Source organism: Actinomadura barringtoniae, assembly GCF_017573505.1.
Classification (GTDB): Bacteria; Actinomycetota; Actinomycetes; order Streptosporangiales; family Streptosporangiaceae; genus Spirillospora; species Spirillospora barringtoniae.
In genome coordinates this window covers 1-57,285 of sequence record NZ_JAGEOJ010000039.1, presented here as the reverse complement: position 1 = coordinate 57,285, position 57,285 = coordinate 1, and the positions used below count along the sequence as shown (strand labels likewise).

At 69.9% G+C, this 57,285-nt stretch carries 50 protein-coding genes; 30 read left to right on the top strand and 20 right to left on the bottom strand.

The features are described 5' to 3' along the window. Positions 1 to 119 precede the first annotated feature (119 nt). On the bottom strand, positions 120 to 2,417 hold the full coding sequence (locus J4573_RS51750; RefSeq protein ID WP_208263854.1) for a serine/threonine-protein kinase: 2,298 nt from the start codon (positions 2,415 to 2,417) through the stop codon (positions 120 to 122). 2 nt (positions 2,418 to 2,419) lie between these two features. Beyond that, entirely contained in the window at positions 2,420 to 4,600 is a 2,181-nt protein-coding gene (locus J4573_RS51745) for a serine/threonine-protein kinase (RefSeq protein WP_208263853.1), read from the bottom strand. 87 nt (positions 4,601 to 4,687) lie between these two features. Here J4573_RS51745 and J4573_RS51740 point away from each other — a divergent pair, with 87 nt between their 5' ends. Genes J4573_RS51740 through J4573_RS51725 form a run of 4 tightly spaced genes read left to right on the top strand, consistent with a single transcriptional unit; the run spans position 4,688 to position 10,119 of the window. Beyond that, positions 4,688 to 6,637 carry a CocE/NonD family hydrolase gene (locus J4573_RS51740; protein WP_243774969.1) on the top strand — a complete coding sequence of 650 codons (1,950 nt, stop codon included), beginning with the start codon at positions 4,688 to 4,690 and terminating at the stop codon, positions 6,635 to 6,637. 38 nt (positions 6,638 to 6,675) lie between these two features. Beyond that, positions 6,676 to 7,368, top strand: coding sequence for a TetR/AcrR family transcriptional regulator (locus J4573_RS51735; RefSeq protein ID WP_208263852.1), 693 nt, complete (start codon positions 6,676 to 6,678; stop codon positions 7,366 to 7,368). A 51-nt stretch (positions 7,369 to 7,419) separates the two neighbouring features. Beyond that, positions 7,420 to 7,989, top strand: a complete 570-nt coding sequence (locus J4573_RS51730; protein WP_208263851.1) for a hypothetical protein — start codon at positions 7,420 to 7,422, stop codon at positions 7,987 to 7,989. A 3-nt stretch (positions 7,990 to 7,992) separates the two neighbouring features. Then, positions 7,993 to 10,119, top strand: a complete 2,127-nt coding sequence (locus tag J4573_RS51725; RefSeq protein WP_307797550.1) for a bifunctional polysaccharide deacetylase/glycosyltransferase family 2 protein — start codon at positions 7,993 to 7,995, stop codon at positions 10,117 to 10,119. 21 nt (positions 10,120 to 10,140) lie between these two features. Here J4573_RS51725 and dapE read toward each other — a convergent pair whose 3' ends face one another. Beyond that, positions 10,141 to 11,202, bottom strand: a complete 1,062-nt coding sequence (gene dapE / locus J4573_RS51720) for a succinyl-diaminopimelate desuccinylase (protein ID WP_208263850.1) — start codon at positions 11,200 to 11,202, stop codon at positions 10,141 to 10,143. A gap of 17 nt (positions 11,203 to 11,219) precedes the next feature. Next, on the bottom strand, positions 11,220 to 12,056 hold the full coding sequence (locus J4573_RS51715) for a 2,3,4,5-tetrahydropyridine-2,6-dicarboxylate N-succinyltransferase (RefSeq protein ID WP_208263849.1): 837 nt from the start codon (positions 12,054 to 12,056) through the stop codon (positions 11,220 to 11,222). A 44-nt stretch (positions 12,057 to 12,100) separates the two neighbouring features. On the opposite strand from J4573_RS51715, the gene J4573_RS51710 reads away from it, so the two are divergent. After that, positions 12,101 to 12,994 (top strand): hypothetical protein, encoded by an 894-nt coding sequence (locus tag J4573_RS51710; protein ID WP_307797549.1) that lies wholly within the window; start codon positions 12,101 to 12,103, stop codon positions 12,992 to 12,994. 78 nt (positions 12,995 to 13,072) lie between these two features. Next, complete coding sequence (locus tag J4573_RS51705) at positions 13,073 to 13,846, top strand: rhomboid-like protein (RefSeq protein WP_208263848.1); 774 nt, start codon at positions 13,073 to 13,075, stop codon at positions 13,844 to 13,846. Here the strand turns inward: J4573_RS51705 and J4573_RS51700 are convergent. Genes J4573_RS51700 through trxA form a run of 3 tightly spaced genes read right to left on the bottom strand, consistent with a single transcriptional unit; the run spans position 13,800 to position 14,896 of the window. Next, positions 13,800 to 14,069 carry a metal-sensitive transcriptional regulator gene (locus J4573_RS51700; protein ID WP_208263847.1) on the bottom strand — a complete coding sequence of 90 codons (270 nt, stop codon included), beginning with the start codon at positions 14,067 to 14,069 and terminating at the stop codon, positions 13,800 to 13,802. The two genes, J4573_RS51705 and J4573_RS51700, sit on opposite strands and share 47 nt — an antisense overlap. Further along, on the bottom strand, positions 14,066 to 14,449 hold the full coding sequence (locus tag J4573_RS51695) for a DUF302 domain-containing protein (RefSeq protein ID WP_208263846.1): 384 nt from the start codon (positions 14,447 to 14,449) through the stop codon (positions 14,066 to 14,068). The genes J4573_RS51700 and J4573_RS51695 overlap by 4 nt, the downstream gene beginning before the upstream one ends. Before the next feature lie 12 nt (positions 14,450 to 14,461). Further along, entirely contained in the window at positions 14,462 to 14,896 is a 435-nt protein-coding gene (trxA, locus tag J4573_RS51690) for a thioredoxin (RefSeq protein ID WP_208263845.1), read from the bottom strand. 176 nt (positions 14,897 to 15,072) lie between these two features. Between trxA and J4573_RS51685 the strand changes: the two genes are divergently transcribed. Next, on the top strand, positions 15,073 to 16,692 hold the full coding sequence (locus tag J4573_RS51685; RefSeq protein WP_208263844.1) for a beta-N-acetylhexosaminidase: 1,620 nt from the start codon (positions 15,073 to 15,075) through the stop codon (positions 16,690 to 16,692). An 18-nt stretch (positions 16,693 to 16,710) separates the two neighbouring features. After that, positions 16,711 to 19,302: a glycoside hydrolase family 2 protein gene (locus J4573_RS51680; RefSeq protein WP_208263843.1), complete on the top strand. Its 2,592-nt coding sequence runs from the start codon at positions 16,711 to 16,713 to the stop codon at positions 19,300 to 19,302. A 9-nt stretch (positions 19,303 to 19,311) separates the two neighbouring features. On the opposite strand, the gene J4573_RS51675 is transcribed toward J4573_RS51680, so the two are convergent. Next, the gene (locus J4573_RS51675) at positions 19,312 to 20,130 is read right to left on the bottom strand and encodes an SCO6745 family protein (protein ID WP_208263842.1); all 819 of its coding nucleotides are present in this window, start codon (positions 20,128 to 20,130) and stop codon (positions 19,312 to 19,314) included. 182 nt (positions 20,131 to 20,312) lie between these two features. Between J4573_RS51675 and J4573_RS51670 the strand changes: the two genes are divergently transcribed. The 7 genes from J4573_RS51670 to J4573_RS51640 all read left to right on the top strand — a co-directional run bounded on the left by J4573_RS51670 (position 20,313) and on the right by J4573_RS51640 (position 28,358). Beyond that, positions 20,313 to 21,965 carry a GMC oxidoreductase gene (locus J4573_RS51670; protein ID WP_208263841.1) on the top strand — a complete coding sequence of 551 codons (1,653 nt, stop codon included), beginning with the start codon at positions 20,313 to 20,315 and terminating at the stop codon, positions 21,963 to 21,965. A gap of 228 nt (positions 21,966 to 22,193) precedes the next feature. Continuing rightward, a complete protein-coding gene (locus tag J4573_RS51665) occupies positions 22,194 to 23,363 on the top strand; it encodes a cytochrome P450 (protein WP_208263840.1) in 1,170 nt (389 codons plus the stop codon). 37 nt (positions 23,364 to 23,400) lie between these two features. Then, complete coding sequence (locus J4573_RS51660) at positions 23,401 to 24,018, top strand: sulfotransferase family protein (RefSeq protein WP_208263839.1); 618 nt, start codon at positions 23,401 to 23,403, stop codon at positions 24,016 to 24,018. 5 nt (positions 24,019 to 24,023) lie between these two features. Beyond that, on the top strand, positions 24,024 to 24,800 hold the full coding sequence (locus J4573_RS51655) for a class I SAM-dependent methyltransferase (RefSeq protein ID WP_208263838.1): 777 nt from the start codon (positions 24,024 to 24,026) through the stop codon (positions 24,798 to 24,800). Positions 24,801 to 24,896: 96 nt separating this feature from the next. Beyond that, positions 24,897 to 26,390, top strand: a complete 1,494-nt coding sequence (locus tag J4573_RS51650; protein ID WP_208263837.1) for an FAD-dependent monooxygenase — start codon at positions 24,897 to 24,899, stop codon at positions 26,388 to 26,390. A gap of 30 nt (positions 26,391 to 26,420) precedes the next feature. After that, positions 26,421 to 27,044, top strand: coding sequence for a DsbA family oxidoreductase (locus J4573_RS51645; protein ID WP_208263836.1), 624 nt, complete (start codon positions 26,421 to 26,423; stop codon positions 27,042 to 27,044). 18 nt (positions 27,045 to 27,062) lie between these two features. After that, positions 27,063 to 28,358: an alpha/beta hydrolase domain-containing protein gene (locus J4573_RS51640; RefSeq protein WP_208263835.1), complete on the top strand. Its 1,296-nt coding sequence runs from the start codon at positions 27,063 to 27,065 to the stop codon at positions 28,356 to 28,358. Here the strand turns inward: J4573_RS51640 and J4573_RS51635 are convergent, their stop codons facing one another. Both J4573_RS51635 and J4573_RS51630 read right to left on the bottom strand, forming a co-directional pair. Then, complete coding sequence (locus J4573_RS51635) at positions 28,359 to 29,027, bottom strand: DUF899 domain-containing protein (RefSeq protein WP_208263834.1); 669 nt, start codon at positions 29,025 to 29,027, stop codon at positions 28,359 to 28,361. It lies immediately after the preceding gene. 45 nt (positions 29,028 to 29,072) lie between these two features. Next, positions 29,073 to 29,753, bottom strand: coding sequence for a PucR family transcriptional regulator (locus J4573_RS51630; RefSeq protein ID WP_208263833.1), 681 nt, complete (start codon positions 29,751 to 29,753; stop codon positions 29,073 to 29,075). A gap of 168 nt (positions 29,754 to 29,921) precedes the next feature. Here J4573_RS51630 and J4573_RS51625 point away from each other — a divergent pair, with 168 nt between their 5' ends. Then, positions 29,922 to 31,304, top strand: coding sequence for a nucleobase:cation symporter-2 family protein (locus J4573_RS51625; RefSeq protein ID WP_208263832.1), 1,383 nt, complete (start codon positions 29,922 to 29,924; stop codon positions 31,302 to 31,304). Between the two features lie 49 nt (positions 31,305 to 31,353). Here J4573_RS51625 and J4573_RS51620 read toward each other — a convergent pair whose 3' ends face one another. The 3 genes from J4573_RS51620 to J4573_RS51610 are packed head-to-tail and all read right to left on the bottom strand — an operon-like array spanning position 31,354 to position 33,484. Then, entirely contained in the window at positions 31,354 to 32,403 is a 1,050-nt protein-coding gene (locus tag J4573_RS51620; protein WP_208263831.1) for a CU044_5270 family protein, read from the bottom strand. After that, complete coding sequence (locus J4573_RS51615; protein ID WP_208263830.1) at positions 32,400 to 33,020, bottom strand: RNA polymerase sigma factor; 621 nt, start codon at positions 33,018 to 33,020, stop codon at positions 32,400 to 32,402. The genes J4573_RS51620 and J4573_RS51615 overlap by 4 nt, the downstream gene beginning before the upstream one ends. After that, a complete protein-coding gene (locus J4573_RS51610) occupies positions 33,017 to 33,484 on the bottom strand; it encodes an ATP-binding protein (protein WP_208263829.1) in 468 nt (155 codons plus the stop codon). The genes J4573_RS51615 and J4573_RS51610 overlap by 4 nt, the downstream gene beginning before the upstream one ends. A 131-nt stretch (positions 33,485 to 33,615) precedes the next feature. On the opposite strand from J4573_RS51610, the gene J4573_RS51605 reads away from it, so the two are divergent. Continuing rightward, positions 33,616 to 34,470, top strand: coding sequence for a helix-turn-helix domain-containing protein (locus tag J4573_RS51605; RefSeq protein ID WP_208263828.1), 855 nt, complete (start codon positions 33,616 to 33,618; stop codon positions 34,468 to 34,470). Beyond that, on the top strand, positions 34,467 to 34,688 hold the full coding sequence (locus J4573_RS51600) for a DUF397 domain-containing protein (protein WP_208263827.1): 222 nt from the start codon (positions 34,467 to 34,469) through the stop codon (positions 34,686 to 34,688). The genes J4573_RS51605 and J4573_RS51600 overlap by 4 nt, the downstream gene beginning before the upstream one ends. Here J4573_RS51600 and J4573_RS51595 read toward each other — a convergent pair. Beyond that, positions 34,679 to 35,383: a flavodoxin family protein gene (locus J4573_RS51595; RefSeq protein WP_208263826.1), complete on the bottom strand. Its 705-nt coding sequence runs from the start codon at positions 35,381 to 35,383 to the stop codon at positions 34,679 to 34,681. The two genes, J4573_RS51600 and J4573_RS51595, sit on opposite strands and share 10 nt — an antisense overlap. Positions 35,384 to 35,547: 164 nt before the next feature. Between J4573_RS51595 and J4573_RS51590 the strand changes: the two genes are divergently transcribed. The 4 genes from J4573_RS51590 to J4573_RS51575 all read left to right on the top strand — a co-directional run bounded on the left by J4573_RS51590 (position 35,548) and on the right by J4573_RS51575 (position 38,406). Further along, positions 35,548 to 35,985, top strand: coding sequence for a hypothetical protein (locus tag J4573_RS51590; RefSeq protein WP_208263825.1), 438 nt, complete (start codon positions 35,548 to 35,550; stop codon positions 35,983 to 35,985). 66 nt (positions 35,986 to 36,051) lie between these two features. Further along, positions 36,052 to 37,221 (top strand): glycosyltransferase 87 family protein, encoded by a 1,170-nt coding sequence (locus tag J4573_RS51585; protein WP_208263824.1) that lies wholly within the window; start codon positions 36,052 to 36,054, stop codon positions 37,219 to 37,221. Positions 37,222 to 37,238: 17 nt separating this feature from the next. Further along, positions 37,239 to 37,694, top strand: coding sequence for an ATP-binding protein (locus J4573_RS51580; RefSeq protein WP_208263823.1), 456 nt, complete (start codon positions 37,239 to 37,241; stop codon positions 37,692 to 37,694). Continuing rightward, positions 37,654 to 38,406, top strand: coding sequence for a hypothetical protein (locus J4573_RS51575; RefSeq protein ID WP_208263822.1), 753 nt, complete (start codon positions 37,654 to 37,656; stop codon positions 38,404 to 38,406). The genes J4573_RS51580 and J4573_RS51575 overlap by 41 nt, the downstream gene beginning before the upstream one ends. Before the next feature lie 46 nt (positions 38,407 to 38,452). Here the strand turns inward: J4573_RS51575 and J4573_RS51570 are convergent, their stop codons facing one another. From J4573_RS51570 to J4573_RS51560, 3 genes are read right to left on the bottom strand one after another with little or no spacing between them, the layout of a single operon-like run. Continuing rightward, positions 38,453 to 41,236 (bottom strand): YncE family protein, encoded by a 2,784-nt coding sequence (locus J4573_RS51570; RefSeq protein ID WP_208263821.1) that lies wholly within the window; start codon positions 41,234 to 41,236, stop codon positions 38,453 to 38,455. 27 nt (positions 41,237 to 41,263) lie between these two features. Then, on the bottom strand, positions 41,264 to 42,628 hold the full coding sequence (locus J4573_RS51565; protein ID WP_208263820.1) for an ABC transporter permease: 1,365 nt from the start codon (positions 42,626 to 42,628) through the stop codon (positions 41,264 to 41,266). Beyond that, positions 42,625 to 43,584 carry an ABC transporter ATP-binding protein gene (locus tag J4573_RS51560; RefSeq protein WP_208263819.1) on the bottom strand — a complete coding sequence of 320 codons (960 nt, stop codon included), beginning with the start codon at positions 43,582 to 43,584 and terminating at the stop codon, positions 42,625 to 42,627. The genes J4573_RS51565 and J4573_RS51560 overlap by 4 nt, the downstream gene beginning before the upstream one ends. 356 nt (positions 43,585 to 43,940) lie before the next feature. On the opposite strand from J4573_RS51560, the gene J4573_RS51555 reads away from it, so the two are divergent. Beyond that, entirely contained in the window at positions 43,941 to 45,176 is a 1,236-nt protein-coding gene (locus J4573_RS51555; protein WP_208263818.1) for a cation:proton antiporter domain-containing protein, read from the top strand. Between the two features lie 225 nt (positions 45,177 to 45,401). After that, positions 45,402 to 46,619, top strand: a complete 1,218-nt coding sequence (locus J4573_RS51550; protein ID WP_208263817.1) for a hypothetical protein — start codon at positions 45,402 to 45,404, stop codon at positions 46,617 to 46,619. Between the two features lie 45 nt (positions 46,620 to 46,664). Here J4573_RS51550 and J4573_RS51545 read toward each other — a convergent pair whose 3' ends face one another. From J4573_RS51545 to J4573_RS51535, 3 genes are all read right to left on the bottom strand, one after another. Continuing rightward, complete coding sequence (locus tag J4573_RS51545; protein WP_208263816.1) at positions 46,665 to 47,396, bottom strand: acyltransferase domain-containing protein; 732 nt, start codon at positions 47,394 to 47,396, stop codon at positions 46,665 to 46,667. A 93-nt stretch (positions 47,397 to 47,489) separates the two neighbouring features. Continuing rightward, positions 47,490 to 48,785: an NsdA family TPR-like regulatory protein gene (locus J4573_RS51540; protein WP_208263815.1), complete on the bottom strand. Its 1,296-nt coding sequence runs from the start codon at positions 48,783 to 48,785 to the stop codon at positions 47,490 to 47,492. 81 nt (positions 48,786 to 48,866) lie between these two features. Continuing rightward, positions 48,867 to 50,009, bottom strand: coding sequence for an acyl-CoA dehydrogenase family protein (locus J4573_RS51535; RefSeq protein WP_208263814.1), 1,143 nt, complete (start codon positions 50,007 to 50,009; stop codon positions 48,867 to 48,869). 82 nt (positions 50,010 to 50,091) lie between these two features. Here J4573_RS51535 and J4573_RS51530 point away from each other — a divergent pair, with 82 nt between their 5' ends. The 6 genes from J4573_RS51530 to J4573_RS51505 form a co-directional block, all read left to right on the top strand. After that, complete coding sequence (locus J4573_RS51530) at positions 50,092 to 50,841, top strand: MerR family transcriptional regulator (RefSeq protein WP_208263813.1); 750 nt, start codon at positions 50,092 to 50,094, stop codon at positions 50,839 to 50,841. 140 nt (positions 50,842 to 50,981) lie between these two features. Further along, entirely contained in the window at positions 50,982 to 52,229 is a 1,248-nt protein-coding gene (locus tag J4573_RS51525; RefSeq protein ID WP_208263812.1) for a DUF7927 domain-containing protein, read from the top strand. Between the two features lie 154 nt (positions 52,230 to 52,383). Further along, positions 52,384 to 53,646: an ROK family transcriptional regulator gene (locus tag J4573_RS51520; RefSeq protein ID WP_208263811.1), complete on the top strand. Its 1,263-nt coding sequence runs from the start codon at positions 52,384 to 52,386 to the stop codon at positions 53,644 to 53,646. Further along, complete coding sequence (locus tag J4573_RS51515; RefSeq protein WP_208263810.1) at positions 53,624 to 54,808, top strand: alanine racemase; 1,185 nt, start codon at positions 53,624 to 53,626, stop codon at positions 54,806 to 54,808. The genes J4573_RS51520 and J4573_RS51515 overlap by 23 nt, the downstream gene beginning before the upstream one ends. Before the next feature lie 28 nt (positions 54,809 to 54,836). Beyond that, positions 54,837 to 56,318 (top strand): APC family permease, encoded by a 1,482-nt coding sequence (locus J4573_RS51510; RefSeq protein ID WP_208263809.1) that lies wholly within the window; start codon positions 54,837 to 54,839, stop codon positions 56,316 to 56,318. A gap of 262 nt (positions 56,319 to 56,580) precedes the next feature. Further along, positions 56,581 to 57,285: DUF222 domain-containing protein (locus J4573_RS51505; RefSeq protein WP_208263808.1), on the top strand; the 705-nt coding region annotated here is incomplete at its 3' end.

The window sequence follows — 57,285 nt, the reverse complement described above, 5'->3', positions numbered from 1 at the left end:
GAACCTCCGGATTACGTTCTTTCCGCGAACGTAAGCACCGGTTCGGCGGGCGGCAATAATCAAAGGCATCACCGCCTGGCTACATCTTTGCTGCGAAGTCAGAGCAACAGTAAGAAAAGCTAGGCGGGCGGCGGAACGCCCGGCAGCCGATAAGCAAAGAGTTTGCTTCCAAAGGTCGCGAAAAGCTGTCCTGGCACCCGCATCACGCCCCAGGAGGCCTGACCCGCCTGAGCCGCTCCCCCGGTCACGGCCTGCTGCCAGACCTGGCGGCCGGTTCTGGTGTCGAGCCCGTACAGCGCGTTCGCCGAACCGGCCATGATCAGGTCGCCCGCCGGACCGGCCAGGTCGAGCTTGCCCAGCTTGGGGTCCGCGGTCCACATCACCTTTCCGGTCCGGTTGTCGAGACCATGAAGCGCGGTGTCGGCGAAGGCGAGAGTCCGGCCGGACACCGCGAACGAATAGCCGGTCCGGCCCGCCGCCGTCACCTTCCACAGCGGCCTGCCGTTCGCGGGGTCGAACGCCGCGACCAGGCCCGTCTTCACGCCCTGCATGATCGTGAGGGGATAGCAGTAGAGCGTCCCCTCGACGAGGCTGAGCGAGTCGGAGTACATCGGCAAAGTGCTGACTGCCAGGCCGCTCGGTTTGCTCCAGACCGGCGTCCCGGTGGACGGATTCAGGCTCTGCAGATTCATCTGGGCGTCGAAGGCGTAGAGCGCGTTGCCATTCGGGGGCGCGTAGAGCGCCGCGTCGCCGCCCTGCTGCGACCACGACACCGTGCCCTTGTTCAGGTCGAGCGCATAGAACGAACCGCTCCGGTGGCTGTTGATGTCGCCGGTCTTCTGGAACTGTTCGAAACTGGCGACTCCACCACCGCTGTCTACCCTCAGCAGCAGCCCGCCCTGCGTGACGGTCTCGCTCAGGAAGCGGTCGGACGGCGGGGCGTGGACCCAGCGCCGCTGCCCGGTCGCGGCGTCGATCCCGAACAGCCGGGTGTCGCCGACCGTCGCCACCAGCACCGCCGGGCTCAGCTGCTCGATCTGCGGGGCCCGCTCGCCCTCCACCTCGGTCGCCCACAGCTCCTTGCCGGTACGGGCGTCCAGCGCGTGCAACTTGCCGTCGTTCCGTACGGCGAAGACGCGCTGCTGGTAGGGACGGATCACGGAGTTCTGGCCGCCGTCGATCGACCACACCTGCTTGCCCGTCGCGATGTCGAAACCGGCCGCGCCGCTCCGGCCCGCGCACACCAGAACGTTGCCGGCCATCCCGGCCGGGGCCATGCTCGCGCCGGGAAGATCGGCGGTCCAGCCCGCCGCCGGGGTCACCGCCGCCTTCCCTCCGGACCCGGACCCCGATCCGCCGCCGACCGATCGCAGCAGGACCGTCGTACCCCCGGCCACGGCCGCCGCCGCGACGACGGCGCCGCCCCCGAGCAGCACGCTGCGCCGCTTGAGCAGCGGCGACGGTGGCGCCTCGGCCTGCGTCAGTACGAGCGTCCGCAGATGCTCCTGCATCGTGAGCAGCTCGTTCTCCAGCGGACGCGGCAGCCATCCCGGCGCCGCGCCCCCGGCCACTCCCCCAGCCGCGCCCCCCGCCACACCCCCAGCCGCAGCCCCGGCGACCCCGCCCAACAGCCCAGGCAGTTGCTCCGCTGCAGGCCGCTGGGCCGGGTCCTTGTGCATGCACGCAGCGATGAGCGAGACCAGCGCCGGAGGCACCCCGTCCAGCTGAGGCGCCTCGTGTCTCGCGCGGAACATCAGCACATGGAACGGCCCCGTCCCGAACGGCGGCCGACCAGTCGCCGCGAACGCCAGCACCGCCCCCAGCGAGAACACATCACTCGCAGGCCCCAGCGCCCCACCACCCGCGACATGCTCAGGCGACATGTACCCCGCTGACCCCACCACCTGCCCCTCGGCGGTGAGCGCGGTCCCGTCGACCGCCTTGCTGATGCCGAAGTCGATGACCCGCGGCCCGTCGGCCGCGAGCAGGATGTTGGACGGCTTGAGGTCGCGGTGAACGATCCCGGAGCGATGGATCGCGACCAGCGCCTCGGCCAGCCCGGCGCCCAGCACGCGCAGCGTCGGCTCGGGCATCGGCCCGTAGTCCTGGATCGCCGTCTGCAGCGAAGGTCCGGCAACGTAGGCGGTGGCCAGCCATGGCAGCGGCCCGTCCGGGTCGGCGTCGACGACAGGTGTGGTGAACGCCCCGCTCACCGCTTTGGCCGCGTTCACCTCGGCTCGGAAGCGCTGCCGGAAGTCGGCGTTCCCGGCCAGCTCAGGCCGTACGACCTTGACCGCGACCGCGCGGCCGCTGGCCGAGGCGGCCAGGTAGACCCGGCCCATCCCGCCCGCACCGAGCAACCGGATCACCCGGTACGGCCCGACCTGCGTGAGCTCCCGGGCATCGACATCGGTCATCGTCACTTTTCCTTGAACGCGTAGAGGGATGTGCCGGACGCGGCGTAGACGGACTTCCCGATGACGAGCGCGGACTGGTAGCTCTTGTCGTCACCGGCGGGTGCCTCCCCGTGCGCCCACAGGGTCTTTCCCGAGGCCGGGTCCATGGCGAGCACGCCCGGCCGGTCGCTGCCGAGAGGCAGCGCCAGTACGGCCCCCGAGACCGACGTGATCGCCCGGACCATGCCCGAGCCGACCGATCCGCCGTCCACCCGGACCGGCGGCTCGGTGTTCCACACCTCGCGGCCGGAACGCAGGTCGAGGGCCCGGACGCGGTTCTGCGAGTCCGCGAGGTAGGCCCGCTCGCCCTGGATCACCGGCTTGTCGAGCATGGTCGACTGGGTGACCGCGTTCCATCGCCGGCGGCCGGTCGCCAGGTCCAGCGCCTCGACGCGCAGCGAGGTGACCGTGACGACGCCCGCCGAGGGGCAGACGGCCATGTGCGGGCTCTCGCCGCCGGCGTTGGTGTTCGGCGTGGCCCAGATCTCGGCGCCGCTCCGCAGGTTCAGGGCGCGGGTGGTGCGGTAGTCCTGCAGATAGGCCCGGCGCCCATCGGTGACGGCGGCCCCCCACGACTTGGTCATCGGGCGCGTCCAGAGCGGCCGCCCGGTGGCGACGTCCACGGCCAGGAACGACTGCCTGGTGCCGGACACCTCGATCAGCGCGACGCCGCCGCCCACGTCGAACAGCCTCATGAACGAGCTCGGGGCGTCCTTGGCATCGGGACCGCACGTGTGGCTGAAGAGCTGCCGTCCGTTTCCGTCCACGCCGAACAGGACGGCCCGGAGGTCATCGTCGCTGCTCGTCCCGTACAGGGTGCCGCCGAACACGCCCAGCCAGTTCCCCGCGGATCTCCCTGAGCCCTTCGGCTCGCCCTCCCACCGCTTGGCGCCGCTCACCGCGTCGAAGATGTTCGCCCATTCCTCGTCCCACCACGCGACGCCGGTACCGACCCGCGCGAGCCCCGAGTACTTGAACGAGTGCGACGGGCTGGTGCCGGTCCAGGAGATCGCCGGTCCTTCCGGCACGTTCCCGCCGACGTTGGCGACCACGAGGTCGCCCTTGCTGCCCGAACGCGCCCCACCCGACCCACCGGCCTTGCCGGAGTCGTCGTCCGCCAGCAGGATCGCGGCGGTCGTGGCGGCGGCGACCGCCACGGCACCACCGGCCGCCAGCCCCAGAAACCGCCGCCGATCGGTCGACACGGCAGCGGGTGGCACGGGCGGCACAGTCGAAGGCAGCGGCCCCGTGAGCTCCGCGGGCGTCATCGCCGGGCCACTGATGATCGAGGCCGCCTCCTGCCCGCGCGCCGCGAGCTCCTGCCGCAGCTGAACGGTCAGCAGCGCGCCCGGATGCGCGGGCGCGAACCGTTCCAGCAACGCGGTCAGCGGCGGCCGCGCCGCCGGGTCCTTGGCCAGGCAGTCCTCAACGACCCCGCGCAAGCCACCAGGCACCCCGTCCAGCTTGGGCTCCTCGTAGACCACCCGGTAGAGCAGCGTGGCGGCGTCGCCGTCCCCGAACGGATGCACCCCCGTCGCCGCGAAGACCAGCACGCACCCGAGCGAGAAGACATCGCTGGCCGCCCCGATCTCCCGCCCGGACGCGACCTGCTCCGGCGACATGTAGCCGGGCGTGCCGACCATCCCGCCCGTACGGGTCACCTGCGTGCCGTCGAGGGCGCGGCTGATGCCGAAGTCGATGACGCGCGGGCCGTCCTCGGCGACCAGCACGTTGCCGGGCTTCAGGTCGCGGTGGATCAGCCCGGCTGCGTGGATCGCGATGAGCGCCTCGGCGAGCCCGGCGCCGAGCGCCCGGAGCGCGGGCTCGGGCATCCGCCCGTACCGCCGCACGATCTCGCTCAGCGAGGGCGCGGGCACGTACGAGGTCGCGAGCCACGGCTGCGTCCCCTCCGCGTCTGCGTCGATCACCGGCGTGGTGAAGAACCCGCTGACCTTCCTGGCCGCGTCCGCCTCGCGCCGGAAACGCTCGCGGAACCCGGGATCATCGGCGTACTCGGGCCGGATGACCTTGAGCGCGACCAGCCGTGAGCCTGGTGACCTGGCGAGGAAGACCTTGCCCATACCGCCCTCGCCGAGCAGCCGAAGGGGCGCGTACGGCCCGATCGCGACCGGATCCGGTCCCAAAGTTCCCCCTCGAAAACCCCACTCTGCACCTCAAGTAGACATTACTGTCTCTTTGGATGCTTGAACGCCCCCGTGAGGAGAGCAGCCATGCGAAATCGGTCACTCATCGCCGCGTGGATGCCCGCGGCGCTCGTCGCAGCCCTCGCGGCCGCCGTCCAGGCCCCCGCCGCCAACGCCACCACCAACGCCGCCACCGCCAGCACCGCCGCCCGCACGACCGCCAGCACGAAGGCCCCCGACAAGGCCCCGAGCACCCGCGCCCAGAGCACGAGCAGCGGCTACGGCATCACGGTGCAGCGCAATCTCGAACTGAAGCTCCGTGACGGCCGGGTGCTGCGCGCCGACGTGCACATGCCCACCGACCCCGCGACCGGACGCCCGGCCTCCGGCCGGTTCCCGGTGATCGTCGGCTTCACCCCGTACGGCAAGACGCCGTCGGCGGCCGTGGGCCTCAGCGGCTTCGGCGGCTTCAACCCCGATCTCGTCAAGCACGGTTATATCGGGCTCATGGTGGACGTTCCGGGCACGGGTGGGTCGACCGGGAAGTTCGACCTGTTCAGCCCCGCCGAGGCCAAGGCCGGGGCCGAGGTGGTCCGCTGGGCCGCGAGGCTGCCGCACAGCAGCGGCAAGGTCGGGATGCTGGGCCTGTCCTACGTCGCGATCGACCAGCTGTTCGCCGCCGCCGAGGTCGGCCCGCACTCGCCACTGAAGGCGATCTTCCCGATGGCCGCGACGATCGACCCGTACCGCGACCTGTTCACCAGCGGCGGCGCGCTGAACGTGGAGTCGCCGCTCGGGCTGGTCTTCGGCTACGGCGTGACGCGCGTGTTCACGCCGTTCATCGAGATGGCGCACGACCCGGCGGCCGCGCTCCGGCTCGCGTACCAGAACCTCCTCCAGGCCGGGCCGTTCGAGCTGACCTTCGCCCGCGACATGCTGACCAACGGCGCGCGCCGCTACGACAACGACTACTGGAAGCGCCGCGCGCCCGAGCGGATCCTGCCCAAGATCGTGAAGAACGGGGTGGCGGTCTATCTGGTCGGCGGCCTCTACGACGTCTTCCAGAGCGGCGAGCCGCTCCTGTACAGCGGCCTGCAGAACGCGGCGGCCGGGCGCCCGGTCGGCGCGCCGATGCCGAAGAACGCGAAGGCCTCCGCCAAGTACCAGCTGCTGTACGGCCCGTGGACGCACACCTCCATGGGCAAGGACGTCGACATGACCAAGCTTCAGCTCCAGTGGTTCGACCACTGGCTGAAGGGCCGCGACACCGGCATCACCAAGACCGCCACACCGCTGCACGTGAAGGAGCCCGGCGGAGGGTCCTACGACAGCGCGGCCTATCCCCCGGCCAACGCCAAGCCCGTGCATCTGTCGCTGCGTTCCGGAGGCCGCCTGACCAACGAGGGCCCGGGCGCCGCCGAGCCCGCGGACAAGATCTCCTACAACCTGCTGTCGAACCCCTGCACGCGCTCCACCGACCAGTTCGCCGCGGGGCTGCTCTCCCAGTTCGTGTCGGCGTGCACCGACGCCCAGCACAAGAACGACAAGGACACGCTCACCTACGCGACCGCGCCGCTCACCCGGCCGATGCGCCTCTCGGGTCCGATCGGCGTGACCCTGAACGCCACCTCCAACCGCCCCGAGTCCCAGTGGAGCCTCACGCTGGAGGACGTCGCGCCCGACGGCACGTCCACCGACATCTCGGGCGGCGCGCAGCTCGGCTCGCTCCGCGCCGTGGACGCCAAGCGGAGCTGGAAGGGCACCCCGGGCAACTGGATCATGCCGTACCACCCGCTCACCAAGGCCTCCGGCCAGAAGGTGCCGGTCGGCACGCCGGTCCGCTACGACATCCAGATCCGGCCAGCTTTCACCACTCTCGCGGCAGGTCACCGGCTCCGGCTGCGGGTCGGCACGGCCGACTTCCCGCACCTGATCCCGCTCGCTGACCTGCCGCAACTCCTCGGCGGCCAGTACACCGTCCAGCACGACCCGCAGCGGCCGTCCGGCATCGATCTTTCGGTCATCGGGGCCCCGTGACCGCCGAACGAGGTCGAAGGCTGTTCTATGGTGAACCGATGTCGGAGTCACCGCCACGCCGGTTGCCCCGCGGCAGGTACGCGCTGTCCCGGGATGAGGTCGAGCGAATCCAGCGGTCGCGGCTGTGCGTCGCGATGGCCGAGGTGATGACGGAGAAGGGCTATGTGGCCACCTCCGTCGAGGACGTGCTGAAACGCGCCGTCATCTCGCGCCAGAGCTTCTACCAGCTGTTCGACTCCAAGCTCGACTGCTTCATGGCCGCCTTCGACGGCGCCGTCGAGATCCTGCTCGCGCGGCTGCTGGAGACGGTCGGGGCCGGTGCGGACGGGATGCCGGGTCCCGAATCGCCCGACGCCCCGATGGCCCGGTTCGAGCAGGCCCTCACCGCCTACCTGGACGCGCTCGCGGCCGAGTGGCCGTACGCGCGGCTGTTCCTGGTCGAGGTGTACGCGGCGGGCCCGAAGGCCGTGCAGCGGCGCATCGAGCTGCAGAGCGGCATGAGCGACACGCTCGCGTCCCTGATCGGCGTGACCGACGAGGCCGGCCGCTACACCTGCCAGATCATCATCGCCGCGACCAGCACGATGGTCACCAGGCCGGTCGCCGAGAACGACCCGGACGGCCTGCGCGCGATCGGCCCGCCGCTGATCGAGCACGTGCGGCGGCTCTGGGAGTGCGGCGCCTTCGGCGAGGGCTCGGGCCCCAAGAAGGGCGCGGGCCCCAAGAGCTGAGGCCCGCGGTCCGGGTGTGACGCGTGCGGCCCGACGGACGCTGGACAGTGCGTGACCATCGACACCCCTACCGAGGGCCACGACACGACCGCACCCGGCGACGGCCCCACCGTCGCCTTGCCACGGCACGCCCAGCCCGCCCACGGGCGGCACACGGCGCCCGTGTTCGTGGACGGGACCGGCCGCCGCGCCCGGCGCGTCCGCGTGCTCGGGATCATCGCCGGCCTCTCCCTCGCCGCCTACCTGTCGGTCGTCGGGGTGAACCTCGTCGCCGGAGCGGACGTTCCCTTCACTCCGTGGCCGACCGGCAAGCACGGCGGCCACGGGAGCACGAAGCCGGACTCCGGCTCCCCCGCGCGGGCGGGGTCGGCGACCGGCGGTCCTCGCGGCGCCCGCCCCGGCACGACCGCCACCCCTGGGGGTGACGCCTCACAGCCCGGCCCGACGTCCGCTCCGAGCCGGGTGCCGGGCGCGGGGCCCACGCCGCAGCCGAGCGCCGCGCCCACCAGCGCGGCGCCGACGACCGCGGCCCCGACTCCCACGGTCACGCCCACGCACCCGGGCAACGGCAACGCGACCAAGACCCCGCCCGGCTGGTCCAAGAAGAAGCCCAAGGCCTGATCGGTGAAGAACCGCGAGCCTAAGGGGCATTGGATCCTGCTCCTGCTGGGCGGTCTGACGCTGGCCGTCGCACTGCTGGTGAACGGCTTCGCGGGCGGCCAGATGGGCGAGGGCACCGGCGGCCCCGGCGCCACCACGGGCGAGCCACCGCCCGAGGCGACCCGGGCGGGCCCCGTGCTGAACCTCACCGGCGGAACGCTCCGCAGCGCCCGCCCCCGGCCGAAGACGATCGCGCTCACCTTCGACGACGGCCCCGATCCCCGCTGGACGCCGCAGATCCTGGACGTCCTGCGCCGCCACGGCGCGCACGCCACGTTCTTCGCCATCGGCGCGAACATCGCCCGGCATCCGGAGATCGCGCGCCGGATGATCCGCGAGGGCGATGAGATCGGTTCGCACACCTACACCCACATCGACATGGGCTCGGCGCCCGCCTGGCGGACCCGCCTCGAACTGGACCTGACGCAGCGGGCGCTGGCCGGGGCGACGGGGCGTTCGACCGGTCTCCTGCGGCAGCCCTACTCGGCGACCCCGTCCGGGCTCACCGGGCCGCAGTGGAAGGCCGCCCAGGCGGCGGCCAAGCGCGGGTACCTGACCGTGCTCACCGACCGCGACACCGAGGACTGGTCCCGGCCGGGCATCGACAAGATCGTTCAGCGGGCGGCCGGGGCGAACGGCGCCGGCGCGATCGTGATGCTGCACGACGCGGGCGGCGACCGCACCGAGACGGTCCGGGGCGTCGAGGCGATCCTCACCCGGCTCTCCGCCCGCGGCTACCGGTTCACCACGGTGTCCGAGGCGGTCGGCCTCCCGCCGGGTGACGCGCCCGCCTCCACCGGCCAGAAGACGATCGGGAAGGCGCTCATCTGGGGCCAGCGCGGCTCCTCGTGGCTCGTCGACGGGCTGACCCTGCTGTTCGGCATCGCGGCCGTCCTGACGGCGATCAGGCTCGCGACCCTGCTGATCTTCGCCCGGGTGCACGTGGGGCGTGTCCGCCGGGCCCGCGTACGCCGCGACCGGCGCCCCAGGCCGCCCTACCACCCGCCCGTCTCGGTGATCGTTCCGGCGTACAACGAGGAGGCCGGGATCGCCGCCACGATCCGCTCGCTCCTCGGCACCGACTACCCGGCCCCCGTCGAGGTGATCGTGGTGGACGACGGCTCCAGCGACCGGACGCCGGAGATCGCCGCGTCCTTCGCCGCCTCCGCCGTGCGGCTGATCCGCAAGCCGAACGGCGGCAAGCCGAGCGCGCTCAACCTGGGCGTCGCGCACGCGCACTCCGACATCGTCGTGCTGGTCGACGGCGACACCGTGTTCCAGCGCGACACCATCGGCAACCTCGTCGCGCCGCTGATCGACCCGGCGATCGGCGCCGTCAGCGGCAACACCAAGGTCGCCAACCGGGGCGGCATCATCGGCCGCTGGCAGCACATCGAGTACGTGATCGGGTTCAACCTGGACCGGCGCATGTTCGACGTGCTGCAGTGCATGCCGACCATCCCGGGCGCCATCGGCGCGTTCCGGCGCAACGCCCTCGCCTCGGTCGGCGGGGTGTCGGACGAGACGCTGGCCGAGGACACCGACCTCACGATGGCGATCTGCCGGGCGGGCTGGCGGGTGGTGTACGAGGAGACCGCGCTGGCCTGGACCGAGGCGCCCGCCTCGATCAGGCAGCTGTGGAAGCAGCGCTACCGCTGGTGCTACGGGACGCTCCAGGCGATGTGGAAGCACCGGCGTTCGCTGGTCCAGGGCGGCCGGTCGGGCCGCTTCGGCCGCCGCTGCCTGCCCTATCTGACGGTCTTCCAGGTGGCGCTGCCGCTCTTCGCCCCGGCCGTGGACGTCTTCACGCTGTACGGCCTGTTCTTCCTGGACCCGGGCAAGCTCCTGGTGTCCTGGCTGTTCTTCACCCTGCTGCAGGCCCTGGCCGGGGCGTACGCGCTGCGCCTGGACGGCGAGCCCGTGAGAACGCTCTGGGTGCTGCCGCTCCAGCAGGTGGTCTACCGGCAGCTGATGTACCTGGTGGTCATCCAGTCGATGGTCACGGCCGTTCTGGGGGCACGGCTGCGCTGGCACACGATCCGCCGCACCGGCACGTTCGCCACCCCCGACACGCCCGTCACCACCCCGTGAGCCAGCCCCCGGCCGCGCCCGTCACCACCCTGTGAGCCAGCCGCGCATCCGCCGCTCGCAGTCGGAGATCAGCGGGATCTCGACGTACTCGTCCCTGGTGTGGGCGAGTGTGGGCTCGCCCGGCCCGTAGTTGACCGCCGGGACGCCCAGGGCCGAGAAGCGCGCCACGTCCGTCCAGCCCAGCTTGGCCCGCACCTCGGCGCCCGTCGCCGACACGAACGAGGACGCCGCCGGGTGCGTGAGCCCGGGCCGGGCCCCAGGGGCGCCGTCGGTCACACGGACCTCGAACCCCTTGAAGACCTCCCGCACGTACGCCTCGGCCTGCTCCAGGGACTTGTCGGGCGCGTAGCGGTAGTTCACCGTGACCACGCACTCGTCGGGGATCACGTTCCCGGCCACGCCGCCGCGCACGAAGACCGCGTTCAGGCCCTCGTGGTATTCCAGGCCGTCCACGACCGGCAGCGCGGGCTCGTAGGCCCGCAGCACGTCCAGGATCTCGCCCGCCGTGTGGATGGCGTTGGAGCCCATCCAGGCCCGCGCGCTGTGGGCCCGTTCGCCGCGCGCGGTGACCTCGACGCGGAGGGTGCCCTGGCAGCCGCCCTCGATCAGCGCCGTGGTGGGCTCCAGCAGCACCGCGAAGTCGCCCGCCAGCAGCTCGGGGCGGGTGTCGGCGAGCTTCTTCAGCCCGTTCCGGCCCGCCTCGATCTCCTCGCACTCGTAGAAGACGAAGGTGACGTCGCGGTTCGGCTCCGGCACGGTGGCGGCGAGCCGGAGCTGCACCGCCACCCCGCTCTTCATGTCGGTCGTGCCGCAGCCGTAGAGCCGGTCGCCCTCGACCCGCGACGGGAGATTGCCGTTCAGCGGCACCGTGTCCAGGTGGCCCGCCAGCACGACCCGCTCGTCCCGCCCGAGCTCGGTGCGGGCGACGACGTTCTGCCCGATCCGTTCCACCCGCAGATGCGGCAGCGCGCGCAGCGCCTCCTCCACCGCGTCCGCGAGCGCCTCCTCGTCGCCGCTCACCGACTCGATGTCGACGATCGCCGCCGTGAGGTCGGCCACATCCGAGAGCAGATCGAGCTTCATTTCCGGTGTTGTCCCAATCAGGTGTTGATGCCGTGGTCGCGGAGGATGTCGTTCAGCTCCGCCTTGTCGTGCCGCTGGCCCTCTTCGAGGCGCTTCAGGATCAGCACGGCCGGGAGACCGAACGTGCCGCCCTTGAACTCCTTGGTGCGGGTGCCGCCGACGGCCACGCACCAGTCGGGGATGCGGCCGCGGCTGATCTCCTCGCCCGTCTCCACGTCGATGACCGGCATCGACTTGGACAGGTTGGTGCCGGAGCCGACCACCGCGCCGGTGCCGACCCGGGCGCCCTCGACGATCATCGAACGGCTGCCGATCATGGCCTCGTCCCCGATGATCACCGGGACGGCGTTCGGGGGTTCCAGCACGCCGCCGATGCCGACGCCGCCGGACAGGTGGACGTTCTTGCCGACCTGGGCGCACGAGCCGACGGTCGCCCAGGTGTCGACCATGGTGCCCGAGTCGACGTAGGCGCCGATGTTGGTGAACGAGGGCATGAGGACCACGCCGGGCGCCAGGTAGGAGCCCCAGCGGGCGATCGCGCCCGGGACCACGCGGACGCCGTCCAGCCGGCTCTTCAGCGGGATCCGGTCGTGGTAGGCGAAGTCACCGACCTGAGACCGCACCATGCCGAGCACCTTGAAGCTCATCAGGATCGCGCGCTTGGCGCGCTCGTCCACGACGACGTCGTCGGTCGCGGGGTCGACGATGGCGACGCGGGCCTCGCCGGCGTCGATCTGGTCCACGGCGGCGACGATGGCCGCGCGGGCCTCGGTGTCGTCGGGGGTGAGCTCGGCGCGCCGGTCCCACAGCTCGTCGATGGCGCTGGAGATCGGGCTGGTGAACGATTCGGTCATGGCCCCTGAGCTTACTGGTGGCCAACTGCCGGTACCGTCTTCGCGTGGCCGCTTCGAACCGACGACGCTGGCGGGTGACCGGGATCGCGCTCGCCGTCCTTCTCGTGCTCGGCGTCGGGGGGTACGTGCTGTTCGCGCGCGCCCGGCCCTACCTCCACGGATCCGGCTGTGAGGTGCGCACGGCGGCGGGCAAGATGCCGCTCGACCTGGAGCAGGGCGCCAACGCCGCCACGATCGCGGCCGTCGCGTACCGCAAGAAGCTGCCCGAGCGGGCCGCGGTGATCGCGTACGCGACCGCCATCCAGGAGTCACACCTGCATAACCTCGAGGGCGGCGACCGTGACTCGGTGGGCATGTTCCAGCAGCGGCCCTCGCAGGGCTGGGGCAGCCCGGAGAAGCTGAAGGACCCCGTCCAGGCCACGAGCAAGTTCTTCGACGCCCTGGTCAAGGTCAAGGACTACCTGGACCGGGATCTGCACGACGCGGCCCAGAAGGTCCAGCGCAGCGCCGACGGCAGCGCCTACGCCCAGCACGAGCCCGAGGCCAAGCTGCTGGCCCAGGCGTTCACCGGCCGCGAGCCGGGCACGGCGCGCTGCTGGTTCTCGCCGGACAAGAAGACCGCCGTACGGCGCGCCGAGGCGATCCGGGAGCTGCGCCGCTCGTTCGGCAGCCGCCTCCAGGTGGCCGGGCCGGAGACGGTGGCCAGCGACGCGGGCGCGGTGGACATGAAGGCCAGCCGCGCGACCGGCCAGCCCGACACGGTCGCCGTCAGCAGCTCGCGCACCGGCTGGTCGGTGGCCTCCTGGGCCGTGGCGCACGCCCAGTCGTACGGGCTGTCCGAGGTCCGTTTCGGCGGCAAGCACTGGACCTCAGACAACGGCCACGACGGCTGGACCAAGGACTCAGGCGCCGCCGCCGACAAGGTCGTCATCAAGTAGCCCCTGCTTCGTCTCCAGTTTTGGCATGGAGAACGCCAAGAGCGAGCCCTGACGGGCGCTATCGGGCATAGCAGGAGAGTGTTCGCGTACGCGGAGGCGCTCGCGCTCCTGATGCTGATCCTCGGGGCGTGCGCGGCCTACTGGGACTGGCCTGGCGGCGCCGCGGTGCGCCGGGCCGGGTCCTGGCTGTGGGAGTGGGCGCGGGCCAACCCGGCGGCGGCGATCCTGTGGATTCTGGTCCTCATGCACGGCCTGATGCTGGCGGGCCTGCCGCACGACGTTCAGGACCAGGTGCTCAGGACCCGCAGCACCAACCTGGACCAGATGCGCGACGACCCGGTCGCGGTGCTGGTCGGCTCGGCGCTGTGGACGGAGCTGAGCGACCTCCCGTTCGCCACCGCGATGGCCTTCTTCGTCTGGGGACCCGCCGAACGCTGGCTGGGCACGCCGCGCGCAGTGGCCGCGTTCTTCATCGGCCACGTCGGGGCGTCGCTGCTGCTCGCGGGCCGCGCCGCGCACCTGGTCGGCAGCGGCGTGCTCGGCTCGGAGTTCACCACGATCGTGGACGTCGGGGTCAGCCTGGGCAGCCTGTGCCTGGCCGGGCTACTGGTCTACCGGCTTCCGTTCGCCTGGCGGCTCCCGGTCATCGGAGCGCTGCTGCTGGTCATCAGGTCCTCGTTCTTCCTGTACGGCCGCTACAGCACGGCGGGCCACACGATCGCCCTGCTCATCGGGCTCCTGCTGTGGCCGCTCACCCGTGCCGCGTCCGTCCGCGCCCGCGCCGGAACGCCGTGGATCGAGCCGGTCAGGCCAGCGCCAGAAACAGTCGTTCCAGCTCCTCCACGGTCATAGGCTCCTGGCCGGCGCCGTCCTCGGCGGTCATGCACTGCCGCATCCCGCTCGCGACGATCTTGAATCCGGCGCGGTCGAGGGCGCGGGACACGGCGGCGAGCTGGGTGACGACGTCCGTGCAGTCGCGGCCCGCCTCGATCATCGCGATCACGCCCGCCAGCTGGCCCTGCGCCCGGCGCAGCCGGTTCAGGACCGCGGCGGACGCCTCCTCGTCGACGGTCACAGCGACTCCAGCGCGTTCCGGAGACGGCGGCCCGCCTCGTCGGCGACCGGCTGGAGGGCGGGAACGCCCGTCACCTCGGCCATCAGCTGGGGGTTGAGGGCCTCCACGATCGTCCCGTCGCCGTCCGCGCGGACGACGACGTTGCACGGCAGGAGCAGCCCGATCTGCCGGTCGGCCTCCAGGGCGCGATGCGCGAGCGGCGGGTTGCAGGCGCCGAGGATCAGGTAGTCCTCGACGTCCTCGCCCAGCTTCTCCTTCAGCGTCGCCTGAACGTCGATCTCGGTCAGCACGCCGAAGCCCTGGTCCTTGAGCGCGTCGCGGACCCGGCCGGCCGCCTCCGCGAACGGAGCGTCCAGCCGGGTCGTGATTCCGTAGTCCATCGGGTTCGCCCGTCAGGCCGCGGAGTGGTCGGCGGAGTCGCCGGTGGCCTGGTCGGCGGCGTGGTCGGCGGCGTGGTCGGCGGCGTGGTCGGCGTGGTTGGCGACGTCGCGCCGGACCTCGTCCATGTCGACCTTGCGGGCCTGCTCGATGAGGTCCTGCAGCGCGGCCTCGGGCAGCGCGCCGGGCTGGGAGTAGAGCACCACCTTGTCGCGCACCACCATCAGCGTCGGGATCGAGGTGATCTCGAACGCGGCGGCGAGCTCGGGCTCGGCCTCGGTGTCCACCTTGGTGAACACGATGTCGTCGTGGGCCTCGGAGACCCGCTCGTACACGGGCGCGAAGGAGCGGCAGGGACCGCACCAGGACGCCCAGAAGTCGATCAGTACGAATCCGTTCTGCCCGAGGGTCTCGTCGAACGTCTCCTTGGTCAGAGCGACCGTTGCCATGAATTCCTCCTCGTCGGATACCCCTACGGGTATATCTAACGGCCGGTCGTGGCCGGAAATTCCTCAGCATTTGTTAGGGAGGCTTCTTTACGATTGCCCCGGTGCCGTCTATCGTCATCGATCAGACCGCGCGGCCTTCCGGGGGCGGCCGCCCGCCGCTGCGCCCGGAGGTATTCATGCTGCTCACAAGCGTGCGCCTGACATCCGTCGCCCTCGCAGTCACCCTCACGTCCCTGGGAGCCGCACCGGTGGCCGAAGCGAAACCGGTGGCTCCTCGCCCGCTCAACTCCGTGGTTCCGGCGCCGGTGAGCGTGGCCCCGAAGGCCGGGGCCGACTACCGGATCACCGCGAAGACCGTCGTGCACACCGACCAGGCGGGCGCCCGCGTGGGCGAGTCGCTGGCCCGGCTGCTGCGCCGTTCGACCGGCTACAAGCTGCCCGTACGGGTGGACGGCCGCACCGGCGACGGCATCTCGTTCGTCCTCGGCACCGGCCGCTCCGGCGGCTCTGGCCACGCCGGCGGCTCCGGCGATGCCCGGGGCCTGGGCGACGAGGGCTACCGCCTGGAGGTGGCCAGGTCGTCGATCACCGTGCGGGCCGGGAAGGTCGGCGGGCTGGTGAACGGCCTGGCGACGCTCCACCAGCTGCTGCCGTACGCCGCCGACGCCGCCAGGCCCCAGCCGGGCCCGTGGCCGGTCGCGGGCGGGCAGGTCGTCGACCGGCCGCGCTACGCCTACCGCAGCGCGATGCTCGACGTCTCGCGGCACTTCTTCGGCGTCCAGGCCGTCCAGCGCTACATCGACCAGATCGCCCTCTACAAGATCAACCACCTGCACCTGCACCTGTCCGACGACCAGGGCTGGCGGATCGCGATCGACTCCTGGCCGCGCCTGGCGACCTATGGCGGCAGCACGGCGGTGGACGGCGACCCGGGCGGCTACTTCACCAAGGCCGACTACAAGCGGATCATCGCCTACGCCGCCGAGCGCAACATCACGATCGTGCCCGAGATCGACATGCCCGGCCACACCAACGCCGCGCTCGCCTCGTACGCGCAGCTGAACTGCGACGGCGTCGCGCCGCCGCTCTACACCGGCACCGACGTCGGCTTCAGCTCGCTGTGCACGAGCAAGGAGATCACCTACACCTTCCTCGACCAGGTGATCGGCGAGCTGGCCGCGATGACGCCCGGCCCGTACATCCACATCGGCGGGGACGAGGCGCAGTCGACCAAGCCCGCGGACTACGCCGCGTTCATCAACCGCGTGCAGCCGATCGTCGCCAGGCACGGCAAGACGGTCGTCGGCTGGCACGACGTCGTGCGCGCCACCCCGCTGCCCTCGACCGTCGCGCAGTTCTGGGGCACCGAGAACACCGACGAGGACGTCGCGGCGGCGGCCAAGAAGGGCACCACGATCATCATGTCGCCGGCCAACAAGGCCTACATCGACATGAAGTACAACCCGCAGACGCCGCTCGGCCAGGACTGGGCGGGCCTCATCGAGGTCGACACCGCCTACGGCTGGGACCCGGGCAACTACCTCCAGGGCGTCCCGGCCGACCGCGTGCGCGGCATCGAGGCGCCGCTGTGGACCGAGACCATCCGCACCAGCGCCGACATCGAGTACATGGCGTTCCCGCGCCTGCCCGCCCTCGCCGAGCTCGGCTGGTCGCCGCAGGCCACGCACGACTGGTCGGCGTTCAGGCAGCGCCTCGGCGCCCAGGGACCGCGCTGGAAGGTCCAGGGCGTCAACTACTACCGCTCCACCCAGATCGACTGGCCCGCCGGTTCCTAGGATTCTGAGGAGTCCCTCGTGAAGAGGTATGTCTCAGCCCTGCTCACTGCCCTGCTCCTGCTCCTGACCGTCGGGACCGCCGAGACCGGCACCGCGTCGGCGGCCTCGGTCCGCTCGCACAACCTGCGGTCGGGGTGGGCGCTCCACTCGGCGAACGGTGTCACCGACACCGGTGAGGTCATCTCCAAGCCCGGCTACGACACCGGCGGCTGGAGCCCGGTCTCACTCCCCTCGACCGTGCTGGCCGGCCTGGTGAAGAACAACGTCTACCAGGACGTCTACTTCGGCCAGAACCTGAAGAACGTCCCCGACCTCACCAAGCAGAACTGGTGGTTCCGCGGGGAGTTCGATGCCGCGCGGAAGGCGCCCGGCCAGGCGTACTGGCTGCGCTTCAAGGGCATCAGCTACCGCGCGCAGATCTGGCTGAACGGCACCAAGCTTGACGGCAACGCGGTCGGCACGCTCGTCCGGCACGAGTACAACGTCTCCAAGCTCATCAAGCCCGGGCAGTCCAACGCCCTGGCGATCCTGGTCACTCCCCCTCAGCACGGCTGCAAGGACCTGTCCATCTGCACGGTCGACTGGAACCCCGAGGCACCCGACATGAACGCGGGCCTGTGGGGCGACACGAGCCTGGACACGACCGGGCCCGTCGCGCTGCGCGACCCGTACGTCAAGACCGTGCTGCCGCTGCCCAAGACCGACTCGGCCGACCTCACCGTCTACGCCGACGCGGTGAACGCCACGGACGCTCCGGTCACCGCGAAGGTCGGCGGGACCATCACCAAGACGGGCAAGCCGACCCTCACGTTCTCCCAGAACTTCTCGCTGAAGGCGGGCGAACGGCGCGAGGTCGCGTTCAAGCCGATCCACGTGACCGATCCGGCGCTGTGGTGGCCGCTGCAGTACGGCAAGCCCGAGCTCTACAACCTCAGTCTCAAGGCCGGCGTCGGCGGCGCGGCCTCCGACACCAAGGCGATCCGCTTCGGGATCAGGCAGTTCACCGACTACCGCAAGACGGTGAACGGCACGTCCTGGGCGGGCTACAAGGTGAACGGCAAGAACGTCCTGTTCCGGGGCGGCGGCTACGTGTGGGACCTGATGCAGCGCTGGGACACCAGGACCAACGCGACCCACATCAAGTACCTCAAGGACATGGGGCTCAACACGATCCGGATGGAAGGCACGATCGGCAACGAGGAGCTCTACGACCTCGCCGACGAGAACGGCATCATGGTGATGGCCGGGTTCGTGTGCTGCAGCGCCTGGCAGGACGACTCCACGTGGACCGCCGAGCAGTACGACGTCGCCAAGGCCTCGCTCGACAGCCAGATGCGCGCGCTGCGCCACCACGCGAGCGGCTTCGTGTGGACCTACGGCAGCGACGAGCCGCCGAGCGCGGAGCACCTGGCCGCGTACAAGAAGATCGGCGCGGACCTGCACTGGCAGAACCCGACCGTCGACAACGTCGCCACCTGGTCCAACGACGACGCGGGCATGAAGATGGACGGCCCGTACGTCTGGGAGCCGCCGGTGCTGTGGTGGGACACCAAGCAGGCGGGCAGCGCGTTCGGCACGACGGCCGAGGAGGGCACGCAGGCGCCGCCGCCCTACGACAGCGTCCGCAAGTTCCTCTCGCCGTCCGACCAATGGCCGCTCAGTACGGCCTGGAATTACCACGCGGGCCGTCCGGGCACCGTCTTCGCCGATACAGGGCCGTACGACAAGGCCATCGACGACCGTTATGGAAAGGCGACGAGCGCGGCCGACTACGCCAAGAAGGCCGAGGTCCAGAACTACGAGAACACGCGTGCTTTCTTCGAGGCGTGGAGCGCGCACAAGTACAGCGAGTCGTTCGGGACCATCTTCTGGATGCTCAACAACGCCTGGCCCGCCGTGCACTGGAATCTGTACGACTACTTCTTCAAGCCGGGCGGCGGTTACTTCGGCACGAAGAAGGCGACCGAGCCGGTGCACATCGCCTATGACTATTCGTCGAGGAAGGTCTACGTCGTCAATTCCACGCTCGCCAAGCAAGGCGGGCTGACCGCGACGGCGACGTTCTACAACATCCCCGACCTGGCCAAGAAGCACACGGCCACGGCGGCGGTGACGTCAGAGGCCAACAGCTCGGCGGCGGTCATGACGCTGCCTGCGGTCAGCGGCCTGTCGTCGACCTATTTCGTACGGCTCCAGCTGAAGGACTCCTCCGGCAAGGTCGTCAGCAACAACCTCTACTGGAACTCCACCAAGCCGGATGAGCTGGGCAGCAAGTCGGACTGGTACTACACCGAGGTCACGACGTACGGAGACATGTCCGGCCTGAGCAGGCTGGCGCAGAATCCCGACGTCAAGGCGACCGCCACGCGAACCCGTTCCGGCGTGACGATCGACCTCACCAACACCAGCAAGACCAACGTCGCCTTCTTCGTCCGGCCCGAGGTCACCGTCAACGGCGGCGAGGTCCTGCCGATCACCTACTCCGACAACTACGTCTCGCTCTGGCCGGGCGAGTCGACCACCATCAAGGCCGACGCGGAATTCCAGGGCACCCCGACCCTGCTGCTGCGCGGCTACAACATCCCGACCACAACGGTCCGGGTCCGCTAGCCGGGTCCGCTAGATCCCCATCAGGCCGGCGTCGACGACCGCACGCCCGAACGGCCGGGCCAGCTCGGCCAGCCGCTCACAGCCCTCCTCGCCCAGCGCCTCGTAGGCGGGGAGGGCCAGGGCGTCGGTACGGTCCTCGATGCGCTGGCGGAGAGCCTTGCCCTCGGCGGTGAGCTCGTCGCCGTCGAGGAGGCCGCGTGCGCGCAGTGCCTCCTCGGTGGCGGCCCACTCCTCCTCCGGCCAGGCGCGGCTCATCTTGAGGAACGGCGTGGGGATCGTGCCGGTCGCGCCGTGCAGGACGAGCGCTTCGAGCGGCCCGACGCCCTCGTCCACGAGCGTGGCGATGTGGCCGTCGCCGCGGAACTCGCGGAGCAACGTCTGCGCGTGCCAGAGCTGGAGGATCGGCTCGTCCGGGTACTCCAGCGCGGCGTGCGCGGCGAACAGCGGACGGCCCTGGAGCCGTTCACAGGCGGCGTCGGCGGCGCGGCGGGCGAGCGCGAGCGTCTCGTCCAGGCCGGGCACCTCGTCGATCTTCGCGCGCTTCAGCGCGGCCCCGGCGGCGTCCAGGCGGGCGGCGAGCAGTTGCTCGGGGGTGGTGATGTCCCAGGCGGCCGGGATCACCGTGCGGATCAGCCGCGGGTTGAAGTTGTAGAACGTGGCGATCACCAGCTCCGCCGAGGCGCGCCCGAACACGGCGCTGCGCGAGGCGAAGTAGCCGCCCGCCCCCTCCAGGCCGAGCTCGGCGTACCGCTGCCCGCCCTCCGGCACGAAATAGATCATCGCGTGCACCGGCTCGAGCCGTCTCCAGGCCTGCCTCGCTGCCTTCATAAAACTAGAACGTAATTCTAAAGAGCACGATCAGTCAACAGACCGCACAGCCGGCACGCCGCTCGGTCAACGCGCCGTTAAGGAAGCAAGCATTTGCTTGAAATTACCTCTCGGTACCTAGTGACTTGAATCACATTCGGGAGTAGAACTTGTTCTCATCTGACGAGAGTGAGGTACGTCACATGAGTGACACCACCCCGCGTGGCGAAGACACCACGCACATCTCGCGCCGTCGATTCATGGCTGGAACCGGTTCCATCGTGGGACTGGGGATCGCGGCGAGCGCGCTGCCTCAGGGCACCGCCGGCGCGGCGGTCAGAGCCGCGGCGGCAGCGGCGGCCGGGCCGATCGGCGACGGCGCGCACGTCCCCGTGCTGGTGATCGGTACCGGCTACGGCGGTTCGGTCGCGGCGCTCCGCATGGCCCAGGCGGGCATCAACGTCGAGATGGTCGAGATGGGCATGGCCTGGGACACCCCGGGCTCCGACGGCAAGATCTTCTGCAACACGACCAGTCCCGACGAGCGGTCCTACTGGCTCCGCACCAAGACCAAGCAGCCCCTCAGCAACTTCCTCGGCTTCCCCATCGACAAGACCATCCCCAAGCACACCGGCGTCCTGGACGCCGAGGAGTTCGGCGGCATCATCGTCTACCAGGGCCGCGGCGTCGGCGGCGGCTCGCTGGTGAACGGCGGCATGGCCGTCACCCCCAAGCGCGAGAACTTCGGCGCCATCCTCCCGACGGTGAACGCCGACGAGATGTACAACACCTACTACCCGCGCGCGAACGCCGGTCTCGGCGTCGGGCTGATCGACCCGAACTGGTTCGACACCGTCGACTGCTACCAGTTCGCGCGCGTCGGCCGTAAGCAGGCCCAGCGCTCCAACTTCCCGTTCGTGTTCGTCCCCGACGTCTACGACTGGGACTACATGAAGCAGGAGGCCGCCGGGACGGTGCCGAAGTCGGCGGTCGCCGGCGAGATCCTCTACGGGAACAACTACGGCAAGAAGTCCCTCCAGAAGACCTACATCGCCCAGGCCAAGGGCACCGGCCGCGTCAACATCTCGCCGCTGCACCGCGTCGCCTCGGTCACCCCGTCCGGAAGCTCGTACACCGTCGTCATCGAGCAGCTGAACACCAGCGGCGACGTGACCGCGACCAAGACCGTCCTCGCCGACAAGGTGTTCTTCGCGGCGGGCAGCGTCGGCACCAGCAAGCTGCTGGTCAAGCTGAAGGCCACCGGCAAGCTGCCCGGTCTGAACGGCGAGATCGGCCAGGGCTGGGGCGACAACGGTAACGTCATGTGCGGCCGCGCCAACCACCTGTGGGACCCGACCGGCAAGGTGCAGGCCAGCATCCCCTGCGGCGGGATCGACAACTGGACGGCGGGCGGCGCGTTCGCCGAGGTCGCCCCGCTGCCGACCGGCATCGAGACCTACGCCTCGTTCTACCTGTCCATCACCAAGAACCCGAACCGGGCGCAGTTCAGCTGGGACGGCTCCAAGGTCAACCTCAACTGGCAGACCGCCTGGAAGCAGCCCTCCATCGACATGGCCAAGACGATCTTCGACAAGATCAACTCGAAGGAAGGCACGATCTACCGGACCGACCTGTTCGGGACGTACAAGATCTGGGGCGACCACCTCACCTACCACCCGCTCGGCGGCGCGGTCCTCAACAAGGCCACCGACAACTACGGCCGGCTCGCGGGCTACCGCAACCTCTACGCCATCGACGGCTCGCTCATCCCCGGCAACACCAGCGTGAATCCGTTCGTCACCATCACGGCGCTCGCCGAACGGAACATCGAGAAGATCATCGCCACCGACTTCTAGCGGTCTGATCAGGCGCGATGACCGGCCACGGGCGCGTGTGGCCGGTTTTTTTATGCCCTGACCTGCCCGGACTTGTCTCGTCGGGTTTTCTCGTCCCTGACTGAGTAATGAGCCAAAGTCAAGATCACAGATCTACACGATCGTGAGGGGTTCGTCCCCCGAAGGTGCCCTACTCCAGGGCGGCGCCGCGACGCAGTGTTGATCTCGCTGGCGGCGGATGGAGCTCCCATGTTGGAAAACGCGTCCAACGATCCGATCCTATCCCTGGCCCACCCCGAGACCCTGCCGGATCCCTATCCGGCCTACGCCCGGCTCCGCGCCGAGCGTCCGGTGTTCTTCTACGAACGGCTCGGGTCCTGGATGTTCACCCGGCATGCCGACTGCGTGGCCGTACTGCGCGACAGCACCCGGTTCGCGGCCGACTGGCGCCGGGTCGGTGAACGGGTCCCGCCGCGCGCGATCAACATGCTGACTCTCGACCCTCCCGAGCACACCACCGTGCGGCGCCCGTTCATGGAGGCGCTGCGCGAGCCGGACGGCGCGGCCATGGAGCCGCTCATCACCGCCCGCTGCGCCGAGATCCTCGCCGGGTTGGAGGGCCGGTCGTTCGACGTCGTGACCGAGCTGGCCGAGCCGCTCGCGCTGGCGGCGACCGCGATCTACCTGGGCGTGCCCGAGCCGGACGGCGCCTGGCTCAGCGGGATCGGCCGCGCGATCGGCGCGGGCATGGACGCCGGGCTGTGGCCTGAACGCGCCGCGCCCGTCCAGGCCGCGCACGAGGAGCTCGCGGTGCTCGTCGAGGGTTGGCTGGCCGACCCGCCCGAGACCGGCGTGCTCGCCTCGGTGGCGAGCCGGGCCGGCTCCTCGGGCATCGCGCCCGACGTCCTCGCCAACACCGTCCGGGGCCTGCTGTTCAGCGGCTACAGCTCGGGCAGCAAGATGCTCGCGCTGATCGCCGCCGCCGTCCTGCACGAACGGGCCGTCGGGCTGAAGGACGTCCAGGCCGCCGCCGATCCCGTGCGCGCGATCGAGGAGCTGGTCCGGTACGCCTCGCCGATCCAGGCCGTCGCGCGGGCCTGCGTCACCGACGTCGAGATCGGCGGGACGCAGGTCAAGGCCGGTCAGGCGGTGACCCTGCTGCTGGGCGCGGCCAACCGCGATCCCGGCCGCTTCCCCGAGCCCAACCTCGTCAGGCTGGACCGGCATCCGAACCCGCATCTCGGTTTCGGCCGCGGCCCGAAGTCCTGCCTCGGCCAGCCGTTCAGCGCCGTCTTCCTGCGGGTCGTGCTCGACCTGCTCGCCACCCGCTACCCGGAGACGCGCGCGGTCGGCGAGCCCACGTTCCAGAAGAACCTGACCCTGCGGAGCCTCGACCACTTCGAAGCCACGCTGGCCTGAATTCTCTGACCGGATGGATCTGAGCGGACGGAGTCGCATGCTGAAGGTCGTCGGAGCCTCGTTCGGGCGGACCGGCACGTCGTCGGCGCGGATGGCGCTGGAGACGCTCGGGTTCGGTCCCTGCCACTACATGAGGGAGCTGTTCACCGACGACTCTCACGCCAGGGATTGGCTGCGCGTCACCGAGGGCCGCGGCCCCGGCCTGGACCGGCTGCTCGGCCGCTTCACCTCGACGATCGCCTGGCCCGCCGCGTTCTACTGGCGCGAGCTCGCCGAGGCGTTCCCGAACGCCAAGGTGCTGCTGATCGTCCGCGACCCGGAGTCCTGGTACACCAGCATGGCCCGGACGCTCTACCGCACGCGGCCCGCCGATCCCGGCGCGAACGTGCGCGACCAGGTGATCGAACGGCTCGTCTGGCAGGGCACGTTCGGCGGGCGCTTCGAGGAGCGCGACCTCGCGCTCGCGGTCTACCGGGCGCATCTGGCCGAGGTACGCGACACCGTTCCTGCCGACCGGCTGATCGAGCTGGATGTGGCGGGCGGCTGGGCGCCGCTGTGCGAGGCGCTGGGCGTGAACGTGCCGGACGAGCCGTTCCCGGTCGCCAACACCAGCACCGAGTATCTGCACCGCGCGGAGCAGGCGGGGGTGCTGTGAGCGAGATGACGATCGATGGCGACCTCTACGGTCCGGCGGCCGCGCTCTACGACCAGCTGCACGTCGGTCCGGCGTCGCCGCTGCTGGTGCGGTTCTTCGCCGATCTCACGCCCGAGGGCGGGCGCGCGCTGGAGTTCGGTCCCGGCACGGGCCGCGTGACGCTCGCGGTCGCCGAACGCGCCGCCTCGGTGCACTGCCTGGAGCCGTCACCGTCGATGCGGACGGTGCTGCTGACCAAGCTGGCCGCGCTCCCCCGGCTGCGCGAACGTGTGACCGTGCTGGACGGCGCGGCGCCGGAGTTCCGCCTCGACTCCGTCTTCGACTACGTCTACCTGGCCGCCGTCCTCGAACACATCCCGCCGCCCGCGCGCCGTCCGTTCTTCGCCGCCGTCGCCGCGCACCTCGCGCCGGACGGCGTGCTGGCGATGGACATGGTGGACAACGAGCCCGTGCCCGATGAGCCCGAACGCGAGGTCCGGTCCGTTCGGCAGGGCGAGTGCCGCTACAGCCGCTCGACCGCCGTGTGGCCGCTCGGCCCCGACCTGGCGGGCGTACGGCACGTCTACCGCACCTATCTCGGCGAGGAACTGGTGGAGACCGAGACCGTCGAGAGGCTGCACCACTTCCACCGGCCGCCCGACGTGCACGCCGATCTGGCGGCGGTCGGGCTCGCGCCGGTGCCCGGACCGCCTGCCGGGCCGCTGGCCGACAAGGGACTCCTGATCGCTCGTTTTCCTGGGGCGGCCCCGACCCCAGGATTCGCCCAGAGAGAGGAGAAGTGAGATGCGGTACTGGTACTGAGTTGATCGCTTCTAAGACCCGTAGCCCGGTCCGGCCCCCGGCGGCCGGGCTACGGCCTGGAGTCGTAAGGGATCTCCATGCGCGACTGTGAGGTGCTGGTCGTCGGCGGCGGGCTGACGGGCCTGTCGTGCGCGGTGTTCCTGGCCTGGCACGGCGTGGACTGCATGCTCGTCGAGCGCCACACCGACCTGCTGCGGCATCCGCGTCAGCGCAGCCAGGTGCCGCGCAGCCTGGAGCTCTTCCGCCAGGTCGGGCTGGAGCCGCGCATCCAGGCCGCGCGAATCGACTTCGCCGGTCCGACGGAGTACGTGGCCGTACGCGCCGAGACTCTGGCCGCCGAGCACACGCGCCTCGACCAGCAGGACGACGCACGGCGTTCGGCTGCGTTCAGCCCCTGCACGGGCACGCCGATCGACCAGGACACCGTCGAGGAGTTGCTGCGCGACAGGGCCCGTGAGCTGGGCGCGCGCATCCACTTCGGCACCGAGCTTCGCGACTTCGAGGACGGCTGGGCGCACCTGCGCGGGCCTGGCGGCGTCGACCGTCACGTTCGGGCTCGCTATCTGGTGGCGGCGGACGGCGCCGACAGCCCGACGCGGCGGCGCCTCGGCATCAAGACCGAGGGGCCGGGCGACTTCTACGACCTGCTGTCCCTCATGATCGAGGCCGATCTCCGTCCCGCGCTCGGCGGGCGAACGGTCCACATGGCCTACCTGGACCGCCCCGGCCCCCGGACGTTCCTCATGGCGCTCGACCGCGACGGGCGGCGCTGGGTCTTCGGAACGGCCGACGACCCCGACGCGCCCACCCCGGACGAACGCCGCTGCGTCGAGCTCGTCCAGGCCGCCGCCGGGATTCCCGTTCCCGTGCGCATCCGCCCGCAGATCCCCGGAACCACCGTGACCCGCTTCCGTGTCGGCGCGTCGGTCGCGGAGACCTTCCGTTCGGGCCCGGTCTTCCTGATCGGCGACGCCGCGCACCTGATGCCCCCGACCGGCGGCTTCGGCGGCGCGACCGGCGTGCAGGACGCGCACAACCTGGCCTGGAAGCTGGCCGCCGTCCTGCGCGGCGACGCGGGCCTGCGCGGCGACGCGGGCGAGGCGCTCCTGGACACCTACGACGAGGAACGCCGCCCGGTCGCGCACTTCACGATGCGTCAGGCCCTCGCGCGGTCGAAGTTCCGCTTCGGCGACGAGGAGCCGGACGAGATCATCGACCGGGCGACCGTGATGCTCGGCTACCGCTACGGATCTTCGACCCCGGTGGACGCCGCCGACCTCAACGGCCAGCCGGGCACCCGCGCCCCGCACGTTCCGCTCCCCGACGGCCGGTCCACGATCGACCTCTACGGCTCGGGCTTCGTCCTGCTCACCGGCCCCGACGGCGAGGAGTGGGCCGGCGAGTGGGCCAAGGCCGCCGAGGCCCTGTCGGCCACCGCCTTCTCCCTGGAGCCCGAGGCCGCCAAGCGGCACGGGATCTTCCCTCGCGGGGCCCTGCTCGTCAGGCCGGACGGCATCGTCGCCTGGCGCGGCCTGTCCCCAGCGAAATCAACAAGAACGCACGGGTGTTGAAATGGAGGTCTACCAGGGGAGAGGGAATTCATGCGCGTTGAAATCTGGGCCGATGTGGTGTGTCCGTGGTGCTACCTCGGCAAGCGCCGCTTCGAGCAGGCACTTGAGGGCTTCGAGCACCGGGACGAGGTGGAGGTCACCTACCGGGCGTTCCAGCTCGATCCGCAGGCCGAGACGATGGACCGGACCGAGATGCTGGTGTCCAAGTTCGGCGTGACGCCCGAGCGGGCCGTTCAGCTGAACGAGGAGATGGAGCAGCGCGCGGCCGAGGCCGGGCTGGAGTACAACCTGGACGGCACCGTCGTCGGCAACACCCTCGACGCCCACCGGCTCGTTCACCTGGCCTCCGAGCTCGGCCTTCAGGAGGCCTTCGTCGAGGCGCTCTACAAGGCTCACTTCACCGACAAGCGCTCGCTGTTCGACCACGACTCGCTGACCAAGGTCGCGGTCGAGGCCGGGCTGGACGAGGCCGCCGTCCGCAAGGTGCTGGAGTCCGACGAGTACGCGGACGCGGTCCTCGCCGAGCAGAGCGCCGCCCAGGATCTCGGCGCGACCGGCGTTCCGTTTTTTGTCTTCGACCGGCGTTACGGTGTGGCGGGCGCACAGGCGACCGAGACGTTCAGCGAGGTGCTCGCCAAGGCGTACGCCGGCTGACATGAGGAAGGACCGTCGATGAGCATGGAGTCCCCCCACCCCACCGTCGACGGTCCGGTCCCCGGGCCGATCTGGTTCGCTGCCGCCTACGACCTGGCCGCCGCGGGCTACGTCGAGGAGGAGTTCCTGCTCACCGGCGGCGCCGACGCCTACAGCCTCGAAAGTGGACTCGGCGAACGCGGCGTCCCGTACACGACACGGCTCCTCGTCCGCCGCCCAGCCGGCCCGGCCCGCTTCAACGGCAACGTCGTGGTCGAGTGGCTGAACGTCACCGAGGGCTTCGACTCCGACGTCCTGTGGCACCCCGGCACGCTCGTCGCCGAGGGCTACGCGTGGGTCGGGGTGTCCGCCCAGCGCGCGGGCGTCGACCACCTACGCGACTGGAATCCCGACCGCTACGCGGGCCTGGACGTCAGCGGCGCGGCCCGGTTCGAGTCGGACGAGCTGGCGTTCTCCATCCTGACCCAGGCCGCCCAGGTCCTCCGCAAACCCTCGGGCGTCGACCCCCTAGGCGGCCTGCGCCCGCAGGCCCTCCTCGCCATCGGCATCTCCCAGTCCGCGAGCTGGCTGTCGATCTACCACGACCTAGTCCTGCCCGCCCTCGGCCTGGACGCCCTGGGCCCTGACGCCGACGATCCGTTCGACGGCTACCTCTTCGTCGCGGGCCCGGGCCCGACGCGTTCACCCACCGTCCCGGTGTTCCAGATCCTGTCGGAGACCGACGTCCCCGCGTGGTGGCCGAGCCGCCCGTCCGCCGGGCCTGACCTGCCCGCGGGCGGCGAGCTGTCCCGCCGCTGGGAGGTCGCCGGAACGACCCACGCCGACTGGGCCACCATGAGCGACCTGAAGGTCCTGCACGAGCGCGACCTGGGCACCCCGCTCCCCCTCTACGACGAGGACGCCCCCGTCTTCAGCCGGGTCCCCATGCACCACGTCATTGAGGCGGCGTACGGCCATCTCTCCCGCTGGGCCCGCGATGGCGTGGCGCCGCCGCTCGCCGAGCCGCTCGCCCTCACCGCCGACGGCGCCAACGTCCGCGACGACCTCGGCCTGGCGCGCGGCGGCATCCAGCTGTCCCAGGTCGCCGTGCCGATCGCGCTCAACAGCAGCGAGAACCCGGGCGACCCGTGGGGCCTCCTCTGCGGAACGTACCGCCCGTTCGGCGAGGAGAAGCTACGCGAGCTCTACCCGAGCCTCGACGCCTACGTGGCCGCCGTCGAAGAGGCCGACCAGCGCAACGTCGCCGCCGGATACATCCTCCCTGAGCACGCACGCCAGAACCTCGCCGACGCCAAGGCCGTCACCACCCTCTGATCAGGGGTCCTGGCGACCCAACGGCGTCAGGTCCATCCAATTCCGGGTGAACGCGAGCTTGTCCAGGCCACGGGCATAGGCCGAATAGGTGTGAAAGACCTCGCCGCCGTCACTCAGAAAGACGCTCACGCCCGGCTGCTCGCCACTCGCATACCAAGGCATGCCCGCCCGCACATGCTCCTCCCCGGAGCGGAAGTTGTACTCAACGGGCATCACCGACTCGTCCATCGTCACGTGAAAGTCGTAGTTGAAGTCGCTGCCATACGACGAATACCAGGGCACGTCCCAGCCCCGTTCACGCTGATAGGCCTCCAGCTTGGCCAGCGGCGCGCGCGACACCACCGCCAACGTGGTGTCCCGGTCGTTCAGATGCGTGTCGTCGCCGAAGTCGTCGACCATCGCCGTGCAGCGATGGCAGCCGCGCTTCCACTCCGGGTCGAACATGAAGTGGTAGACGATGAGCTGCCGCCGCCCCTCGAACAGCTCCGCCAGTCCCACTTCACCGTCCGGCCCGTCGAACCGGTACGGCTTGTCCACTCTGACCATCGGCAACGCCCGGCGCTCGGCGTTCAACGCGTCCCTCGCCTTGGCGGCGGCCTTCTCCTTGTCGAGCAGCAACCGGCGTGCGGCCAGCCACTCCTCCCGCGACGCGACTTTGGGCAGGGTCACCGTGCGACTCCTTCCATGAGACAGATCACACAAGGAGTATGCGACTCAAGCGTTGAGGGCCAGGAGGAGATCGACGCGGTCGTCGAGGCTGGAGAGGTCGCGGCCGGTCAGCTCCTCGATGCGGCTGATGCGGTAGCGCAACGTGTTGACGTGCATGTGGAGGCGGTGGGCGCAGACCGTCCACGAGCCCGAGCAGGCGAGGAATTCCGACAGCGTCGTGAGCAGGTCGGTGTGGTACGGGTCGTCGGACTCGACGAGCTTGCCGAGCACCTGGTGGCGGAACGTGCGGCGCGCGTCGTCGGGCAGGCGCGTGAGCAGGGCCCGGTAGGAGCCGGCCGGGTTGGCGGGCTCCCCGATCTCGCTGTCCAGCCGCCGCAGCACGATCGACATCAGGCGCGACAGCGGCACCTCCTCGGGCACCGCCACCAGCGGCACGCCGTGGTGGTCGCAGGCCTCCACCAGGTCGTCGGGGACGGAGTCGATCGCCTCGCCCGCGCCGATCGCGGCCACGTCCCGTCCGGCCAGGCCCGCCACGAACGGCGCGGAGTCGAACGGCCCGCGGCGCCACATCAGGCCGGTGAGGATCAGCTCGCCGCCCTTCAGGTAGCGGGTCGGGTCGGGGAGGTCGGTGAAGAACGCGTCGGTGATCGGGCGGTCCAGACGGTCATGGCAGGCGAGCGGCCGGAGCGACAGTCCCGGGTCCGCGATCAGGTCGTCCAGCGTCACGCCCCCACGGTACGAACGCGATGTTTCCGATGGAAGTGCCCAATGTTTCGGAGGGAAGTACAGCCATCCGATCTCATCCGCGCTGGATCGTTGGAGGTCCGCGCCATGGGCTGGGGCGCGCCGGGCGGGTTTCGTGTCCGCTAACACTGAACGGCTTGGAGGTGGCCTATGACCGTCAGCGCCGCAAGGGTCCATCCGGTTGACGAGGTTCCGCCCGCACGCATGCTCGCCGCCTTCGGCCTCCAGCACGTGGTGGCCATGTACGCGGGCGCCGTGGCCGTCCCGCTCATCGTCGGCCAGGCCGCCGGGCTGTCCCCCGCCGACATGGCCTACCTGATCAACGCCGGCCTGCTGGTCTCCGGCATCGCCACGCTGATCCAGTGCGTCGGCGTCTGGCGCTTCGGCGTACGCCTGCCGCTCATGCAGGGCGTCACGTTCGCGGCGGCCACCCCGATGGCCACGATCGCCGCCACCGGCGGCGGCCTCCCCGCCATCTACGGCGCGGTGATCATCGCGGGCCTGGTGACCATCCCCGCCGCGCCCGTCTTCGGCAAGCTGATCCGTTTCTTCCCGCCGGTCGTCACCGGAACGGTCATCCTCATCATCGGCGTCAGCCTCCTGCCCGTCGCCGCCACCTGGGCGGCGGGCGGAGCGGGCGTGAAGAACTTCGGCGCCCCGCGCAACATCGCCCTGGCCACCGCGGTCCTGGTCTTCGTCCTCCTGGCGCAGCGCTTCCTGAACGGCTTCCTAGGCCGCGCGGCCGTGCTCCTGGGCATCCTGTTCGGCACGTTGGCGGCCGCCGCCTTCGGCATGACCGACTTCTCCCCGGTCGGCAAGGCCGACCCGATCGGCATCGCCACCCCGTTCCACTTCGGCGCCCCGACCTTCCACGCCTCGGCGATCATCTCGATGCTGATCGTGATGCTCGTGGCGATGACCGAGACCACCGGCGACATCCTCGCGGTCGGCGAGCTCACCGACCGCGACGTCTCCTCCCGTACCCTCGCCGACGGCCTCCGCGCCGACGCCGCCTCCACGGTCCTCGCGGGCGTCTTCAACACCTTCCCCCACACCGCGTTCGCGCAGAACGTCGGCCTGGTGGGTCTGACCGGCGTCAAGAGCCGCTGGGTGGTCGCCACCTCCGGCGGCATCCTGGTCTTCCTGGGCCTCTTCCCGATGGCAGGCGCCGTGGTGGCGGCCATCCCGGCGCCCGTCCTGGGCGGCGCGGGCCTGGTCATGTTCGGAACGGTCGCCGTCAGCGGCGTCCGCACCCTGTCCCAGGTACGCCTGGACGACAACGGCAACATGATGGTCGTGGCCGCCTCGCTGGGCGTCGCCCTGCTCCCGGTGGGCGTCCCCACGTTCTACGACAAGCTCCCCGAGTCCGCGCAGGTCGTCTTGCACTCCGGCATCAGCGCAGGCGCCGTGACAGCCATCCTCCTGAACCTGGCCTTCAACGGCTTCCGCCCCGCACCCGCCACCGAGCCAGCCGACGAGCCCGCCCCGACGCCGAAGGTCGCCGACGGCCTCATGGAAGAGGCAGGTCAGTAACGCGATGGCCACGGCGTCCTCGCGGGCGCCGTGGCCGTTGTCGTCACCGTCACGACCGTCCGGGGAGGTAGCTCGCCGGGATCCGGTCGACGACCTGCAGCTTGACGATCACCAGATACCCCAGCACCGTGCCCGCCGGGACGGTCCGCGTCACCGGCCGGTCGTAGTACGCCTTCTTGGGGTCCTTGGGGCCGCGCTTGCCCCAGTCCGGCTTGAACGAGGCGTCGTAGTCGACGACCTCCCGGGACCCGATGAACCGGTAGGTGCCGGGCTCGAAGACCAGCTCCGACCGGACTCCGTGCCAGGTCTGCCCGACCGCGACGCCCTGGTGACCGGCGACCGTCACCGTGCCTTGAGTGACCGTGACCCCCGGCAGCGTTCCGGCGGCCTTGTAGAGCGCGGCCCGCGCGGCGGGCGACAGCTTCGCCCTGCCCGCGGTCTCGCGGGCGAAGTCGAAGACCTCGACGTCCTGCGGACGGGCGCCCCCCGACGCGTGCCGGTAGAGCCACTTGCGCATCGCCGTGGCGTCGGCAGGGAGGTCGCGGCGGTAGGCGGGCCCGTTCTTACAGTCGTTCGGGACGCGTCCCGGATCGAACCCCGGAAGCGTCTTCGGCTCCTTGCCGGTGGAGTTCCGCCGCTGGGCCTCCTCGCAGGTCCACTGCCGTTCCTTCCAGTTGGCCGAGTCCACCACCAGGTTGATCCGCTTGCCGCTCACCGAAGCCCAGCCCTTGGAACGCAGGATGAACCCCCGCTCGTCCGCGCCCTGGGCGAACTGCTCGGTCTCGCTGTAGACGTACTGGTCGGGGCGTGGGGTGGGGGCCTTCTGGGTGGCCGCGGTGGCGGCCCGGTCGAGGATCTCGGCGGCGCTCGCGGGGGCGGCGGGCCGATTGCCGCCGATCTCGGCGGTCGGGGCGAGGACGAGGGCGGCGGTCATCGCGGTGGCCAGGCCGCCGGTCACCCCGGCCGTAGCGATGCCGCCGATCACCAGGCGGCGGGCGGGCCTGCGCCGCCTGGTGGTCATCTCGGTCACCAGGTGGGCGCGCCGGGCGTCCTGCCGTCCGGCGGGCATGTCCTGCGCAGGGGGCAGCTGATCGATCATGAGAGTTCCTCCGTGAAGAGCGCGGTGGGACGATCGCCCCTCTTATGTCCGTCCGCACGGTGCGGTTCCGCCTCCAGGCGGAGCCTCTGCCGCGCCCTGGCCAGGCGTGAACGCACGGTGCCGACAGGGACGCCGAGCGCCGCGGCGGCCTCGGCGTAACCGAGCCCCTCCCAGACGCACAGCGCGAGGATCTCCTGGTCGGCGCGGGACAGGTTCTTGATCGAGTCGAGGACCGTGCGCATCTCGCGTTCGGCCTCAAGCCGGGCGGCGGCCGTCGCCGCGGAGTCGTCCGGGGTGGGCGCCAGCGCCCGGAACCGTTCGAGCGCGGCGCGATGGCGGCGCAGGCTCCGCCGGTGGTTGTGCATGACGTTGCTAGCGACGCCGTACAGCCAGGGCAGCAGCGAATCCGAGCTCAGCCGCACCTCCGCCCGCCGCCGCCAGGTCTCCAGGAACACCACCGACGTGAGGTCCTCGGCCACCGACCAGTCCGCCGTCCGCCGGAAGAGGTAGTTGTAGACGGTGCGCGAGTGCCGGTCGAAGAGCGCGCCGAACGCCTGCTCATCACCGTCCCGCGCGCGGGCCCACAGGTCTGGGTCCGTTGGGGATTCGAGGGTCATGGCCTTCTTGTGTCCGTTCCCCCCTCGCAGTTCCCGCCGACCTTGAACTCGGCCCACACCGTTCTCCGCCGCCCGCTGTCCCGATAGCCCCACTTGTCCGACAGCGCCTCGACGATCCGCAGGCCGCGCCCGCTCTCACCCCCGAACTCCTCCAGAACGTGCGGCCGGGTGTCGGCGCCGTCGTCGGTCACCTCCGGACGCAGAACGCCGTCGCACGCCACGAGCACCACGGTCACCTTGCCGCCGTCCCCCGTCCTGGTGTGCCGAATCGAGTTTCCGACGAGCTCGTCCACGACGAGAACGACGTCGTCGATCAGCTCGCCGTCGGCCGCCAGAATGTCCGGCACCAAAGTGTCGGTGACGAACGCGCGGGCATGGCCGACCGACCGTTCCACCCCGGGAAGAGTCAACGCCGCCAGCACCGGGGATCGAGCCGCACCGGGAATCCATGTCTTCTGTCGCACGCCTTCAGATTCGTCGCCCGTGTACGGACAAGGCGATGGAAACGGCCACTGAAGAGACGTTGCAAAACAGAACGTTCAGCACTCGTACGTTCTACGCTGCACTCGAACGCGTTCCGTGACAATGTGAACACATGGCGCATGAGAACTGGCCGTCAGTACGCTTCCGCCGCATTGGCCGGACGCTGCGTGAGCTGCGCGAGGAGGCCAACCGAAGCCTGCGCACCGCAGGCCGGGACCTCGACCGTTCCCCATCCAACCTCAGCATGATCGAGAACGGCCTCCAGCCCATCCGCCCCCGCGACCTAGCCCCCATCCTCACCTATTACGGCGTGCATGACGGCCCTCTCCGGGAGTCGCTCATACATCTCGCTGCGCAAGGCCGGGAGAAGGACTGGACCAGCGCCTATCAGGGACGGATCTCCCCTGCCGGACAAGATCTCGCAAGCCTGGAACGCGACTCTGGGCGGATCTGCAGTTTCCAACCAGGCCGCGTGCCGGGATTGCTGCAGACCGAAGTGTCTGCGCGCGACGTCATCACCGCAGGCCCAGCCAACCCGTCCCTCGATGTCGAAGGTCTCGTGGCGTTCCGCATGGATAGGCAACGGGTCCTGAGCCAGCCCGACCTGCCACGTTTCGAAACCGTCGTCGGCGAGTCCGCCCTGCGTCAAAAGGTCGGCGGACCTGCGGCCATGAGAGAACAGTTACTCCATCTCGTCAGTCAATCGCGCTACGACCACATCTCTCTGCGAGTCCTGCCTTACTCGGCCGGAGGTCTGGCTTGGTACAGCACGTCCTTCGACATTCTCGATCTCCGCCCGCCGGGAAGGCTCACTGTGGTCGTCCTGGAGAACTTCACCCACATGTCATTTCGTGAGAAGGATGACGAGGTCGCCGAGTTTCAGAAGTTCTTCGCACACGTCTGGAAGATCGCGCTCGATGAAGCCCGTTCCCTCGACCTGATCGAAGAGATAGCCTCCGAGACATGAGCACTCTCGATCTGTCCGGCGCCGTCTGGCGGATCAGCAGTTACAGCGGCAACGATGTCGGCAGTTGCGTCGAGGTGGCAGGCGTCCCTTCCGGACATCTGATCGCCACCCGCGACTCGACCGATCGATCAGGCCCCGTCCTCACGTTCGGGCGCCACGAGTGGGCCACCCTTCTCAACGCCGTCAAGAAGGGCGACCTCGACCTCGTTCAGCGGTAGTCGGGATTCTCGAAGTCGAACCGGCAGCCGGCGTCCCATTCCGAACGCTGGTTGCCGTGCGCGGGAATGCCGCCCGCGTCCTTGAGGATCCTGGCCAGGTGCAGCAGGTTCCACGTCATGAACGTGGTGTTGCGGTTGGTGAAGTCGTTCTGCGGCCCGCCCGAGCCCGGGTCGAGGTAGGACGGCCCGGGACCGGCCTCGCCGATCCACCCCGCGTCGGCCTGCGGCGGGATCGTGTAGCCGAGGTGCTGGAGACTGTAGAGAACGTTCATGGCGCAGTGCTTGATGCCGTCCTCGTTCCCCGTGATCAGACAGCCGCCGACCCGCCCGTAGTAGGCGTACTGGCCGTGCTCGTTGAGAATCGACGAGCTCCCGTACAGCCGCTCGATGACCTGCTTCATCACCGAGCTGTTGTCGCCCAGCCAGATCGGCCCGCAGAGCACCAGAATGTCTGCGGCCATGACCCGTTCCTGCAGCTGCGGCCACTCGTCGGACGGCCAGCCGTGCTCGGTCATGTCCGGCCATACGCCCGTGGCGATGTCGTGGTCCACCGCCCGGATGTGGTCGACCCGCACGCCCTGCTTCTCCATCAGGTGCGAGCTGAGATCGATGAGCCCCTGGGTGTTGCTCGGCTCCGGTGAGCGCTTCAGCGTGCAGTTGACGAACAAAGCGCGCAGGTCGTCGTAACCCGGCATCGGTCCCCCTCCTCAGTGCCGGGTCGGGCCCGGCAAGCCAACCCCCAGTCTCCCGCCGAGGGGGTGGCGAGGTCACGGAAACGATGGCGTGAAACCCGTGTGAGAGGCCCGTGAAACGCCGGCGATCCACTCTGGGAGTCTCGATGACTTCTGGAGGAAAACACATGCGTCGCATTACGGGGGCAGGCCTCGCGCTCTGCGTGGCCGCTGGACTCACCATCACAGGCTGTTCGTCCGGCGGGGATGACTCGTCTTCGGGAGGCGGTTCGACATCTGCGGCCGGCTCGGCACCGGCCGCCGCACCGACCAAGGCCGCCGTACCCACCGGGGACGACAAGGGCTTCTGCCGCAGGGCGCTGGAGGCCGGGAAGTCCTTGCTGAAGGGCGGCCTCGCCCCGGGGACTCCCGAATACGCCAAGGCGGCGACCAACACCTGGCTCGGCCTCGTTCCCACCGCCCCGGCCTCCATCCGCGCGGACGTTCAGCAGATCGCCGACGCCTACCGCAAGGGCGAAGACCCGCAAGCGATGGCGACCTCCCTGCGCGAGCCGCTGCAGCGCTACCAGGCCTGGGGCGAGCAGCACTGCCAGGGCATCAGCTAGTCATCGCTTGGCAAGCCGCGGGCGTCGAAACGGAACCGCCGAGGGCACTGCTCCACCCTGGAGCCCATGATCTGGCTTGTGTGGGCGGCTTCCCGCGCCGCCCTGCTCTTCGTGGGGCTCTCGGCGTTCCACCGGGACCTGGTCCACGACATCCGCGTCTACGCGGCCTGGAGCCAGGTCATCGCGGGCGGCCACTTCCCCGTTGACGACAGATGGCAGTACCCGCCCCTGGCCGCCGTCGTCATGGCCGCTCCCCGCCTGCTGCCCCTCGCCTACCTCCCCGCGTTCATCCTCCTGGCCCTCCTAGCAGACCTGCTGATCCTCCTAGTCCTCCTGCGCCGAGGGGACTCCCGTACGGGAGCCTGGACCTGGACCGCCGGCCTAGCGCTACTGGGCCCCCTAGCCCACCTCAGATACGACCTCTTTGTAACGGTCTTCGCCGTCGCGGCGCTCATGGTCCTCCCCAGGCAACGCCTGTTCGGAGCCCTGGCCGCAGTCGGCACCATGCTCAAACTCTGGCCGGTTCTTCTCCTCATGGGCCTGCCCCGCGACCGCAGATCGTTCAGCGCCCTGACAGCCTTCGCCGCAACAACCCTCGCCACCCTGGCCTGCGGCGCCCTCTTCGCCCCCGGCCAACTCGGCTTCCTGCAAGGCCAGCAAAACCGTGGCATCGAGATCGAGGCGGTAGCAGCCACCCCCTGGCAAGCAGCCCGCCTCCTTGGCCACCCCACCAAAATCGTTCATCAGTACGGCTGCGCCCAGTTCACCACCCTGACCGCCCTCGCGCCGCTCTGCGCTCTGTCCACCCTGATCGGCCTGGCCCTGGTCGCCGCCCTGGCCCTGCTTCGCCCACCCGCGACCTGGACCCCGGCCGCAGCCTGCGACGTAGCGCTGGCAGCAACCCTCGTGGCCATAGTCACCAGCCGCGTCCTGTCACCTCAATACCTGATCTGGGCCATAGGCATAGGCGCCGCCGCCCTGGCCCACACAAACTCCCGCCAACGCCCCACCGTCCTCGCGATCCTCGTCGCCGCCCTCCTCACCCAGCTCGTCTTCCCCATCGGCTGGCAGGGCCTGACTTCCAAGCACCCTGACCATCTCGCCGTGGTCAGCCTGGTCGCCCGCAACCTCCTGCTCGTCACCTCCGCCCTGCTTGCCATCACCCGTCTCTGGCAGCCGCGCGCATCACAAGAACGGCACTCCCAATCTCGTTCCCTGAGCATGCAGAGTGCGTGACCAATAGGGTACGGAGGGTGAAGGCGTTCAATACGGCAGGTCCTTGCGTTCCGGGTCGGGATTACATGCTCGACCCGCTTGCCCGGCTGCCCGACGCACTCCGCTTGGCAGAGCAGGGCAAATACTTCGTGGTGCACGCGCCACGCCAGACCGGCAAAACCACCGCACTGCGGACGATGGCCAAGGAGCTGAACGACACCGGCCGCTACGCCGCGGTCCGGGTGTCCTGTGAGCGGGCGGGCGGGGTGGATGACCTCGCCCTAGCACAGGAAGCGATCTTGAGGGGATTGCGCTTCGCTGTCGAGGATCAGGGGCTCCCGCCGGACTGCCAACCCCCAGAACAGTGGCCGGAGCTCACTCCGCTGGATGCGGTGTATGCAGCGCTGCGGGCCTGGTCGCGGAAGAGCTCTCTGCCGCTGGTGTTGTTGTTCGATGAGATCGATGCTGATCGTCCAGCGCGCCACCCACCTTGACTCGCTGGTCGCCCGGCTGACCGAACCCCGGGTGCGGCGCATCATCGAACCGATGATCACCGGGGGCCTCGTGCCACGCGACGACGTGTTCAACGATGGCGTCACCTACGTTCGCGATCTCGGACTGATCGCCCGGACCTCACCGATCCAGATCGCCAACCCGATCTATCAAGAGACCGTGGTTCGCGCGCTGGCCGAGGACTTGGAACTCGACATCCCAGCCGAGCCGCACGCGTTCCTACTGCCGGATGGACGCCTGGACATCCCCCGTCTGCTGAACGAGTTCACGGCCTGGTGGAAGGCCAACGGGGAGATCATCGACACGGACCGCACTTACCATGAGGCGGCCTGCCATCTGATCTTCATGGCGTTCCTGCAGCGGGTGGTCAACGGCGGCGGGCACATCGACCGCGAGTACGCCCTCGGCAGGAAGCGGCTGGACCTGACCATCCGCAAGCGCTACACCGACGATGCCGGAAAGCCCGCGATCCAGTGGTCGGCCTTCGAGCTGAAGGTCCGCACTGACGACTCCGGCGATCAGATCAAGCCCGAGCTGGATCAGCTCGACGCCTACCTGGACAGGCTCTGCCTGGATACCGGCACGCTGGTCGTCTTCGACCGCCGCGGCGATGCCCCGCCGATCACCGCTCGCACCGACATCGACACCGCCATCTCACCCGCTGGGCGGACGATCACGCTCATCCACGCCTGACGGCCCGTTCGCCCGCATGATCGGGACGAACGGGCCGTCGTACGGGTCAGCCGTCGGCGTCGGAGGACGGGAGGTAGCGGCCGGGGACTTCGGCCGGGGTGAGGATCTTGGTCTCGCCGGGGTACGGGACCGTGAAGCCGTGGGTCTCGTACCAGGTGAGGTGGTTCAGCTGGTCGGGGTTCAGCTGGTCGGGCTTGGGGTTCTGCGGGTCCTGGACCTGCTGCTTCTTCCAGGCTTCCCAAAGTTTGGCGGTGGCCTGCTGGGCGTCGGGGATCTTCGGGGTCGCCGGCTGGGTGGGGGCCAGTGAGGCCTTGGCCTGTGAGCCGGTGTCGTTGCCGCAGGCCGGGGGTGTCTTCAGGCCGTTCGTGAGCGGGATGCGGTTCGGCAGCGCGGTGAACGGGGTGTAGTCGGGCTTGGAGGTGAAGGCGGTGCGCATGGGGGTCGCGGCGCTGTCCTTCTGGTTCATCGGCTTCATGCCGAGCATCTGCTCGATCGTGCGGACCACCGTGATCGCCGTGTAGTAGCGGCTGTCGACGCTGCCGTGCTTGGCCCAGGGGCTGATGACCTGGATCGGGCCGCGGGCTCCGTCGACGTGGTCGACACCGTCCTGGGTGTCGTCCTGGATCACGAAGATCGCACTGTCCTTCCAGTACTTGCTGTGCGAGATGTGATCCACGATCTTGCCGACCGCGACGTCGTTGTCGGCGACCTGGGCGATGGGGCTCGGGGCGCCGCCGGTGTGGTCGCTGGAGAGCCAGAACATGTTGAGGTTGCCCGGGCCCTCGGCGTCGAAGTGACGCTTCCAGATCTCGTACCGGTAGATGTCGGGGATGTTGGTGTCGAACTTCGGGTAGTCGTGCGCGGTGACGCTGTTCAGCGACGGGATCGGCGAGGACGAGTCGGTCTGGATCGTGGTGCCCTGACCGGTGCTCTCCATGTTCTTGGTGTCGCAGTAGAACTGCTGCCAGGTGGCGGTCGAGGGTTTGGTCTCGAACTGCAGGAACTCCCCGTAGTTCTTGACGGTGCCGCCCTTGGCCTGGACGCCGCTCCAGAGCGTTCCGGAACGCTGGTGGCCTAGGGCGTCGTCCTCGGTGTCGTAGCTGCGCTCGTACTCGCCCGCGCTCGACTCGGTGTACTCCGGGTCGTCGGACTGCATCAGCCAGTTGTGGCCCTCGGCCGAGTTGGTCGCGACGTCGTAGGTGTTGTCGTAAAGCCCGAACTGCTTGGCCAGGGCGTGCTGGTTCGGCGTCGCGTTCTCGCCGAACTGCGCGAGGGCGGGGTCGCCGTTGCCGCGCGCGTCGTCGCCGAACACCTGGTCGTAGGAACGGTTCTCCTTGACCAGCAGGAAGACGTGCTTGATCGTCGACGGGTCGCCGAGGCGGGCGGGCACCGGGGTGGCGGGCGTGTGGCGCGAGCCCGTCAGGACGCCGATGTCCCAGCCGTTCTGGGCGAAGACCCGGGCGGTGTACGCCTTGATCAGCTGGTCGCTGGGCAGCGCGAAGCGGAGCAGCGTGCCGGTCGAGTCGTGGGTGTTGTGGCCGGTGGCGGGGGTGGTGCCCGGGCCCTTGTCGATGGTGCGGGTCGGGCCGCGTTCGCCGATGCCGCGCAGGTTGGTGACCAGGACCTGGCCGCCGACGGTCGTCACGTTCTCCGGGAAGTAGTCCACCGGCAGCAGGCCGACGAGGCCGACCGGCGTGCGGGTGCCGCGGTAGCGATAGACGGCGACCGCGTTGGCGCGGCCGAGGGTGACAAGGAGGCGGCCGTCGCCGGTGAGGGTGATGCCGTCCGGCTCGTACCCGACCTTGGCGCCCGGCCACGGCTGGGTCGTGATGGTCTGGACGACGGCGTCGCGGTCGGTGTCGACGACCGAAACGGTGTCGCTGCCGGTGTTGGCGACGAACAGTGCGCCCTTGGCGGCGTGCAGCGCGGTCGGGTGCAGGCCCACATTGATGGACTTCACCTCGGCACTGGTGTCGGCGACGTTGATGACGCTGACCGTGCCGGTCGTGACCGCGCCGGTCTTCGGGTCGGCGGGCACCTGCGTACCGTACGAGTTGAGCGTCTCGTCGCCGGCCTCGGCCGTCCGGCCGCCCTCGTTGCTGACGTAGAGCTTGCCGCCGACCAGGGCCAGGTCGCGTGGAGCGTTCCCCACGTTCCAGCTCTGCTTGATCGCACCGGTGGCAGGATCCATGGCGACGACGCGGTTCTGGCCGTTCACCGCCGTGTAGAGGGTGGCGCCGTCGGAGGAGAACACCGCCTGCGCGGGCAGCGGGTGCTTGCTGCCGTCGATCGGGAGCGAGATGAACGTGGGGGCGCTGAGGGTGCCGTCGGCGTTCACCGGGAAGCGGTTGAAGCCGTTGATCTGCCCCATCCACAGGAACTTGCCGTCCGGGGAGTAGGTCGGCCCCTCCTGCCCGGCGTTGTTGTTGTTGATCTTCAGGTTGGCGGTCGCGGCGGTGCCGGCCTGCTGGATGACCTTGTAGGTGGACAGGTCGACGATCGTGAGGGCGATCGAACGGTCGGTGGTCAGCGCGGCGAGGTAGCGGCCGTCGGGGCTGACCGTGGAGGAGAGCAGCTTGCCGTTGTCGACCAGGAGCCGGTCGCCGATCGGCTTGCTGAACTGGTCACTGGCCAGCACGGTGCCGAGGCCGGTCTCGTCGGCGACCTTGTGGTTGCCGAACGCGTAGGTGGACGCGGAGGCGATGCCCCCGCTGGTGATGGCGAGAGCGGCCGTGCCCGCGGCCACGACCTGGACCCGGCGGTCAGTGAGCCGCCGGAAGACCCCGAAACGGTTCTCGGGGGCTTTGAGGCGCTGGCGTTTGACTTGCATGGCGAACCCTTCTGAGCGTGCGCGGGGCTAGGCCAGCAGGTCGACGTTGCCGTCGAACTGCCAGAGGGGATTGGGCTCGTCCCCGCTCGAGGTGTGCACCTGGAAGTAGCCGTTGACCTCCTTCGGCCCATCGCCGTCGGCGACGTACCGCCCATCTGCGGTGACGTCGAGCTGGTAGATGGCGGAGCCCGCCGAGGTCACCCCGGGCAGATGCCAGGTGACCACGCACCGCCAGTCGTTGCCGGGTCCCTCGTCGGCGACGCGGGGGCCGCCCTTGTCGCAGGACGCGCCGGCCCGCAGCTGCGCCTCGGTGACGGCCGGGCGGTGCAGCTCGCTGGTCTGCAGCCGGTAGAGGTGGGCGTACGAGACGGCGAGGGAGTCCTGCAGCTTCTGCCGCAGGATCCCCGACCCCTTCGCCGAGGTCGCGACGTTCACCAGCGCGAACGTGAGCACGGCGATGACCGCCAGCGGCAGCACCCCGGCCGTGAGAACACGGCGTCCCGATCCCTCGTAGGTGAGGTCGGTGAAGTCGCGGCGTACGAACAGCCGGTAGGCCATCGCGGTCGCGGTGGCCGCCCAGGCCAGGCTGACGATGAGGCCGATGAGGAGCGGCCCGGTCTGCGCCGGGTCGGTGAACAGCCCGCGCCAGGCGAGGAACGCCTGGCTCGGCAGGGCCATCCGTACGGCCACGGGCAGCGGGAGCATCTGCGCGAGCTGCAGCACGAACGCCAGGAGCACCGGCATCAGCAGGCCCATCGGCGAACGGCCCAGCGCCACCGAGCCGAGCAGGCCGACGGCGGCGAACGCCAGCGTGGGCGCGAGGGCGCACAGCCAGGCGAGCAGGACCGTTCCGGCAGCGTCCCCGGGAGCGAGCATGTGGCCGTCCAGGCCTGCCAGCGGCCGGTTGCCCACTGCGGCCAGGCCGCCGATGATGCCGGACGCGCAGAGCCCGGCCGCCATCACCAGGATCACGGTCAGGCTGGCGCCCGCCTTCGCCACGAAGATCCGGCGCGGGGAACGTACCGCCACCAGCAGATGGCGCCAGGTCCCGAGGCGGTCCTCGGCTGCGAACACGTCGCCCGCGACCAGGGCCGTCAGCAGCGGCAGCACCCACTGGCAGGAGAAGCCGAGGACGACCAGCGACCCCGCCCAGCCGGTCGCGTGCATCCAGCGGCCGAAGACCGTGTCGGCGGGCAGCGCGGTCTGCGCGCTGACGACCGCGACGAAGATGGCTGGACCGATCCAGCACGCTGCCAGCAGCAGTCTGATCCGCCACTGCGAGACCTGCTTGACCAGCTCGAACCGGTAACCGCGAAGGAGCGGGGCAGGTCGTACCGCCGCCTGCGCCTCCGGCTGCGTTTCTGGCTGCTCGCGTTCGACGGTGGCGGTCATCGCGCGTTCCCCTCTTCCTCTTCGTCCCCGGTGCCGGTCAGCGACAGGAAGGCGGCCTCAAGCGGTGCGACGACGGGCGACAGCTCGCGCAGGGCCACACCCGCTCCGACCAGCCGGACCACCAGTTCGTCCAGGACGGGAACCGGCCCGCCGACGATGAGGACGTCGCCGTCCGGTCCGTCGCCGGGTGGTCGTACGACACGCAGCCCGTCCAGGTCCGACGCCACCGCGTGGGCCGCCTCGGGGTCGGAGGTGAGCACGCGGTAGTCGAGTTCGCCGCTCTCGGCGGCGAGCTTGTTCACCGGCCCGGAGAACACCACGCGGCCGACGGCGAGGATCGTGACCTCCGAGCACAGCGCGGCCAGGTCGTCCATCCGGTGGCTGGACATGACGACCGCGGTCCCGTTCCCGGCCAGATCGGTGAGGACGCGGTGCACGTGGCGCTTGCCCGCGGGGTCCAGGCCGTTCGCCGGCTCGTCGATGACCAGCAGGCGCGGCTTGGTGAGCAGCGCGGCGGCCAGCCCGAGCCGCTGGCGCATGCCGAGCGAGAAGCCCCGGACGCGGTCGTCGGCGACCTCGGCCAGCCCGACCTGCTCCAGCGCCTCGCCGACGCCGACGGTCTCGTTCGGGCCGTAGCCGCGCAACGCGATCAGGGCGGAGAGGTTCTGGCGCGCCGTGAGCGAGGGGTACAGGCCCGGCCCGTCCACGAAACCCGCGACGCCGTCGGGGACGGCGAGCGTTCGCCCGACCTGCGTGCCGAGGATCTCCAGGCGTCCGCCGTCCGCGACGGCCAGCCCCAGCAGCAACCCGAGCAGCGTCGTCTTGCCCGCGCCGTTCGGTCCTACCAGGCCGTGGATCTGCCCGGCGTCCACTTCGAGGTCGACATCATCGAGGGCGACAACGTCGCCGAAGGTCTTGGTGATCCCGCGAGCCCGGACCGCCGCCCCACTACGCATATGAGTTCCCTACGTCGCCGCCAGCGCAAGGAACTTAAAGATCCAGATTGGCGGCCGGGGAACCGTCAGCCGAACATTGGGCAAATGATGATCGACCTACCGGGCAGGGCGCCTCAGGGGCCTCAATGGCCCTCGCCACAAGGGCTCCGGGGCGGTTCGAGACCAAACCATAGACGATCCGGTCGGCGTCCATAACGCCCATTCCGGAAGGGATCACGGGAGTTTCTCATGAAAACCTCACGGAAAGGGCTCACGGAAAGGGCTCATGGAATGGGCTCACGGGAGGGCTCACGAAAGGCTCGCGGAGCATGACGCGGCGCGATGATCTCGTCACCGTATGCCAGTAGGCTCGGCCGGTGCTTCCGACGATCGTGTGCAGCCTGATCGTGATCCTGCTGTGGACCTTCGCGTCGCGACGCCTGCTCACCTGGCACGTCTCCGGTCCCGTCGTCATGGTGGCCGGCGGGATCGTCGCCGGGCTCGTCACCGGCGACCACCTCTGGAACCACCTGAACACCGACATCGCCGAACGGCTCGTCGAGCTGATCCTCTCGGTGCTGCTGTTCGTCGACGCGATCGAGGTGCGCGGCGGGTTCCTCGCGGGCGAACGCGGCGTCGCCGTGCGGCTCCTGCTCGTCGCCCTCCCGCTGTCGCTCGGCGCCGCGTTCGTGCTCGGCCTGTTCCTGCTCGGCAGCGCGTCCTGGGCCGTCGCGCTGGTGGTCGCATGCGTGGTGATGCCCGTCGACTTCGCCCCCGCCGCCGCGCTGCTCAGAGACGATCGGCTGCCCCGGCGTCTGCGACACGTTCTGGCCGTCGAGAGCGGCTACAACGACGGGATCTTCTCCCCCGTCTTCGCGCTGGCGCTGGTGATGCTGGGGGTGTCCGGGCATGGCAAGGACCCCGGCGAGGCGCTGGCGAACGCCGTTCCCGCCGCCCTCTACGCGGTGCTGATCGGCGTCGGCGTCGGGGTCGTCACCGGCCTCGCGCTGCGCAGGTCCGTCGCCGCCGGATGGACCGACACCGCCGCCATCCGCATCGCCATGGTCCTGGTCCCGCTCATCACCTACGCACTCGCCGTGGGCGCGGGCGGCAACGGCTTCGTCGCGGCCTTCATCGCCGGGATCGCGTACAAGTTCGGGCGGATGGGCGACCGCGCCGTGGACACCGACATCACCCACGCCGAACTCGCCGCCGTCGACGACCTCAGCGTGGTCACCACGATGATCATGTGGTTCGTCTTCGGCGCGCTCATCGAGCTGGTGTTCCGGTACGCGCTGGCCTGGCCGTGGCTGCTGTACGCCGCGCTCGCGCTGACCGCCGCCCGCATGCTCCCCGTCTACCTGTCCATGATCGGCAGCCCCGCGAGCCGCCGCGACCGCACGCTCCTCGGCCTGATCGGCCCGCGCGGCGTCTCCTCGATCGTGTTCGGGCTGCTGGCGTTCAACAAGATGGGCGACGACGACGCGGCGATCGTGCTGTGCGTGATGACGTTCGTCATCTTCGGCAGCCTGCTCCTGCAGGGCGTCGCCATCCCCATCGGCGCGCGCCGCCTCTCCCCCGCCACCGACAAGCCGTTCACCGACGCTCCATAGCACCCAGCGCACGGCGAGCCGACGCGCAGCGCGCGGCGTGTCGCGCGTACCTACGTATACCGATCAAGCCCTCACCAGGGCGTTCTACCGATGCTCACGCACCGTAGTCGAATGCACTCTGAAGCCGACGGGGGCCGGATCGAGGCACGGAGGGTGATCATGGTTCATCGGAGCCTGTCGTGTGAACGGCTGTCCGCAGCCGGTATCGCACCAGGTGAGGTAGTGGTGGCAACATCATTCGTTCATCCGCGGCTCGGCCCCGTTCGGTGCGACGCGGCGCCGCTGCTGGCCGCCGACCTGGTCGCCTCAGAACGGCCCGTACGGCAAGGGTCGGTGACCGTCCGTGACGGGTCGACCGACTCCGACTCCCTGCTCCTGACCGTCACCTATCTGGACAGGGAAGCGGAGGTGCACGGGCTCGGCATCGCCGTACGGCAGGACGACCCGAATGGCCTCACGTCAGCCGAACGCCTCGTCCGCTCGTGGATTCGCGCGGTGCGGTCACGACGAATGCTGGTGGTCGACACGGCTCCCCTGTGCGCGGGCGGCCGGCGCGGACTCCACATGATGATGGACGCCGCCGGAGAGTCTTCGGCCCGGCTCTTCGTCATCGGCGCTCCGAAGGCCGCACCCGCCGACCTGGCCACCCTGGCGTCGCGCGGCGCCGTCGTCACCGACGATCTGAGCGAGGTCCCCGCCGGGTCCATGGTCGCCTTCCCCGCCCATGGCGTTCCTGCTGCGGTCCGCGCCGAGGCCGCCGAACGCGGGATGCGCGTCGTGGACGCCACCTGCCCGCTGGTCGCCCAGGTCCAAGCCGACGCCGCACGCTACGCCGCTCGCGGAGACGACGTCGTGGTGATCGGACGAGCCGAGCACGCCGTCGTGAACTCCCTGCTGGACGAGGCCACCCTCGTCGAGAACGACGCCGACGTCCACGCGCTCAACGGCACGCGAACCTCGTTCGTGGTCGATCCCGGCATGCCCGCCGAGGACGCCGCCCGCCTGGTCGCAACGATGCGGGAGCACGTTCCGACCCTGTCAGGACACCACTTCGACGCGTGGTGCTACGCGTCCTCCAACCTCATCCACACGATCCGTTCGGTCGCGTCCGCCAGCGACGTCACCTTGATCCTGGGCACGGACGCCGACACCGACGCCGACTGCCGGAAGGCCAGGGACATCGCCGCCGAGACCTGCGCGGACGTAAGAGTGGTGAACGCCCTGACCGACATCAGCGCCGCGTCGCTAGCCCGCGTCCAGACCGTCGGCCTAGTCCCCACCCTGTCCGCCCGGCCAGGCCTAGTCGAGGAGCTAACTGACGCCCTCTCTGGCCTGGGCCCCCTCTCGACCGTCCCGCGCCGCCTCTCCGGAGGAACGACCGTTCGCGAGAACGCGGCCGACGACCACCAGCCCGACGTTCACGATCCGCTCCTGACCGTCTGACCCCTCAGGCGTCGCAGAGCCGGCCACGTCCAGGCCACCCCCTCCTCACCAATCCCCGGCCTGGGCACGACCGGCTCTGCGGCGTTCCGACGTCGGGCAGAGCACCTGCTCGGCGGTCAACGCGGTCGCGCGAGGCAGGCAGTCCAGCGTCAGCAAGGTCAGAAGCGCACGCGCACCGCATTCCACGAACCGCGTGATCCCGTCCGCGTACAGAAAGCGTGCCGTGGACATGAACCCCACCGGCCCGGCCCCGCGCTCATAGAGCAGCCCCGAGCCCTCATCCCCCGAGGTCACGTACCGCCGGGTCCTGGGAGACCAACACCTGACGCGCGGACGCCCCAGAGAAACCGGCGTCCCGAACCGCTTCGCCGCGTCCTCACAGACCACCCGCATTCCGTCCCCCACCGTGAGCACGCCCGCGACCGCCAGGGCAGCGACCTCTCCCAACCGGTGCCCGCTCACCACGTCCGGAACGATCCCCCGCTCACGCTCGAGAATCGTCGCCAAGCACACAGAGGTCGCATAGATGGCCGGATCAATGCGTTCAGGCGCCGCGACCAGCAGCTCCCCTAAGCTCGGCGCACCCGGCCCCGCCACCATCGTCGAGACCGGCGCCAGCCCATACGCGGCCACCACCGAGTCGAGCTCGTTCAACGTCCGCCTGACGTCTTCGCTCACCACCCCGGCCAGCGCGCCGGGAACGTAAGCCCCGCGTCCAGGAAAGATGAACGCCGTCTGTCCCGTCACCGCCAGCTCCCAGTCGATGCGTCGGGTCACCCTTCCAGACCAGTAAGCGCCGTGAACCTGCCCACGAGAAGCCGTAGCAGCGAATACCTATGTTGCATCCAGGTGCCTGTTGCACGCCCAAGCTCAACCAGCAGCCGCCAGCCGGCCCCGCAACGCCCTGACCGCCGAGCTCCGCGGGAAGCTGGCCGTAACCGACCGCAAAGTCGCGTAGCCCGTACGCGCCCGCCCGCTCGCCACGCCCGGATACTCGTCCAGGAACTGATGCCAGGTCGCACACGCCTGGTCCAACCTGCGTTCGGCCAGCTGCAACTCCGCCAGATGCGCAAGAGTCACCAGCCGCGACCGTCGTTCTTCCACAGGTCTGAGCTTGATCGAGGTCGTCAGGTCGCGGATCGCCGCAGAACGTTCACCCAACCGCGCCAGCACATTGGCCCGAGAGTGCGCCATGGCCGCCGCGTGGTAGCTCACCACCTGCGACGGCGAATCACTGGCCGCCTCGATATGCCGTTCGGCACGGCTCAGATGCTCAAGGGCCGCACGCCGATCCCCCAGCGCCGCATACGAAGTCGCCTGCTGGGCGGCCAGAAAAGCACGGGCACGCGGCGACGCCTCCGCAGGAACGGCCTCGGCCGCCCGATCCGCCAGCCTGGCCGCGTCCTCAAAATGCTTCAAATACTCGGCCTGCACCGACAAGGCCCGCAGCCCAGCCGCGTACCCCAACCTGTCAGCGGCCTCCGCCGCCAACCGAAGACTGGCCAGGTAATAGCGCTGCGCCGTCCCATGACACTCATCATCGAACGACATGAACCCGCACAGATAAGCCAGCCGCGACGCCGTAACGAGCAGCCTGCGCCGAACATCAGCACTGGCCTTGGCCCGCAGCCAAGGAACAACCGTCGTGTCGAGATACCCCGCAAGAGTCTCCCGCGCGTACCCGCCCCCGACCGTGGCGTCGAGCTCAGAAAACATCCGCATCATCGCCGCGGCCGAGTCCAGCTCAGCCTTCGCGACTCTCCCCCCGGCAGGCCTCCCCGCCACCATGGACTCCCCCTGCGCCACCAGCGCCGACCACCCGGCAACCTGCAGCGCGTCAGTCCGGTAGACGTCACGCCCACCGCCACTCCCCAAGAGCGGCAACTCCTGCGGCTCAGCGGTAACCAACTCCCGCCGAGCCAGCCCCGTCTCAGCGGCACTCACCGCCCGGCCAAGCCGCCGAGTGAGCGCCTCCGCCGCCAAATCCGGGACCAGCGCATCGCGCGGCCGCATGCCGCTCAGCCAATGGGCGATCGAGGTGCGATCAAAGCGCAACGCGAGACCGGCTTCCCCACCCACCTCATTGATCGCCCGCGCGAGCGCGGCACCCGTCCAGCCGGCCTCGCTCAGAAGATCGCGAAGCCGGTTGTTCGGGTAGCGGGCCATGGCCGGAGCTCCTCCGTCACAGACCAGACCACTACCCAATTTTCACTTTCCATACCAAACCCGGACACCAACACCCCGCCGCTACACCCCCAGCGACCGCCCGATGATCTCCTTCATGATCTCGGTGGTGCCGCCGAAGATGGTCTGGATGCGGACGTCCTGGTAGGCCTTGGCGATGGGGTACTCGTTCATGTAGCCGTAGCCGCCGTGGAGCTGGACGCAGCGGTCGACGACGGTCTTCAGCATCTCGGTGGTCCACCACTTGGCCATGGAGGCCTCTTCGGCGTTCAGCTCCCCGCGGGACTCCTTGGCGATGCACTGGTCGACGAACGCGCGGGCGACCGTGATCTCGGTCTTCATCTCGGCGAGGGTGAAGCGGTTGTGCTGGAACTTGCCGATCGGGCGGCCGAACGCCTCGCGGGTCTTGCAGTACTCCAGCGTCGTCTCGAACGCGTACTCGCTGCCGGCGACCGCGGAGACGGCGATGCAGAGGCGCTCGCGGGCCAGGTTCTGCATCAGGTAGATGAAGCCCATGCCCTCGTCGCCGAGGAGGTTCTTGGCGGGGACGCGGACGTCGTTGAAGAAGAGCTCGGCGGTATCCTGCGCGTGCATGCCGACCTTGTCGAGGTTGCGGCCGCGCTCGAAGCCCGCCATGCCGCGTTCGACCACGAGGAGGCTGACACCGTGGGCGCCGGCGTTGGCGTCGGTCTTGGCGGCGACGATGACCAGGTCGGACAGGATGCCGTTGGTGATGAACGTCTTGGAGCCGTTCAGGATGTAGTCGTCGCCGTCCTTGACCGCGGTGGTCTTCATGCCCTGCAGGTCGGACCCGGCGGCGGGCTCGGTCATGGCGATCGCGGTGATGAGCTCGCCGGAGCAGTAGCCGGGCAGCCAGCGCTGCTTCTGCTCGTCGTTCAGCAGTTGGACCAGGTAGCCGCCGACCACGTCGTTGTGCACCGCGAAGCCGGGGCCGGTCGCCATCGCGCGGGCCAGCTCCTCGTTGAAGACGGTGTAGTAGCGGTAGTCGGGGTTGCCGCCGCCGCCGTACTCCTCGGGCATCTCGATGCCGAGCAGGCCCTGACGCCCCGCGGCCAGCCACACCTCGCGGGAGACGATCTCGTCCTTCTCCCACTGCTCGTGGTGGGGCGCGATCTCCTTCGCGATGAAGGACCGCACCATGTCGCGGAAGGCCTCGTGCTCCTCGGTGAAGATCTCTCGCGCCATGCGCCCCTGGCTCCTCAGGTAAGTGGCTGCTGATACACCGTTAATGTAACACTAGAGCTGTCACATAGCGGAAGGGCGTGCGATGGAGCTCACGGTCGACGAACTGGCCGCCCGCGCGGGGGTCAGCGTGCGCACGGTGCGCTTCTACGCGGGGCGCGGGCTGCTGCCGCCGCCGCGGCTGCGCGGCCGGACCGGGCTGTACGGGGCCGACCATCTGGCGCGGCTGGAGCTCGTACGGGAGCTTCAGGCGCTCGGGCTGACCCTGGCCGCGATCGAGAAGCACCTGGAGAAGATCCCGCTCGACGCGCCGCCCGAGGACCTGGCGTTGCAGCGGGCGCTGCTGTCGCCGTGGGCGCCGGAGGTTCCGGAAGATCTCGATCGGCACGAGCTGGACCGGCGGGCCGGGCGGCACCTCGACGATGACACGCTCAAGCGACTCGAGGCGCTCGGCGTCGTAGAGCTCGGCGCCGCGGGGCTCGGCGTCGCGGAGCCCGGCGCCGCGGGGCTCGGCGCCGACGATGCCGTACGGGTCGTGAGTCCGGCGTTGCTCGGGATCAGCGCCGAGCTGGCCGCGCTGCCGATGCCGCTCGACACGTTGATCGCCTCGCATGAGGCCGTCGAGCGCTACACGACGGAGCTGGCGGCCGAGCTGCAGGGCGTCTTCCAGGACACGGTCGTACGCCCGTACCGCGAGCGCGGCCGGCCGCCTGCGGAACGCGACCAGCTGCTGGAGCTGACCAACAAGCTCAAGCCGCTGATGATCCAGTCGCTGGTCACCTCGTTCCAGCGCGCCGTGGACCGCGCCATCCGCAACAGCGTCCCTCACGACTGAGCGCGGGAGCGCGAGCGCAGAAGCATCGGCCGGTCATCGGGCGGCTATTTTCTGGCGAGCCGTCGATCAAAAGCGACCTCCGTGAGTCGATCCGGCTTGATCACCTCCGAAAGGGTCAGGTCGGAGTCGTAGGAGGTCTCATGCGCAACCCATCGGCGGCAGGCGGCGGACGCATGCCCGATTCGTTCAGAACCCTGGCCCGGACGGGCACCGTCCTGGCGACGGCCGCGGCGATCACGATGACGACGGGCCTGGGCCCGGCGTTCGCGGCGAGCGGCGTCTACGCCGAGTGGGACCTGGGCAGCGGGCGGCTGACCGCCCCCGGCGCGTCCTATCTGGACGGCACCGTCACCAGCAACGCCTCTCGCCAGCAGACCCCTTCGGGGAACTCCACGTTCCTCAACGCGAGCACGCCGTTCGGCAAGGAGTACGGCAGCTCGCAGGGTAAGAACTACCTGTTCTTCGGAACGAGGAACAACAAGGAACACTCGACCGCCACCATCACCTTCGACAACCCCACACCCGTCGGGAGCTGGGGTTTCACGCTCGGCGACATCGACGCGGACAAGGCCGAGATCACGGCCATCGGCGCCGACGGCAAGGCCCTCACCGCCGCCGAACTCGGTTTCCAGTCGGCGTTCAACTACTGCAACGGCAGCCCGCTGCCGTCCACCTGCAAGGGCAAGACCGGCACCGACAAGCCCCACTGGGACGCGGGCTCCAGCACGCTGGTCGGGAACGGCCCCGACACCGACGGGGCCTCGGGCTGGTTCGAGCCCAAGGTGCCGATCAAGTCGCTCGTCATCCACTTCCACTGGCAGACCGGCATCCCGATCGGCCAGCTGTGGATCGCGGGCAAGAGGGCCATGTATCCGGTGCGCGCTCCCGCGGCTCCGGCGCCTCCGCCGGTCAAGGGCGAGCCGCAGATCGCCATGAAGAAGACCGCGCATCCGAAGAAGGTCAGGCCCGGCGACAAGGTCCACTACACGGTCGAGGTCAGCAACAAGGGCACGGCGGACGAGCCGAACGCGCAGTTCACCGACGACCTGAGCGACGTTCTCGACGACGCGAAGTACGACGACGACGCCAAGGCGAGCGCCGGCACGATCGACTACGCCAAGCCGCAGCTCACGTGGCGCGGCTCGGTGAAGTCCGGGCAGACCCGCGCCATCACGTACTCGGTGACGGTCCGGCACCCCGAGTCCGGCGACGGCAAGCTGCGGAACGTGATCATCGGCGCCGGGCCCGCCATGCTCTGCCAGGGCGGCAAGGGCAAGGGCTGCGCGCCCAAGCCGGTCCGCGTTCCCAAGATCTATCTGGTGCACAACTGCCGCCTCGCGTCCGCACCGCCCAGCGTTCTCGGAACGGAGCGCCGCGCCCACTGCTGACGCCCGCTCTTTCGTCCTTCAGAGCCCGCCCGGATCGCCCCGGGCGGGCTCTGGCGCGTTAACGGTTCCTTGACACCCTCCGGGACCTGCGGATATACATGATCCAGTAATTAATTTCACACTGAAACTAAAACAAGCGGGGGGAACGAGCAGGGTGGAGAGCAGCGACGCGCGCCGCGCGAACAGGGCCGTGGTCCTGGGTGAACTGCTCGCCCGCGGCACGACGACCCGGGTGGCGGTCGCCCAGGCGACCGGCCTCAGCAAGGCGACGGTGACCCGTGTCGTCGAGGAGCTGGTAGGCGCCGGACTCGTACGAGAGTCAGGCCCGCTGACCGAGGCCGGCGGCGGCCCCGGCAGCACGCCCGGCAGCGGCCCCGGCCGGAGCGGCGGCGAGCGGAGCGGCGACGGCCGGAGCGCCAGCGGGCGGAGCGGCCGGGGGCGGCAGGCGCTGGCGATCTGCCTCGCGGGTGAGCACCGGCTGGTCTGCGGCGTGGATCTGGGCGGCACCAGCACCCGGTTCCTGGTCACCGATCTCGCCGGGCGGGTACGGGCCTGGGCGCGCGAGGCGACGCCCGGCGACCTCACCACCCAGCAGATGGCGGACTGGCTCGTCACCCACGTTCGGCGGCTCACCGACGGCCGGGAGCTCGGCGCCACCGCGGTCGGCCTGCCCGGCGCGGTGCACCCCGAGACCGGTGCCGTACGGACAGCGCCCAACCTTCCCCAACTTCAGGGCGACGCGTTCGCCCAAGCCGTGAAGGCGGCCCTGCCCGGCGTCACCACGTTCGCCAACGACGTGAACGCGGCGCTGCTCGGCGAGGTCACCGCGGGCGCCGCTCAGGGCCACGCGAACGCCGTGATGATCGCGGCGGGCACCGGCCTCGGCGCCGCCGTCTACCTCGGCGGGCGACCGCTCCCCGGCCGTACGGGAGGCGTCGGCGAGTTCGGCGTGCTGCCGTTCGGCGCCGGGAACCTGGAAGACGCGATCTCCGGCGGCGGCATGGTGCGGTACGCCCGCGAGCTCGGTCACGCCGTCGCCGACGCCGCGCAGATCTTCGAGCTGAACGCCCCGCGACCCGTTCTCGACCAGGCCAGGAACGGCCTGCGGACGATGCTGACCGCCGTCACCGTCGCCTACGAACCGGACGTGATCGTACTCGCCGGCGGCGTCGCCCCCGCGTTCGCGCCCTGGCTCCCCGCGCTCGCCGCCGACCTGGCCGAATTCACGCCGCAGCCACCCGTGCTGCGCACCTCGGTCCTCGGCGACCCGGGCGGCGCCATCGGGTCCTGGGTCACCGCCCTGCACGCCGTCTACCAGGGCCTCGACGTCGCACTGCCCGATCTCGGCGGCGCCGCGACCACCGTGCTCGACCACCTCACCAAGGAGGGACACCATGTTCCTGCGGCGACTGCTTGACACCAACCCCGGCCTCGCGACGGCCGCGGTCCGCCTGCACCGGGAGGGCCGCGTCCGGGCCAACACCTACCTGATCGACCTCGACGCGATCCACGCCAACGCCGCCGCCCAGGTGGCCGAGGCCGAGCGCCACGGCCTGAATCTGTACGTGATGGCCAAGCAGTTCGGCCGCAACCCCGACACTCTGCGCGCCATCGCCGCCGCGGGCATCGACAGCGCGGTCTGCGTCGACATCCAGGGCATGGAGGCCGTTCAGCGCTCCGGCATCAAGATCGGTCACGTCGGTCATCTCGTTCAGCCGCACCGCGGCACCGAGGACGCGGTGATCGCCGCCGACCCCGAGGTCGTCACCGTCTTCAACCCCGAGATCGCCGCCCGCCTGGGCGCCACCGCCGAACGCGCGGGCCGGACCCAGCCCGTCCTCCTCCGCGTCCGAGGCCCCGAGGACACCTACTACTTCGGCCACGCGGGCGGCTTCCCGCTCGCCGACATCGAGAAGTCCGCCGCCGAGATCGACGGCATCCCCGGCCTGCGCGTCACCGGCGTCACCAACTTCCCGTGCATGCTCGCCGACGCCGACACCCGTTCCGTACGCCCGACGCGCAACTTCGCCACCGTCACCGAGGCCGCGGACCGCCTCCGCGCCGCCGGCTTCGAGATCACCCAGGTGAACGCCCCCGGCACCACCTCCGCCGGAACGTTCGCCGAACAGGCCCGCCTCGGCGCCACCCACGTCGAGCCGGGGAACGGCCTGCACGGCACGACCCCGCTGCACCTCTTCGACGACACTCAGCCCGAGGTCCCCGCGATCGTCTACGTCTCGGAGATCTCGCACTTCGACGGCGACGACGCCTACGTCTTCGCGGCCGGCTACTACGTCGACAAGGTGCTCGGCGACTACCAGCTGACCGCCCTGGTCGGCGAGTCCGAGCAGCGCATGAACGTCGAAACGGCCGACGCGGGCGCCATCCACTACTACTGCCGCATCCCCGGCGCCCTCACCCACGGCGCCAAGGTCGGCGACCCCGTCGTCTTCTGCTTCCGGCCGCAGGTCTTCGTGACGCGGGGGCGCACGCAGGCCGTCGCCGGAATCCGTACGGGTGAGCTGGACCTTCGGGGGGTCTACGACGGGGAAGCCCGTCCAGTCGACGGCGTGGCCTGACCACATCGTCTTCGTTCAAGGAGTGACCATGTCCGATTCTCAGGACACTTCCACCACCCCCGGCCTCCGCAAAGGGGCCCTCGGGGCGGTCGGCGCGGCCGTCATCTCGATGGCCTTCATGGGCCCGGCGACCAGCGTCTTCTTCAACACGCCCCTGGCCGCCGGCGCCGCGGGCTACGCCCTCCCGCTCGCGATCCTGCTGGCCATGATCGTCTGCCTGCTCGTGGCATCGGTCATCGCCTCGTTCGCGCGCAAGCTGCCGACCGCGGGCTTCGCCTACACCTTCAACACCCACGGCTTCGGCCGCCACGGCGGCTTCGCGTCCGGCTGGCTCCTCCTGCTGGCGTACGGGATGGTCGGCCCGATGCTCCTGTCGGCCATCGGCTCGTTCACCTCGGCGTTCCTCAAGGACCAGTTCTCCTGGAACGTTCCGTGGTGGATTTTCACAATCCTCTTCGGCGCCGTCGTCTGGGGCATCAGCGGCCTCGGCGTCTCCCAGTCCGCCAAGACCGCCCTCATCTTCCTGGTCCTGGAACTGGGCGTCCTCCTGGCCCTCTTCGCCATCATCTTCGGCAAGGGTGGCGCCGACGGCATCACCCTCGCCCCGTTCAACCCCGGCTCCTCCCCCGACGGCATCGGCGGCCTCGGCAAGGGCATGCTCTGGGGCATCCTCATGTTCATCGGCTTCGAATCCGCCGGAACCCTCGGCGAAGAGGCCCGCTCCGCCAAACGCGCCATCCCCATCGCCCTCTTCACCGCCGTCCTCGCCATCGGCCTCTTCTACGTCCTCTCCGGCTACGCCGCCGCCATCGGCTTCGGCGACACCGCCGCCCTCCGCGACGACGCCGAACCCTGGACGACCCTCATGAACAAGTTCTGGGGCGTCGGCTGGCTCCTCGCCCTGACCGTCCTCAACAGCCAGTTCGCCAACCTCATCTCCGGCGTCACCGCCCAGGTCCGCGTCGTCTTCGCCATGGGCCGCGAGGGTCTTCTTCCTCGCCTGCTGGGTCGAGTCGGCGCCCGCCAGGTCCCCCAGGCCGCCCTCGCCGGCTACATGCTCTTCTCGCTGGCCGCCGCCCTGATCGGCGGCGCCTGGATCAAGCCCATGGGCATGTACAGCTTCGCCGGAACGATCGTCGGCGTCGCCATGGTCATCGTCTACATCAGCATCAGCATCGCGCTCATCCGCTACTACCGCCGCGAACACCCGTCGGAGTTCTCACTTCTGAAGCACGGCGTCGTGCCGGTGGCCGCCGCTCTGTTGCTGTTGATGCCCATCTACGGCCAGCTCGTTCCACTGCCAACTGGCCCGAATCGGGTGGCGCTCGTTCTGATCGTGGCGTGGATGGTGGTCGGGTTGGCCTATCTGGCATGGATCGTTCGCAGTCGGCCCGCTCTCCTAGACGCAATGGGCCGAGTCTGGGCCGAGGATGAGGATTCGGTGGCCGGTTCCTCTTCTACCATTTCCTCCGATTCCTCTTCTTCTTCCATTTCCCGCTCAGGTCGTTAGGGGTATTGCCGGGCGGCTACGGTCACCCCTTCCGCTGCGGCTGGTGCCCGTCTGCGGGTTTGTGCTGGCTGAAGGCCGAAAAGCTCAGCGACGAGGAAGGAAGGGACGGGGCCGGGGGCTGGGTTGTTCGGGTGCGGCTCTCACAGGGCTGAACCACAAGCTTTGATAGCCGCGCTTCGCGCGGGAAAGCACCGTCGAAAGAATCTTCGAAAAACCATTATTCGATCATCGCATTGACGGTATGTGATGGTAAAATAACGGTATGAGTTCGATCGTGGCGGACACCGAATCCGCTTCCACTCAACAACTGGTGGAAGCGGCGTCCGTCATATTCTCCGAACTCGCCAATAGGGCTGCGCCCGAGTCCGGGGCCGCCTGCATGGAATTGGCTGAAGCGCTCTCCACGGTCACCGACCGGGCTGAGCATGTGCTCGCTGAGTTGATTGCGGTGGTTGACCGGACCGGTGAGATGAAGCACTGGGGCCTGCCGTCCACGCAGGCGTGGCTGCGGTGCCGGATGGGCATGCGCGAGGGCCGCGCCAAGGAACGCATCACGCTGGCTCGGCAACTTCACCGGCTCGGCCGTGTCCGCACGGGCCTGGCCACTGGCGAGTTGTCGTTCGGGTACGCGGCCACGATCGCCGACGCTGTGCAGCGCCTCAATGACGATGACACCGCAGCGGCCGAGGACATCCTCCTCACCGCCGCAAACGAGGGCCTGTCGGCGGGGAAGGTCGCCAAGCTCGGCGGGAAGATCCATGACCTGGTGCGTGAGCACAACGGCGAAGACAAGCCACCCGAAGATGTGCAGCGCGGGTATGAGCGGTCCTGGGTGACCGTCAGCCGGTCACTGGATGGTGGCTGCTACCTCAAGGGGTGGCTCAACCCCGAAGACACCGCCATCCTGGACGGCACACTCGCGCCGTTGGCCAAGCCCGCCGGGACCGATGACCGTCGTGACCTGGGC

What these genes read in the sequence shown, in the direction of transcription:
- J4573_RS51750 (WP_208263854.1), bottom strand. Translation starts at nt 2,417, where the DNA reads ATGACCGATGTCGATGCCCGGGAGCTCACGCAGGTCGGGCCGTACCGG.
- J4573_RS51740 (WP_243774969.1), top strand. Translation starts at nt 4,688, where the DNA reads ATGCGAAATCGGTCACTCATCGCCGCGTGGATGCCCGCGGCGCTCGTC.
- J4573_RS51735 (WP_208263852.1), top strand. Translation starts at nt 6,676, where the DNA reads ATGTCGGAGTCACCGCCACGCCGGTTGCCCCGCGGCAGGTACGCGCTG.
- dapE (WP_208263850.1), bottom strand. Translation starts at nt 11,202, where the DNA reads ATGAAGCTCGATCTGCTCTCGGATGTGGCCGACCTCACGGCGGCGATC.
- J4573_RS51715 (WP_208263849.1), bottom strand. Translation starts at nt 12,056, where the DNA reads ATGACCGAATCGTTCACCAGCCCGATCTCCAGCGCCATCGACGAGCTG.
- J4573_RS51695 (WP_208263846.1), bottom strand. Translation starts at nt 14,449, where the DNA reads ATGGACTACGGAATCACGACCCGGCTGGACGCTCCGTTCGCGGAGGCG.
- trxA (WP_208263845.1), bottom strand. Translation starts at nt 14,896, where the DNA reads ATGGCAACGGTCGCTCTGACCAAGGAGACGTTCGACGAGACCCTCGGG.
- J4573_RS51685 (WP_208263844.1), top strand. Translation starts at nt 15,073, where the DNA reads ATGCTGCTCACAAGCGTGCGCCTGACATCCGTCGCCCTCGCAGTCACC.
- J4573_RS51675 (WP_208263842.1), bottom strand. Translation starts at nt 20,130, where the DNA reads ATGAAGGCAGCGAGGCAGGCCTGGAGACGGCTCGAGCCGGTGCACGCG.
- J4573_RS51670 (WP_208263841.1), top strand. Translation starts at nt 20,313, where the DNA reads ATGAGTGACACCACCCCGCGTGGCGAAGACACCACGCACATCTCGCGC.
- J4573_RS51665 (WP_208263840.1), top strand. Translation starts at nt 22,194, where the DNA reads ATGTTGGAAAACGCGTCCAACGATCCGATCCTATCCCTGGCCCACCCC.
- J4573_RS51660 (WP_208263839.1), top strand. Translation starts at nt 23,401, where the DNA reads ATGCTGAAGGTCGTCGGAGCCTCGTTCGGGCGGACCGGCACGTCGTCG.
- J4573_RS51655 (WP_208263838.1), top strand. Translation starts at nt 24,024, where the DNA reads ATGACGATCGATGGCGACCTCTACGGTCCGGCGGCCGCGCTCTACGAC.
- J4573_RS51650 (WP_208263837.1), top strand. Translation starts at nt 24,897, where the DNA reads ATGCGCGACTGTGAGGTGCTGGTCGTCGGCGGCGGGCTGACGGGCCTG.
- J4573_RS51645 (WP_208263836.1), top strand. Translation starts at nt 26,421, where the DNA reads ATGCGCGTTGAAATCTGGGCCGATGTGGTGTGTCCGTGGTGCTACCTC.
- J4573_RS51640 (WP_208263835.1), top strand. Translation starts at nt 27,063, where the DNA reads ATGAGCATGGAGTCCCCCCACCCCACCGTCGACGGTCCGGTCCCCGGG.
- J4573_RS51625 (WP_208263832.1), top strand. Translation starts at nt 29,922, where the DNA reads ATGACCGTCAGCGCCGCAAGGGTCCATCCGGTTGACGAGGTTCCGCCC.
- J4573_RS51620 (WP_208263831.1), bottom strand. Translation starts at nt 32,403, where the DNA reads ATGATCGATCAGCTGCCCCCTGCGCAGGACATGCCCGCCGGACGGCAG.
- J4573_RS51615 (WP_208263830.1), bottom strand. Translation starts at nt 33,020, where the DNA reads ATGACCCTCGAATCCCCAACGGACCCAGACCTGTGGGCCCGCGCGCGG.
- J4573_RS51605 (WP_208263828.1), top strand. Translation starts at nt 33,616, where the DNA reads ATGGCGCATGAGAACTGGCCGTCAGTACGCTTCCGCCGCATTGGCCGG.
- J4573_RS51600 (WP_208263827.1), top strand. Translation starts at nt 34,467, where the DNA reads ATGAGCACTCTCGATCTGTCCGGCGCCGTCTGGCGGATCAGCAGTTAC.
- J4573_RS51595 (WP_208263826.1), bottom strand. Translation starts at nt 35,383, where the DNA reads ATGCCGGGTTACGACGACCTGCGCGCTTTGTTCGTCAACTGCACGCTG.
- J4573_RS51590 (WP_208263825.1), top strand. Translation starts at nt 35,548, where the DNA reads ATGCGTCGCATTACGGGGGCAGGCCTCGCGCTCTGCGTGGCCGCTGGA.
- J4573_RS51585 (WP_208263824.1), top strand. Translation starts at nt 36,052, where the DNA reads ATGATCTGGCTTGTGTGGGCGGCTTCCCGCGCCGCCCTGCTCTTCGTG.
- J4573_RS51575 (WP_208263822.1), top strand. Translation starts at nt 37,654, where the DNA reads ATGAGATCGATGCTGATCGTCCAGCGCGCCACCCACCTTGACTCGCTG.
- J4573_RS51570 (WP_208263821.1), bottom strand. Translation starts at nt 41,236, where the DNA reads ATGCAAGTCAAACGCCAGCGCCTCAAAGCCCCCGAGAACCGTTTCGGG.
- J4573_RS51565 (WP_208263820.1), bottom strand. Translation starts at nt 42,628, where the DNA reads ATGACCGCCACCGTCGAACGCGAGCAGCCAGAAACGCAGCCGGAGGCG.
- J4573_RS51560 (WP_208263819.1), bottom strand. Translation starts at nt 43,584, where the DNA reads ATGCGTAGTGGGGCGGCGGTCCGGGCTCGCGGGATCACCAAGACCTTC.
- J4573_RS51540 (WP_208263815.1), bottom strand. Translation starts at nt 48,785, where the DNA reads ATGGCCCGCTACCCGAACAACCGGCTTCGCGATCTTCTGAGCGAGGCC.
- J4573_RS51535 (WP_208263814.1), bottom strand. Translation starts at nt 50,009, where the DNA reads ATGGCGCGAGAGATCTTCACCGAGGAGCACGAGGCCTTCCGCGACATG.
- J4573_RS51530 (WP_208263813.1), top strand. Translation starts at nt 50,092, where the DNA reads ATGGAGCTCACGGTCGACGAACTGGCCGCCCGCGCGGGGGTCAGCGTG.
- J4573_RS51525 (WP_208263812.1), top strand. Translation starts at nt 50,982, where the DNA reads ATGCGCAACCCATCGGCGGCAGGCGGCGGACGCATGCCCGATTCGTTC.
- J4573_RS51515 (WP_208263810.1), top strand. Translation starts at nt 53,624, where the DNA reads ATGTTCCTGCGGCGACTGCTTGACACCAACCCCGGCCTCGCGACGGCC.
- J4573_RS51510 (WP_208263809.1), top strand. Translation starts at nt 54,837, where the DNA reads ATGTCCGATTCTCAGGACACTTCCACCACCCCCGGCCTCCGCAAAGGG.